This window comes from Paenibacillus sp. JGP012 (assembly GCF_014203995.1).
In the GTDB taxonomy this organism is placed as follows: Bacteria; Bacillota; Bacilli; order Paenibacillales; family Paenibacillaceae; genus Paenibacillus; species Paenibacillus silvae.
The window spans coordinates 57672-115342 of record NZ_JACHKG010000005.1 but is presented as its reverse complement, the minus strand read 5'-3'; the positions used below and the strand labels follow the sequence as shown (position 1 = coordinate 115342).

At 49.0% G+C, this 57671-nt stretch carries 52 protein-coding genes and 1 tRNA gene (2 of these 53 cut by a window edge); 41 read left to right on the top strand and 12 right to left on the bottom strand.

Translation table 11 applies throughout. The features are described from left to right. Positions 1–21 carry the 5' end (the start) of a hypothetical protein gene (locus HNR77_RS08730; protein ID WP_184182609.1) on the bottom strand. It extends 150 nt beyond the left edge of the window, so the window shows 21 of its 171 coding nt (coding positions 1–21); the start codon lies at positions 19–21; its stop codon lies off the left edge, out of view. Further along, on the bottom strand, positions 18–1256 hold the full coding sequence (locus HNR77_RS08725) for a glycosyltransferase family 4 protein (RefSeq protein WP_184182606.1): 1239 nt from the start codon (positions 1254–1256) through the stop codon (positions 18–20). The genes HNR77_RS08730 and HNR77_RS08725 overlap by 4 nt, the downstream gene beginning before the upstream one ends. A gap of 193 nt (positions 1257–1449) precedes the next feature. Between HNR77_RS08725 and HNR77_RS08720 the strand changes: the two genes are divergently transcribed. Next, positions 1450–1809: a hypothetical protein gene (locus tag HNR77_RS08720; RefSeq protein ID WP_184182603.1), complete on the top strand. Its 360-nt coding sequence runs from the start codon at positions 1450–1452 to the stop codon at positions 1807–1809. 236 nt (positions 1810–2045) lie between these two features. Continuing rightward, positions 2046–3530: a DHA2 family efflux MFS transporter permease subunit gene (locus HNR77_RS08715; RefSeq protein WP_184182600.1), complete on the top strand. Its 1485-nt coding sequence runs from the start codon at positions 2046–2048 to the stop codon at positions 3528–3530. Positions 3531–3815: 285 nt separating this feature from the next. Here HNR77_RS08715 and HNR77_RS08710 read toward each other — a convergent pair whose 3' ends face one another. Then, on the bottom strand, positions 3816–4898 hold the full coding sequence (locus tag HNR77_RS08710) for a glycosyltransferase family 4 protein (protein WP_311768598.1): 1083 nt from the start codon (positions 4896–4898) through the stop codon (positions 3816–3818). A gap of 224 nt (positions 4899–5122) precedes the next feature. Here HNR77_RS08710 and HNR77_RS08705 point away from each other — a divergent pair, with 224 nt between their 5' ends. From HNR77_RS08705 to HNR77_RS08680, 6 genes are all read left to right on the top strand, one after another. After that, positions 5123–6292, top strand: a complete 1170-nt coding sequence (locus tag HNR77_RS08705) for an ABC transporter ATP-binding protein (RefSeq protein WP_184182595.1) — start codon at positions 5123–5125, stop codon at positions 6290–6292. Further along, entirely contained in the window at positions 6289–7005 is a 717-nt protein-coding gene (locus tag HNR77_RS08700; protein WP_184182593.1) for an ABC transporter permease subunit, read from the top strand. The genes HNR77_RS08705 and HNR77_RS08700 overlap by 4 nt, the downstream gene beginning before the upstream one ends. A 4-nt stretch (positions 7006–7009) precedes the next feature. Next, entirely contained in the window at positions 7010–8404 is a 1395-nt protein-coding gene (locus HNR77_RS08695) for a GldG family protein (RefSeq protein WP_184182591.1), read from the top strand. After that, a complete protein-coding gene (locus HNR77_RS08690) occupies positions 8401–9498 on the top strand; it encodes a DUF4340 domain-containing protein (RefSeq protein ID WP_184182589.1) in 1098 nt (365 codons plus the stop codon). The genes HNR77_RS08695 and HNR77_RS08690 overlap by 4 nt, the downstream gene beginning before the upstream one ends. A 201-nt stretch (positions 9499–9699) precedes the next feature. After that, positions 9700–10689, top strand: coding sequence for a YhcN/YlaJ family sporulation lipoprotein (locus tag HNR77_RS08685; protein WP_184182587.1), 990 nt, complete (start codon positions 9700–9702; stop codon positions 10687–10689). Between the two features lie 223 nt (positions 10690–10912). After that, entirely contained in the window at positions 10913–11140 is a 228-nt protein-coding gene (locus HNR77_RS08680) for a helix-turn-helix domain-containing protein (RefSeq protein WP_090919235.1), read from the top strand. A gap of 84 nt (positions 11141–11224) precedes the next feature. On the opposite strand, the gene HNR77_RS08675 is transcribed toward HNR77_RS08680, so the two are convergent. Beyond that, a complete protein-coding gene (locus HNR77_RS08675; RefSeq protein WP_184182585.1) occupies positions 11225–11566 on the bottom strand; it encodes a hypothetical protein in 342 nt (113 codons plus the stop codon). A 289-nt stretch (positions 11567–11855) separates the two neighbouring features. Here HNR77_RS08675 and HNR77_RS08670 point away from each other — a divergent pair, with 289 nt between their 5' ends. From HNR77_RS08670 to HNR77_RS08655, 4 genes are all read left to right on the top strand, one after another. Next, positions 11856–12719 (top strand): MurR/RpiR family transcriptional regulator, encoded by an 864-nt coding sequence (locus HNR77_RS08670; protein ID WP_184182582.1) that lies wholly within the window; start codon positions 11856–11858, stop codon positions 12717–12719. Between the two features lie 3 nt (positions 12720–12722). Beyond that, complete coding sequence (gene nagB, locus HNR77_RS08665) at positions 12723–13451, top strand: glucosamine-6-phosphate deaminase (RefSeq protein WP_184182579.1); 729 nt, start codon at positions 12723–12725, stop codon at positions 13449–13451. Then, on the top strand, positions 13448–14662 hold the full coding sequence (gene nagA / locus HNR77_RS08660; protein ID WP_184182576.1) for an N-acetylglucosamine-6-phosphate deacetylase: 1215 nt from the start codon (positions 13448–13450) through the stop codon (positions 14660–14662). Before nagB ends, nagA begins: the two co-directional genes overlap by 4 nt. Positions 14663–14884: 222 nt before the next feature. Continuing rightward, on the top strand, positions 14885–15256 hold the full coding sequence (locus HNR77_RS08655) for a hypothetical protein (RefSeq protein WP_184182573.1): 372 nt from the start codon (positions 14885–14887) through the stop codon (positions 15254–15256). Positions 15257–16157: 901 nt separating this feature from the next. Here HNR77_RS08655 and HNR77_RS08650 read toward each other — a convergent pair. From HNR77_RS08650 to HNR77_RS08640, 3 genes are all read right to left on the bottom strand, one after another. Beyond that, positions 16158–17738, bottom strand: coding sequence for an oleate hydratase (locus tag HNR77_RS08650; RefSeq protein WP_184182570.1), 1581 nt, complete (start codon positions 17736–17738; stop codon positions 16158–16160). Between the two features lie 450 nt (positions 17739–18188). Continuing rightward, positions 18189–18767, bottom strand: coding sequence for a TetR-like C-terminal domain-containing protein (locus tag HNR77_RS08645; RefSeq protein WP_184182568.1), 579 nt, complete (start codon positions 18765–18767; stop codon positions 18189–18191). A 588-nt stretch (positions 18768–19355) separates the two neighbouring features. Further along, a complete protein-coding gene (locus HNR77_RS08640; RefSeq protein WP_184182565.1) occupies positions 19356–20714 on the bottom strand; it encodes a dipeptidase in 1359 nt (452 codons plus the stop codon). Between the two features lie 204 nt (positions 20715–20918). Between HNR77_RS08640 and HNR77_RS08635 the strand changes: the two genes are divergently transcribed. The 9 genes from HNR77_RS08635 (at position 20919) to HNR77_RS08595 (ending at position 34437) form a co-directional block, all read left to right on the top strand. After that, positions 20919–23366: an AraC family transcriptional regulator gene (locus tag HNR77_RS08635; protein ID WP_184182563.1), complete on the top strand. Its 2448-nt coding sequence runs from the start codon at positions 20919–20921 to the stop codon at positions 23364–23366. Between the two features lie 338 nt (positions 23367–23704). Beyond that, positions 23705–24694 (top strand): ABC transporter permease, encoded by a 990-nt coding sequence (locus HNR77_RS08630; protein ID WP_260410424.1) that lies wholly within the window; start codon positions 23705–23707, stop codon positions 24692–24694. Positions 24695–24786: 92 nt separating this feature from the next. Continuing rightward, positions 24787–25614 carry a carbohydrate ABC transporter permease gene (locus tag HNR77_RS08625; RefSeq protein ID WP_184183124.1) on the top strand — a complete coding sequence of 276 codons (828 nt, stop codon included), beginning with the start codon at positions 24787–24789 and terminating at the stop codon, positions 25612–25614. Positions 25615–25641: 27 nt separating this feature from the next. Next, on the top strand, positions 25642–27141 hold the full coding sequence (locus tag HNR77_RS08620) for an extracellular solute-binding protein (RefSeq protein ID WP_184183121.1): 1500 nt from the start codon (positions 25642–25644) through the stop codon (positions 27139–27141). Positions 27142–27245: 104 nt separating this feature from the next. Beyond that, positions 27246–30518: a glycosyl hydrolase gene (locus tag HNR77_RS08615; RefSeq protein ID WP_184182561.1), complete on the top strand. Its 3273-nt coding sequence runs from the start codon at positions 27246–27248 to the stop codon at positions 30516–30518. 79 nt (positions 30519–30597) lie between these two features. After that, positions 30598–31416 (top strand): polysaccharide deacetylase family protein, encoded by an 819-nt coding sequence (locus HNR77_RS08610; protein WP_184182559.1) that lies wholly within the window; start codon positions 30598–30600, stop codon positions 31414–31416. Between the two features lie 88 nt (positions 31417–31504). Continuing rightward, on the top strand, positions 31505–33685 hold the full coding sequence (locus HNR77_RS08605) for a glycoside hydrolase family 88/105 protein (RefSeq protein WP_311768597.1): 2181 nt from the start codon (positions 31505–31507) through the stop codon (positions 33683–33685). A 258-nt stretch (positions 33686–33943) separates the two neighbouring features. After that, the gene (locus tag HNR77_RS08600) at positions 33944–34189 is read left to right on the top strand and encodes a hypothetical protein (protein ID WP_184182557.1); all 246 of its coding nucleotides are present in this window, start codon (positions 33944–33946) and stop codon (positions 34187–34189) included. Then, complete coding sequence (locus HNR77_RS08595; protein WP_184183180.1) at positions 34186–34437, top strand: hypothetical protein; 252 nt, start codon at positions 34186–34188, stop codon at positions 34435–34437. The genes HNR77_RS08600 and HNR77_RS08595 overlap by 4 nt, the downstream gene beginning before the upstream one ends. A 128-nt stretch (positions 34438–34565) precedes the next feature. On the opposite strand, the gene HNR77_RS08590 is transcribed toward HNR77_RS08595, so the two are convergent. Next, a complete protein-coding gene (locus HNR77_RS08590) occupies positions 34566–35441 on the bottom strand; it encodes a DUF72 domain-containing protein (RefSeq protein ID WP_184182555.1) in 876 nt (291 codons plus the stop codon). Between the two features lie 177 nt (positions 35442–35618). Here HNR77_RS08590 and HNR77_RS08585 point away from each other — a divergent pair, with 177 nt between their 5' ends. From HNR77_RS08585 to HNR77_RS08565, 5 genes are all read left to right on the top strand, one after another. Continuing rightward, the gene (locus HNR77_RS08585) at positions 35619–36365 is read left to right on the top strand and encodes a class I SAM-dependent methyltransferase (protein WP_184182553.1); all 747 of its coding nucleotides are present in this window, start codon (positions 35619–35621) and stop codon (positions 36363–36365) included. A 36-nt stretch (positions 36366–36401) separates the two neighbouring features. Beyond that, entirely contained in the window at positions 36402–37397 is a 996-nt protein-coding gene (locus HNR77_RS08580; protein WP_184182550.1) for an MBL fold metallo-hydrolase, read from the top strand. 247 nt (positions 37398–37644) lie between these two features. After that, positions 37645–38055 carry a hypothetical protein gene (locus HNR77_RS08575; RefSeq protein WP_184182547.1) on the top strand — a complete coding sequence of 137 codons (411 nt, stop codon included), beginning with the start codon at positions 37645–37647 and terminating at the stop codon, positions 38053–38055. After that, positions 38052–39101, top strand: coding sequence for an FAD:protein FMN transferase (locus HNR77_RS08570; protein ID WP_184182545.1), 1050 nt, complete (start codon positions 38052–38054; stop codon positions 39099–39101). The genes HNR77_RS08575 and HNR77_RS08570 overlap by 4 nt, the downstream gene beginning before the upstream one ends. 36 nt (positions 39102–39137) lie before the next feature. After that, the gene (locus tag HNR77_RS08565; protein ID WP_184182542.1) at positions 39138–39791 is read left to right on the top strand and encodes a ferric reductase-like transmembrane domain-containing protein; all 654 of its coding nucleotides are present in this window, start codon (positions 39138–39140) and stop codon (positions 39789–39791) included. Between the two features lie 222 nt (positions 39792–40013). Here HNR77_RS08565 and HNR77_RS08560 read toward each other — a convergent pair whose 3' ends face one another. After that, positions 40014–40580, bottom strand: a complete 567-nt coding sequence (locus tag HNR77_RS08560) for a phosphatidylglycerophosphatase A family protein (RefSeq protein ID WP_184182539.1) — start codon at positions 40578–40580, stop codon at positions 40014–40016. Between the two features lie 426 nt (positions 40581–41006). Between HNR77_RS08560 and HNR77_RS08555 the strand changes: the two genes are divergently transcribed. From HNR77_RS08555 to HNR77_RS08510, 10 genes are all read left to right on the top strand, one after another. Further along, positions 41007–42062: a GerMN domain-containing protein gene (locus HNR77_RS08555; RefSeq protein WP_184182536.1), complete on the top strand. Its 1056-nt coding sequence runs from the start codon at positions 41007–41009 to the stop codon at positions 42060–42062. A gap of 118 nt (positions 42063–42180) precedes the next feature. After that, positions 42181–42936, top strand: coding sequence for a ribonuclease PH (gene rph / locus HNR77_RS08550; RefSeq protein WP_110898930.1), 756 nt, complete (start codon positions 42181–42183; stop codon positions 42934–42936). 1 nt (position 42937) lies between these two features. Next, positions 42938–43561 (top strand): XTP/dITP diphosphatase, encoded by a 624-nt coding sequence (locus HNR77_RS08545; protein WP_184182533.1) that lies wholly within the window; start codon positions 42938–42940, stop codon positions 43559–43561. A gap of 369 nt (positions 43562–43930) precedes the next feature. Beyond that, entirely contained in the window at positions 43931–44773 is an 843-nt protein-coding gene (locus HNR77_RS08540) for an STM4015 family protein (RefSeq protein WP_184182530.1), read from the top strand. A 3-nt stretch (positions 44774–44776) separates the two neighbouring features. Next, a complete protein-coding gene (locus HNR77_RS08535) occupies positions 44777–45988 on the top strand; it encodes an STM4014 family protein (RefSeq protein ID WP_184182527.1) in 1212 nt (403 codons plus the stop codon). Next, positions 45981–46766: an STM4013/SEN3800 family hydrolase gene (locus HNR77_RS08530; RefSeq protein ID WP_184182525.1), complete on the top strand. Its 786-nt coding sequence runs from the start codon at positions 45981–45983 to the stop codon at positions 46764–46766. Before HNR77_RS08535 ends, HNR77_RS08530 begins: the two co-directional genes overlap by 8 nt. A gap of 33 nt (positions 46767–46799) precedes the next feature. After that, positions 46800–48164 carry an STM4012 family radical SAM protein gene (locus HNR77_RS08525; protein ID WP_184183117.1) on the top strand — a complete coding sequence of 455 codons (1365 nt, stop codon included), beginning with the start codon at positions 46800–46802 and terminating at the stop codon, positions 48162–48164. After that, positions 48161–49024 (top strand): STM4011 family radical SAM protein, encoded by an 864-nt coding sequence (locus HNR77_RS08520; RefSeq protein WP_184182523.1) that lies wholly within the window; start codon positions 48161–48163, stop codon positions 49022–49024. Before HNR77_RS08525 ends, HNR77_RS08520 begins: the two co-directional genes overlap by 4 nt. Positions 49025–49347: 323 nt before the next feature. Then, a complete protein-coding gene (locus HNR77_RS08515; protein WP_184182521.1) occupies positions 49348–51045 on the top strand; it encodes a methyl-accepting chemotaxis protein in 1698 nt (565 codons plus the stop codon). Positions 51046–51093: 48 nt separating this feature from the next. Next, complete coding sequence (locus tag HNR77_RS08510) at positions 51094–51288, top strand: hypothetical protein (protein WP_184182519.1); 195 nt, start codon at positions 51094–51096, stop codon at positions 51286–51288. Here the strand turns inward: HNR77_RS08510 and asnB are convergent. After that, positions 51278–53122 (bottom strand): asparagine synthase (glutamine-hydrolyzing), encoded by a 1845-nt coding sequence (gene asnB, locus HNR77_RS08505; RefSeq protein WP_184182517.1) that lies wholly within the window; start codon positions 53120–53122, stop codon positions 51278–51280. The genes HNR77_RS08510 and asnB overlap by 11 nt on opposite strands. Positions 53123–53316: 194 nt before the next feature. Here asnB and HNR77_RS08500 point away from each other — a divergent pair, with 194 nt between their 5' ends. Continuing rightward, positions 53317–53616 (top strand): hypothetical protein, encoded by a 300-nt coding sequence (locus HNR77_RS08500; protein WP_184182515.1) that lies wholly within the window; start codon positions 53317–53319, stop codon positions 53614–53616. A gap of 75 nt (positions 53617–53691) precedes the next feature. Next, positions 53692–54048: a hypothetical protein gene (locus HNR77_RS08495; RefSeq protein ID WP_110898921.1), complete on the top strand. Its 357-nt coding sequence runs from the start codon at positions 53692–53694 to the stop codon at positions 54046–54048. A 395-nt stretch (positions 54049–54443) separates the two neighbouring features. On the opposite strand, the gene HNR77_RS08490 is transcribed toward HNR77_RS08495, so the two are convergent. Then, positions 54444–54737, bottom strand: coding sequence for a magnetosome magnetite crystal formation protein family (locus tag HNR77_RS08490; protein ID WP_184182513.1), 294 nt, complete (start codon positions 54735–54737; stop codon positions 54444–54446). Positions 54738–55061: 324 nt separating this feature from the next. On the opposite strand from HNR77_RS08490, the gene HNR77_RS08485 reads away from it, so the two are divergent. Next, positions 55062–55135, top strand: a tRNA-Arg gene (locus HNR77_RS08485). Positions 55136–55175: 40 nt separating this feature from the next. On the opposite strand, the gene HNR77_RS08480 is transcribed toward HNR77_RS08485, so the two are convergent. After that, positions 55176–55421, bottom strand: coding sequence for a hypothetical protein (locus HNR77_RS08480; RefSeq protein ID WP_221443759.1), 246 nt, complete (start codon positions 55419–55421; stop codon positions 55176–55178). An 875-nt stretch (positions 55422–56296) separates the two neighbouring features. Here HNR77_RS08480 and HNR77_RS08475 point away from each other — a divergent pair. Together HNR77_RS08475 and HNR77_RS30235 are read left to right on the top strand one after the other, a co-directional pair. Further along, the gene (locus HNR77_RS08475; RefSeq protein WP_184182509.1) at positions 56297–57076 is read left to right on the top strand and encodes a class I SAM-dependent methyltransferase; all 780 of its coding nucleotides are present in this window, start codon (positions 56297–56299) and stop codon (positions 57074–57076) included. A 413-nt stretch (positions 57077–57489) separates the two neighbouring features. Continuing rightward, positions 57490–57671: the start of a S8 family serine peptidase gene (locus HNR77_RS30235; protein WP_260410423.1), read on the top strand. It continues 3874 nt past the right edge of the window; only the first 182 of its 4056 coding nucleotides appear in the window; its start codon is at positions 57490–57492; the stop codon falls past the right edge of the window.

Below are 57671 nucleotides of genomic sequence, written 5' to 3'. Positions count from 1 at the left end.
GCTTGGAACCAGCAGTGTCATGTCGAAAGTCCCCCTCTATAGATAGCTTCCTTATACACTTGCAGCGTGCGCATCCCCATTTCTTCCAGAGAACGGTGCTGCTCAGCCCATGCTTTGGCAGCGGCCCCTACCGCCTTGCGGGCTGCATGATCTTGAAGCAGCGCTTCTAACAGCTCACTTAGTGAATCGGCATCCTGCGGCGGCACGACCCAGCCTGTGCGTTCGGGTTCGACCATTTCAGGCATGCCTGCTGTACCGCTGACGATGACGGGTACACCTGCAAGCTGTGCTTCGGTGACTGAGAAGGGCTGTGTATCCTGAAGGCTCGGCTGCACGTAAATATCAGCATGCTTCAGAAAGGCAGGAATGTTGTCCAGCTTGCCCCAGAATACGATATCGGACGCGATGCCAGCTTCGGATGCTTGATCACGCAATTCACCCAGCAGATTGCCTTCTCCCGCGATCCAGCAGACCCAATCTGAACGTTTCGTTTTCAGGCTGGCAAGTGCCTTGATCAGCACATGCACGCCCTTGATATACTCCAGTCTTCCCGTAAAAGCGATGACCTTTTTACCTGAAGGCGGGCGATGAGGGAACCTGGCAGCGGCGGCTTTGCGATAGGTAGGCAGATCGACAGCATACGGAATCTGTCTGAATTTGGATGCTGGCACGCCTATATCGGTGAGTGTGCTTTTAATCCAGTGGCTCGACACCAGAATCAGCTCGGACAGTGCCGCACTTCGCTGCTCCAGTGAGAGGAAATACCGTCCACGTTTGGATTGCAGATAGGCAGGCAAGGTTAGTTGCGGGTTGGAAGTTTGCGCATCATAGAATGCTTCGCGTGCTAACGCTCCGTGATAACTGGTGACGAGCGGAATGCTGCTCTTCAAAATCCGTTTAATCGCCACAGCAGCAACAGGGTCCTGTGCATGGATCACATCATAATGCTCTACTCCCAGATGGGCAGCAGCCATCTCGAAGGCATAGCGGTTCAACTCGTAATAGGCCAGCAGAGAATCTGCTGTGAATTGAGGCAAATCGGTGGGATTCAGCTTGGCTTGAAGCATAGGCCACACCAGGTTTTTGGAAAAGGAACGATTCAGGTTGCGAATATACACTTCATTGCGTGCGCCGTTGGTGCCCATAATATCAACTTCTACACCAAGGGAAGTGAGTCTGTCGGCGAGCTGCCTGATATAAGTCCAGATCCCCCCCATATGTGTAAGCTCCCAATACGTAACGAGCAGAACTCTCATAACAACCTCCTTGTCGCGGCCTGCACAGACCGAACTCCTATCCTGTTATTCTATGAACCAAGCGGGGAATAAGGCCGGGCATTGGCTGTAAATTCTCGAAATTGGGTGATGGTAAAGGCGATTGGACGAGAAGCGGCATATGCTGTATACAGGGAGTAACGTGTGAACTCAGGCTCCGCAGGAGGGATGCAGGATGGCGGCTTATATTATGCAGATGTATGAAAACGTACTTCAGACTCCTATTCCAGTAAAGTATATCGATGTGGAGGTTGCGTATGTCGGAGATGGGGAAGGAACAGATGTATATGTTGGTGCAGCGAGCAATCACGGAGAAATGTACCGATATCTATTCCATGTAAGTGCAGGTTCTAAGGCAGCAGGGAATCATCAGGTGATTCATCATCTGGATGTATCATCCGAAGTCTATGATCTGAAAATAGTCAGCAACTGTTCTGTACCGAATCATCTCGTCATTCGAATCTATTGCCGCAGCGGAGCGGGGGAGCTGATCGGTGTGTTATCGGAGCATCAGATGTTGAAACTTGCCAATTGATATGTATTTGCATGAGGAGCAGGCGTGAGGCCTGGTCCTTTTTTGTCGTTTTTTTCTGAGAAATATGCCTTTAAAAAATAGCTTGACAGCAAAGGTATTTTCGTTAAAATTAAACCAGTATAAAACGTAAGTTTAAAACAAAGGTTTAAAACGAAGGTTTGAAAAATTCGTAATGATAGGCAGTCCACAGGCCCGTTTACTGAAAGCCGCAGGACGCCGGAAAAGAGAGTGAGTGCGTGAAACAACAGGCAGCAGTACCCCAGGAGGCAGAAGCGTTTTCGATTAAAACGATTATTCTGCCCCTCTTGTCTATCATCGTTGGAATGATTATGGTCATTCTGGACAGCACAGTAGTTAACGTTGCTATACCGAATCTTGTACAGTACTTCGAGACGGACCTGAAAACCATTCAATGGACGGTCACAGGTTACACCCTGGCTTTATCCGCAGTTATCCCATTGGCAGGATGGCTGACCGATCGCTTTGGAGCCAAAAGAGTATTTTTGTTTACCATCGCCATGTTTACACTAGGCTCTGTTTTATGTTCAATTGCCCAATCCCCTGAACAGTTAATTGTATTCCGTGTTATTCAGGGTCTTGGGGGAGGCATGGTTGCCCCGATCGGAATGGCCATGGTATTTCGTTTGGCTCCGCCTGAACGCAGAGGTTCCATCATGGGCATGCTCGGTATTCCGATGCTGCTTGCTCCTGCCCTCGGCCCCGTATTATCGGGCTGGTTTATTGAGTCGGTGAGCTGGCACTGGATTTTCCTGATTAATCTGCCAATCGGTATCGCGGCTTTTATTCTGTGTGTGCGATTTTTGCCGGATACGGATCGCGGACGCACGCCTTCACTGGATCTGATCGGCATGATTCTTGCTCCGATTGCCTTCTCCATGCTGGCTTACGGTGTAAGTGAAGGCGGCACAAGCTGGACGTCTTCTACGACATTGACTGGTATTATCGTCGGCGGTATAGCGCTAATTCTATTCATCATCGTAGAGCTGCGCCAGCAAAATCCGTTACTTGAGCTGCGAGTGTTTGGTTCCTCAGACTTCTCCAGAGGTATTATTCTCGCTTGGGTAGCACAAGTGGCTTTATTCGGTTCCATGATTCTCATTCCGCTCTATCTGCAGCAAATCAAAGGATACACGGCTTTGGAAACAGGACTTATCCTGCTGCCTCAAGCACTAGCTTCCGGTATCTCCATGCCGCTCGGCGGCCGTTTGTTTGACAGAATCGGGGCAAGACCTCTGGCCTTTGTTGGTCTCGGTATTATCTCGGGAGCCCTGTTTATTCTGTCTTCCATTACAGCAGCAACAGGACTTGGACTTATTATTACCGCCTTGCTTATGATGGGATTTGGTATGGGCTTGTCCATGATGCCGCTCAACACACATGTCCTGAATGCAGCACCGCGCAAGCTGGTTGCGCGTGTAACACCGCTGACGGCTGCTGCCCAGCAGGTTGTCGTTTCTTTTGCTGTTGCGGGTCTTACAGGGTTCCTGACTTCTCGCGTCGCCAGCAATACGACGGGCACGGGAAAAGCAGATATCGTGAACGGCATGGTTAGCGGCTTCAACGATACGTTCTTCCTCGCAGCATGTATCGCCCTGTTCGGATGCCTGCTTAGTCTGATTCTGCGCAAGCCGAAACGCAAGCCTGAACCGGAGCTTCAAACGGGGGAGCAGCCTGATCCTGCGATGATGATGGGTCACTAAGGTAGTTAAACAAGTTGCTATGTTTACACCGAACACTCCGATGACAGAATAACCTTCCAATCGCTGTTATCCCCAGATTTTTTGATTCCCTTTTCTAAAAGGGAAAATCCGGTGATAAAGGCGAACGCTTCGCTTTTTCAGGTTTTTTCTGTCCTCTCCGTTTTTGTGTAAAAGAATAGATCATAGTAGCAAATTTAAATTAACTGCAGGCAGTCTGGGAGCATATACGCTCTGGACTGCCTTTTCTGCGTCCTGTGAACTTTTTTTGATCTAAACTTGTAACAATCAATGAAAAACGCGCAATGCAGTCATCATCTCTCGGAAAGAGGCTGCATATCGGTCAGGGGAGAAGGAAAGGGTCACATGCTGTCTTCCCTGAATGCGAATATACTCCCGCTGCTTCTTGTTATTCATCAGGTCCAGAGCTTCCCTCACGGCGACTTTCACATTACCAAGCGGGTAGAACTTTCCTGTTTTGTTGTGTGTGATAAACAAACGCACGCCATCCGAATCTGTACTTAGAACGGGACAGCCGCAACTGATGGCCTCGGCTACAGCGTAACCGAAACCTTCGAGTAAAGAAGTGGACAGCATGATGCCACCAGAAGCTGCGATCATCGAGTAGAACGTTGGCATCTGTGAATGTGGCACATTCATAAAGATACCGATGTGATCTTGCAATCCATATTCCACCAGCATATGCCGGAACATGACCTCGTCTTCTGGATTAGCCAAGGTGGGATCGTGAAAGAGCCAGAGTCTGGCTTCGGGTTTCTTTTTGATAATTGCCCTGGATATTTCGAGATATTCGCGCCAGTTTTTGTTATGCTCCAACCGCCCGACCCATGCAAGAACAGGATATGGCGGTGCTTCTACGGAGATTGGAGCAAAGGTATCCGTATCGAGCATATTTGGAATGACAAAGCGATGCAGCCATGGACAGATGTGAATGAACATATCGAGCAGATGATCCGTCGGTGGCAGTACAGCAGCATCACAGTGTGCTTGTAGATAGGGCACGCCCATTTGAATTGTCTCCAGAGCCTGATCCCGTGTACCGAGCCCTTGGGCTTCGAAGATAATCCGTCCTTTGTAACCGAGACCTCTCAAACGGCCGGGCATGGCAATATCAGAAGTGGTAATAATGGCATCATAGTGCTCGGAGTGAATCAAATGATGAATATCCTGATCGCTGGAAGCTGTAAAAATGCGTGTGTCACTGCTGTTCTGCAAACCTGAGCCTGTATTCAGATACAATAAATGTGCTTCAATGCCATGGCGTTTCAGTACGGCAGTACGCAGTCGGTTCAGTGTATCGACGCCCCCGCTGGGAACATAAAACGTGAATAATACCTTCACACGGTTCACCCTCTGACTTTTGGTCAGGAGCTCATTCTCCTGTACTCCATGGTACGTTTAACCGAAGGGCGGGGTGTGGGTAAACCATCATTTGTTCACAATTTGGACACAAAATATTAAGCTTTATTTTAAGTGATATTAAGCTGGGACTAGGATACATCTCGTATCATACAAATGATTTCCCGTGTTGTGTTATCTTCATGATGGCTGCACGGGTATTTTAACGGGAAAGGATGAAGGACGTGCTCGAAGTGAGACAGGTGAGCAAAGTGTACGAAGGACAGCGCGGTGTGCACCAATTGGACTTCACCATGGAACGAGGCGAGATCGTCGGTTTTCTGGGACCGAACGGTGCTGGCAAAACGACAACGATGCGCATGATCACAGGGTATCTGCATCCCACGGCAGGCTCGGTGCTGGTGGATGGTGTGTCAGTGCATGATCAGGGACGCAGCGTTCGCGCCAAAATTGGTTATCTGCCGGAGACACCCCCGCTTTATCCGGATATGACGGTGCAGTCGTACCTCAAGTTTGTCGCAAATCTGAGGGATGTTCCAGCGCGTGAGGTCAAGCTGCGTGTCAGCGAAATGGTTAGCAGACTTGGACTGCAGGGCAGGGAAAAACAAATGGTGCGCGGTTTGTCCAAAGGCTACAAGCAGCGTCTGGGACTGGCAGGAGCCATTATACATAAGCCGGATCTGCTGGTACTGGATGAGCCGACGTCAGGACTTGATCCTAATCAGATTATTGAGATCCGGGATTTGATACGAGAGCTTGGTGAAAATCATACGGTGCTGCTTAGCACGCATATTTTGCCTGAGGTAAGCACACTCTGTAACCGGATGCTGATTATCAATCAGGGAAAACTTGTATTGGACGGATCACCTCATGAGCTCGGCTCAGCGATGGCGGATCGCTTCAAGGTATCCCTCGAAGTGAAAGCTACGGAGCAGCAGCTGATGGATGTATTAACACCATGGGAGAAGGCACACGGCGAGGTCATTGCTAACTCCTCTTTAACTTCTTCAGCAGCTTCTTCCCAATCCTCAGCGTCAGATGAAAGCACGAATTTAACAGCAGGTGATTCAGAAACAACCTTCAGTGCTATATCGGGTACACCTTCAACTGTTCGTGTCAGACTCACCGGAGAAACGTCGGAAGACTTCCGGGAAGAGCTCTTTTATCTGTTGTCTGGAGCCGGCTTGCCGATTCTGGAGATGAAACGTGAGAACCTCAGTCTGGAGCAAATCTTCCTGAAATTAACGACATCCGAACCAGATGCCACTTCGGAGGCAATCGCTGATACAGTTGATGAAGCCAAAGGAAATGAGCATGCTCCAGAGGTTCAGGCTGCATCTGAGCGGGAAATATCTGATTCCGATTCAGGGGAGGGAAGCAAATGAGACGAATGATGGCGATCTGTACCAAAGAACTGCAGGCGTATTTTCTGTCGCCGACTTCTTATTTTGCTTTTGCCGTATACGTGCTGATGACCAGCCTGTTGTTCTATTCAAGCTTTGTATACTACCAGCCAAGCATTGTGGACTACCGCCTTGTCCTGGGCGATACGTTGTCCATGCTGCTTTTTGTGGTGCCCTTGTTAACCATGCGACTCGTTGCAGAAGAGTTCAGGCAGGGAACGGATGAGCTGCTCCTGACTTCACCGACACGAGTGACCGAGATTATTTTCGGAAAATATCTGGCTTCACTCGCCATACTGCTTGTTTTGATTCTCTGCAGTCTGGTCTATCCTTTCATTATGTCGTTCTATGGAAAGCTGGACCTGACCTCTGTCTGGTTGTCTGCACTCGGTTTGTTTTTCCTTGGCGGCAGCATGATGGCGATTGGACTATTTGCCTCCACGCTGTCCCAGCATCAGATGGTGTCTGCCGTGGCGGGTTTTATTATATTGCTCGTTTTGTGGATGCTTGATTCATTCGCAGGTAATACGGGGTCTGCATTGCAGAAGTGGCTTGATCCGTTTGCGCTGACTAATCACTTTGACAGCTTCACCAAAGGCGTGCTCAGCGGACCGGATGTTCTATATTATGTCACGCTTACGGGTGTGTTTTTACTGTTAAGCATTCAAATTGTGGAACGGAAGCGGTGGAGGTGAGAAGATGAAAAAATGGCTAAGTCATACCAACAGTACCGTTTTGTCTGTCGCGGTGATTGGCATCTTTATTTTGCTGACCCTGTTCCTGAACTCGCTTGGGGGCTTTCAGCTCGACCTGACTTCAAATAAACAGTATACGTTATCAGACCAGTCCCTGACGGCGATTAAAAATGTCAAAGATGACGTCAATATTCTCGTATTAACGGTTGAAAATGCAAACAATACAGTCCTAAATCGTGAAGTAGCCGATATGGTTCAGGAATATACAAAACGAAACAGCAAGCTCAAGCTGAAGCAGTACAATCTAACACAGGAGCCTGCGCTTGCCTCCAAATACGGCATCACGGGCAGCTCGATTGTGCTGGAGCAGGGAGATCGCCATAAGGTCATCGACATTGCCAGCCTGTTCACGGCGAACGGGGATGGAAGCGATGGTTCTTACCAGTTTACAGGGGAAGAGAAATTAACTCAGGCTCTGATGAATCTCTCTTCTACGGAAACCGGCAAAATGGTATTCCTGACCGGGCATGAAGAGTTAAGTCTGGATCAGATGGGGACACTGCGATCTTCACTGGAACAGAATAATATCACCACAGAGGAGCTGCAGCTGAATCAGGCCGGTAAGGTACCTGATGATGCTGATGTACTGGCTATTATTGGGCCTCAGCGTGATCTGAGTGATGCCGAGCTGAAAGAGATTCGAACCTATATGAGTAAGGGGGGCAAGCTGTTAATTTCTCTTGGTTTTGCAGAAGATATGAAATCAAGCTGGAAAAACATTGACGCCTTGATCGCTGATTATGGCGTGGTGGATGAGCATGCCGTCATGGTGGATAACAAACAGGCCAGCACGATGGGGCCGCTGTGGGTTGTGCCCGAGTATGGCAGTCATGCAATCACAGACAAGCTGGCTCAGAACAAGCTGTACCCGATGCTGTCTCTGTCGATTGCACTGACCAGCAAGGAGCAGGACAAATACACCTTGTCTCCGCTAATGCATTCCTCCGATGACAGCTACGGGGAGACGAATATTGCCGGGCTGCTGCAAAATGAAACGAACAATGATAAAGATGCTGACGTTCAAGGTCCTGTCGAACTTGGCTATGCAGCGGATACGAAGGATGGCAAGCCCAAAGCGGTCATTCTGGGATCATCTATTTTCATGCAGGATTCACAAATTTCGAACGGTGGCAATCGGGATTTTATTTTGAATACAGTTAATTATTTGAGTGAAAAACAAGATGGTCTGACGATTCGACCGCGTGTCCAGGCTGGATATGAGATTGCTTATCTGGATGGTCAGCAGGCCAGAACGATCTTTTTTGCAGCGATTGTAGCATTCCCGCTTGTCTTTGTAATCATCGGTGTACTCTTATGGTGGAGGCGCAGACGGGTATGAAAAAGTTAATACCTACGATAGTTGTCGTTGTGATATTGATTGCGGGCTGGCTGTATGCGGCCAATCACAATTATTTTCGGGAAGAAGAGGCAGTACAGGCGAAGCTTCTCGGTGTCACTTCAGCAGATATTGAGGCGATTACGCTGCATGAAGGGGCTGCAGATAAGTCAGTTACAGGTACAGATACGAATGCAAATGCTTCAAATGCCGTCTCAACTCTTGAGCGCAAAGATGGCATCTGGCAAATGTCTCAGCCGAAGGGTTATCCGCTGAATGAATACAGTGTGGGCAGCTGGCTTGATGCGCTGAGTGGTGCAGATCAGGAGATGGTTGTGGAAGAGTCACCCAAGGATGTGGAGAAGTACGGCTTGGGCAGCACAGCCACAACACTGGATATCAAAGTAAAGGATGGGCGTGAGCTTAAATTGGTGATTGGCAATCTGCTGCCTGCGGGTGATGCCCATTATGCGCGCGTCGACGCAGGGCCGGTGGTTGCTGTTAAAAATGAAGCTGTAACGAATATCGCCCTGACACGTCAATCTTTGCTGGACACGACTCCGTTCAATATGGATGAATCCAATGTCCGTACACTGGAATGGGAAGGGGAAGCAGCGAGCTGGATGCTCAAGGCGTCGGCTGAAGGAGATACCGCATCCGAACACGAATGGACGTTAAATGGCAAGTCGATTAAGGCAGAAGATGCAATCTCGCTCATTGGCAAAATCAAAAACCTCACAACTGCCGAAGACGTTCGCAAAGCGTCCGATTTAAAAGGAGCCATCCCTCGATCAACACTGTCTGTTGAACAGCAGGTGAACGGGCAGGAGACGACTACGGTTTATCGTTTGCTGACCACATCCTCTGACCCTGACCAGATCTGGGTAATTACCCCGGATGGGGAGTGGGCTTACACGATGGATGCAGCAGCTCTCAAGGAAGCTGAGAAGTTTCCGGCAAGCATTAAAAATACGTCCGCCGTTCCTTCAGAACCCACTAGTTCCTCAGCTTCTTCGGAGTCTGTTAAGTCGGGAGCATCGGCGAAATCCGGTTCTTCTGTCAAATCTTCAACTTCTGAGGCAACTTCCGGGAAGTGACTTATTAAAAAATGGACAGTTGAGTAAGAAAAAGCACAGTTCTGCGCTGAAGGCAGTTACTGTGCTTTTTGGTATCCGCGGGCAAAAATGTCTATATAAGTTGGCAGGTTTAAGTGCCATATCCTTTCAGCATATCGATAACACCAGACGCGCATCCTATCTATGTGAACCAAAACAACCACATTGGAGGATGAACATTACATGCCAACAGTCAAAAAGGCAACAGCGATTACGTTATCATTGTCTACTGCAATTTTTGTAATGGCCGGCTTGACAGGTTGTGGGAATCGCGATAACAATCTGCATACGCAAAGTGTTCGCGAACAGGCGCATGGCATTAATCGGTATGGCGTCGAGACCAATGGAATGGACGGGATTCGTGCGCGTAGTTACCGGATGCACAATGTTACTGACCTGCGATCCAGTGATGAGCTGGCAAAACGTATTGCGGAGATGAAGGAAGTGGACTCTGCCCATGTCATGTTAACAGATCGCAACGCATACGTTGCTGTTCGTTTAGCGAATGGACATGCAGGCAAGCTGGGAAGTAAATCGACTGGACATATGGGCAGCCGCTTGAATGGCACGATGCGTAACTATGCCAGCGATACAATGCGCGATGGAAATATGAATCGGGACATGGGCGGTATGCGAGTTCATGGCGGATCGGGCACGAATTCTCCATACAGCACAAGCGGAATCGCACCGGGACTGAATACCGGCACAGCAACAGACCGCAGCCATATGGGCAATGACCGTGGCATCTATGGCACGATGGGCACAGGCGCGGTAGGCATGATGCGCGGCTTGACCAAGAGTGGTACAGCACGCCCGATGAATGAAAGCCAATATGGCACAAGAAGTGAACGTCCACGTATGATGGACAGCTCCGACGATAACACGCCGGAAGAGATCAAAGGCAAAATTTCAGCCAAAATCAAGCAATTTGCACCGAACGTCGAGAACGTTTACGTATCCGCTAATCCTGATTTCGTAGGTCAGGTCGAGAACTATGCAGCGGATCTGCGTAACGGTAAACCGGTCAGCGGTATGATCGATACGTTCCAGTCGATGGTAGAGCGCATTTTCCCGACCAATGCGGCCGAAACTCATAACCGTGACGGTGTGCTGGGTGATGGTGTAATGAACCGTAATCATGATGGCGGCATGATGAATCGAATGAATCGGTAAGATGCTGAAATGAACAAGTGTGCCTTTGCTGCGGGATGCATCCACTGCAAGGGCATATTTGTTATAAGCAGACGAATGCAGCCCATACGGACAATGTATGCTCAAAAAGCAGCCCATTTTTCTTCTAAAACTGAACCAACGTCCTCGACCTTACATAAGATGAGTTGACTGTATCCCCTTAACCTTGTTACACCAACACAACCCGAGCAAGGAGGGGTGAACATTGAAGGGTATCGATCATCATAAAAGCAAATTTTTGTTAACCCACCGTGAGCGCGAAGTATTCGAATTGCTGGTTCAGGACAAAACAACGCGTGACATCGCAGGGCAGTTATTCATCAGCGAGAAAACGGTGCGTAACCATATCTCCAATGTGATGCAGAAACTCAATGTTAAGGGTCGTTCGCAGGCAGTTGTAGAGCTGATTAAGCTTGGAGAACTGAAGATTTAGATGCGAACCGCAGTTCAATGTGGCAGCACAAAAGCCTTTCTCTATCCTTCAGAATGAAGCATGGGGAAAGGCTTTTTTGTTTTTTTACACATGCTCTTGTATAAACTCTCTCCATTTTTTTCTCGAAAATGGCTGATAAAATAACTGCTCTAATTCCTCATACTGTGCCTCTTTTAAATGCAAATATAATGCCTTTTTTGCAATTTTAGCAGCAGGTTGTGACGAAGTGTGATGACCTTGCATTTTGCGCTTGACCGGCACATGAAATTGCAAAAAATCTTCGTAACGTTTCCAACCTTCCCAGCTCAAGCGGGCTCCACGTTTCCAGTCGATGGCATAGAGAGCATAATATATGTTTGAGTCAGTCTGCTTGGCGGCAATAATCCAGGTGTTTGGGATGATTTTACTGCGCTGTCTGCGATTCATTTACAGCCCCCCTCTATTTAAAAGGCACCAGAAGGTGCCATGATCTATAGATACTCTATGTATATGGGTGGTACAGCTGCTTCACGTACAATTCCATACGATTAACTTTAACAGACCAGGCTAAAACTTCAAATGAAAGATGACTAGCTTCTGCTTATCACCATACTCCCTCAATTAGAGAAAATGCTCTTGCCTTGCGAGAGTGTCTTGATTAAAATAAAGGTGTAAAAATAATTTTCTTTTAAATAGAATAAATAATAAAAATAATTTTCATACAAAAGAGGTGCTTATGGCAGCCATCTTACACGCGTTGCAGCAACAATTAGATAACCTGCCGTCTCAGGAAAGACGGATCGCCGAGGTCATTATCGAGTCGCCTTCGGATGTGCCGGGCATGACCATTAATCAGTTGGCAGAGCTGAGCGGTACAAGCGCGGCGACGGTGACCCGTTTTTGCAAATCATTTCACTTTAAAGGTTTTCCCGATCTCAAAATGAAGCTTGCGGCAGAGCTGTCACAGACGCCGAATGAAACGGCCTATCAGGATATTGTTGCAGGCAACTCGTTATCCAGAATTGTTGAGGCCATTGAAGCCAATCATCTGGCTTCTATCGCGGATACGACTCGCTTGCTCGATCTGGGCAGGCTGGAACAATCTGTGCAGCTGCTCTGTCAGGCCCGGCGCATCGACCTGTACGGTGTGGCAACCTCGTCCATCGTGACACAGGATTTCTATCAGAAGCTGGTGCGGATCGGCAAAAGCTGTACAGCCTTTTCAGATTCCCACATGCAGATTACATCCGCTTCCTCGCTAGGAGCAGGTGATGTGGCGCTGGCCGTATCGTATTCGGGCGAAACCCCTGAAACGATTGATGCATTAACCTGTGCCAAACTAGCCGGGGCTTCCACAATCTCGCTGACCTCTTACGGCAGTAACACACTGGCTGAAACGGCAGATATTCCGCTGTTTACTTCCTCGCTTGAAGAAGGTATGCGACGCGGGGATATGGCTTCACGCATTGCGCTGCTGCATGTGATTGATATTTTGTTCACAGGCATGGTGAGTGCGGATTTTGATCAATTCATACCTAAACTTGAGCAGTCGTATCACAATGTGCAGTCCTATCGTTTCCATCACACCGGAGGTGCTTGACAGATGAATATTCGTATTTTTGAAAATGAAGAAGATTTAAACGCAACAGGAGCAGGACTAATCGCCAGCTTGCTGCAAACGAAACCGCGTGCTGTTCTGGGACTGGCAACCGGAAGTTCGCCTGTAGGCATTTACAAGCAGTTAATTGCGATGTATCAAAAAGGCTTGGTGAGCTTTGCGCAGGCCTCTTCCTTTAATCTGGATGAATACGTAGGTTTGCCTACAGAGCATCGCGAAAGCTACCGCAGTTTTATGAATGAGCAGCTGTTTCGTCATATCGACATGGACCTGTCCCGCACGAATGTGCCGAATGGAGAGGCAGTAGACTTGGCGGAGGAATGTGCTGGTTATGAGCGGCGTCTGGAGGATCGCGGGCCTGTGGACCTGCAATTGCTGGGCATCGGGCATAATGGTCATATCGGTTTTAATGAGCCTGGTACAGCGTTAACCGGACGCACCCATGTGGTGGATTTGAAGGAAGAGACAAGAAAGGCCAATGCACGTTTTTTTGACAGCATCGACGAAGTTCCAGCGCAAGCAATTACGATGGGGGTCGGTTCTATTTTAAAAGCAAAACAAATCCTGCTCATCGCCCGTGGCGAAGAGAAAGCGGAGATTATCCGCGAAGCGTTCATGGGTCCAATTACAACCTCCTGCCCGGCATCCTTGCTGCAATGTCATCCGAATGTGGTTGTACTGCTGGATCGTGCCGCAGGGAGGCTGGTTCGATGACCAAAGCCCATAGTAAAGCTGAAGACGGCGAGTTGGAAAAAAGGTTAACCTTGCTCCGCGGCAGACTGCTGCTCCCCGATAAAGTACTGGAGGATGGTCTGATCGTCTGGCGCGCCGATAAAATCGTATATGCCGGCATACCGGAAGGTCTGCCTGAAGCCCTTCGGCAAGAAGCTGGGGAGATTCCTGCCAAAGGAGCGGGTCTGATCGTACCTGGCTTTATTGATATCCATGTGCACGGCGGCAACGGAGAAGATTTTATGGATGCAAGCCCGGAAGTGCTGGACAAGATCACTTCATTCCACAGCTCACAGGGAACAACAGCGATGTTGGCGACCTCCATGACGGCTCCGAAGGAGCGTCTGGATCATGTTTTGGCCGAGGTAGATCGCTACCGCTCTGGGGAAATGCGCTATGCACAGCTGGAGGGCGTGCATCTGGAGGGACCTTTTTTCAGTCCGAAATGGCCTGGTGCGCAAAATCCCGATCACATTGTGCTCCCTGATGTGACTTGGCTGCAGGGTTGGGAAAAGCAGTACCCTGGCCTTATTCGTCAAGTAACCTTGGCGCCGGAACGTGAGGGAGCGCTCGAGGTCATCTCCTGGCTGCGGGAGCAACAAATTACAGCCGCGCTTGGTCACACGGATGCAACCTACGACGATGTACAACGTGCAGTAGAAGCGGGATTGCATCATGCTGTGCACACGTTTAACGCCATGACACCGCTGCACCATCGTGAGCCTGGAACGGCCGGGGCTGTGCTTAGTGATCCACGCATCAGTGCGGAAGTCATTGCCGATGGCATTCATGTGCATCCTGCGGCCATATCTATTCTCGCTCAATTGAAACAAGGGAACGATCAGCTTGTGCTCATTACCGATGCGATGTCAGCAGCAGGACTGGACGACGGTGAATACAAGATCGGGGATCTGCCCGTGATCGTGAAGAACGGAGAAGCACGTTTGAAAGAAGGCGGAGCTTTGGCGGGCAGTACCCTGACCATGGTACGCGGTTTTCGTTATCTCGTGCAGGAAGTGGGGCTGAGTCTGGTAGCTGCGTCAAGGGCGGCGAGTCTGACACCGGCACGTCTGCTTGGTATTGAGCATCGCACCGGTTCCCTGACGCAGGGAAAGCAGGCGGATATTGTTTTGCTGAATGAGGAACTGGCGATTGAGTCGGTGTGGGTAAAGGGCAGCAGAATCGGCTCATAATGCTGATAGGAATATAGGTAACTATTAATTTAAGCAGTACTTTATATGTAGTTAATATCTGGTCACATAGATCGTAACTTGCAACCCCAAGAGATTTACTTGTACAAGAAGGCATGAGTGTGTGTGTTGCCGGGGATGGCATAAGAGGAAATACGCTGAACAATATGTTAAAATAGATCTCAAAAAATGGAGATCTGCGGATCATTCACGGAGGCATAAACCATGGAACGTAACGCCATGCTGGAACATGATCCGTTTATCCCCGTGCTGGCGGAGAAGCTGCACATTCACGGATATTATGCTTTTTATGGCGAGCAGTACAATGAGACGGATATGGAGCAGTACCGCAAACATTTGTTCACGACCTTTAACAACATCGTATGGATTGAGCTGGATGCACGCAAAAAATACATGATTGTGGACCACCGCGGACGCAACACGGTCATGAAGCTGATTGAACGCATGCTAAATACGCGCAGAACACTGCGAGCCAATCAAGCGATGGCAGGCACGGATACGAGAGACGTGGATCAGGAGATTACGCATTTCTCCAAGCTGGTGCATATGCTGAAATTCACGACATTTCGCACGTAAATGTGCGTATAAGGAAGTGTCCAATGGAGTATCTGGATAAAGTGAAGGAAGGCAGTGCTTCAGCACGCTTTGACCGATCTTTGCTCATACGCTAACGATTCTGAGAAGCCTTATTTACCCGATTTCACGGCATTTCGAATTTTAACGATTCCGAGAGACGCTATTTCATGTGAACCAGCCCATTTTGGCATGAAACGCAGCTGATTTTGTCAAATAAGGCTTGTACGAATCGTTAGATTTTTCAGACCGTCTAAAATGGTGAAATAAGGTTTCCTGAGATCGTTAGAGCGTGGGAAGCGGCTATTTCCTTGTCTAGGTGACTGTTCTGGCAGGAGTCAATACGGCTGTACTGAACTATGCTGTGTTTTGTTAGGCGTTATTTTGATGAGGGGCCAGTTAGGCCAGTTAGTGGCTGTTTTTCGTAGATTCTGCTGTTGGTTGGTGCCGCGTAAAATATACACCGTGGTGTTGGTTCTCGTGCTACGACTTCTATAAGTCGATCTTCTATAAGTCTATAATTCTACACTCCTATAGTTGGACCCCCCATTATTCTTCATGGATAGGTTTGGTTCAGCATACAGGCGACAAAAAGCAAAGGCATACCCCTTTAAGAGTCCTGTCAGATCAGATGACAGGGCTCTTTTTAGTGAATGAATCTTACAACCATATCTGGGCACAAAGCTGAGCGCATCTCTGAATGCACATCGAATGCAGATCCAAATACATATCTGAACTTTTATCTAAACGAATATTCGAATGTGAATCTCGCATTGGAACTTTTATCTAAATGCATCTCTGAAAGCGAATCTCGTATTGGAACGCATATCTGAATACATATCTCGTCTTTGAACGCATATCTACATGCATATCTGCATGTTTTTCTGATTACGTATCTAAATGTTTATCTGAACGAAGTCACGAAGCTGCTGAACAGCGTTCGCACATCGTATTGATATTGATGGATCGGCTCCACCGGGCGGTTGATGCCAAGCAGCGTATATACGGCGATGCGTGCGGCGCGCACCGAATATTCCTCCGTGAACACCACATCGTCGGGAATCTCGCAAAATTGACTGATAAACGCCAGGTTGGTTGAACCTTCCGGCACCACTTGAGGGCGGTCACTGTTCAGCCGTGGCATGAATTGCGCCGTGATATACGGCATCATACAAGGGATACAATTGGCTGTTGCCATGATCGCCTCCTGATGCTCCTGAAAATGCAAATGGCCGATCAGTTCCTGCATAATTTCTTCACCCGTGCAATCACACATTCTTTTTTTCACATAGTCACCCACGTTGTCAGGATACAGCCCGTAGCCCCAGAAGACGTTGACATGCTCCGGCTGATTCCGGAAATGCGGCTGAAAAGCAAGTACAACGGACATGAACCAGCTTGAATCCTTGAATGTGACGAGCGCACCAGTACCGGCGCGGTTGCGGGTGAATTTTTCCATCAGATCAAAAAATACCGAATCCTGAAACGTAACCGTGAACGATTCCCATTTGGACTTATCAACATGGTCGCTAAAGGAGGAAGGGTTACCCAGTTGCGGCTTTTTCGCCGCAATGTTCTCCCACAGCTTCCAGGAACTGCTCTTGCCGTTCAGCTTCGGAGCGGAAGTCATGGAGCCCAGATCAGCGCCTTCGGTCATGGAACCGTTGGTTACAATCACTAAATCCCCTTCATGAATATCAATCACTTCCTCGGCTCCATTCCGCCGCACATGCATATGAGTCACGGTGATTCCGTCGCCCTCTTTGAAGTCCAGATCCGTAACAGTACATTTCAGCGTGAAATCTACGCCAAACGGCTCCAAATATCGGTGCAGCGGCAGAATGATGGAGTCATATTGGTTATAGGGTGTGCGCGTAACCCCTTCCAGCGTCTGAATGCGTGGAAACTCGTGAAAAAAGCGAAGCATATATCGTTTGAACTCTACCGCACTGTGCCAAGGCTGGAATGCAAACGTCGTCGCCCACATGTACCAGAAGTTCGTTTGGAAAAAGTGGGGAGCAAACCAGTCGTTAATTCGCAACTTGCCAAGCGTATCTTCAGGAGTAATAATCAGCTTGCCCATCGCTAGCCGGTCGGCCATGTCAAAGCCCATGGATAGAACATCTTCGACCTGACCATCGCGGTTAATCAAGCGTGCATTGGAATGTGTCGGGTTAGCATTATCAAAAGCAGTGATCTCCTCTCTCACCGACATGCCCGGATGGTCAATGGAAGGAATGGTCGCCAGCAGCTCCCACAGATTCTCATATGCCTCATCATTAAGCATACGTCCACCGCGAATCACGTAACCCTGCTCGGCATTACCTGCCCCGTCATTACTGCCGCCGAGAATAGGCATTTCTTCAATGATGTGAATGTTTTCACCAGGAAAGTCACAGTCTCTCACCAAATAAGCTGCTCCCGCAAGGGATGCAATACCGCCGCCAACAAAATAAACCTGTTTAGAGCCATGTTCCTTTTTCACGATCAATCGCCTCCAAATGATGGTGTACTCACATTCCCAATGTAAACCCAGGCAAGGAAAGAAGGAATGATCAAAAGAAAGCAGGTGTCTGTTTTTTAGTCACAATTGGAAAAATGTCTAGGGCGTGTCTGAAAACTCTGAAGGAAGCCAATTTTGCTGAATTTTCGTTCCAAGCCAGGAAGTTTTCCGCAGGCGTGCCGGGGCACGTCAAGGGAAAGTGACGCAGCAGGGGGCGAAAAGGCGGTAAAAGATGCACTTCAGTAGGTTTCAAGACACGCCCTAGTTTTAGGACGGCCTTATTGTTTGGTTAGGACTCATTTCTGTTGCGACAAGAGTATAAGCCTTCTGGTTTCCGTGTTTCTCTTCCAATCAAGCTAACCGAACCAGATCATGCTCCAAATAATACTCGAAAAAAGCCGCTCATCCTGAAGCCGATGGCAGCTTTCCGTGTTATTTTAAGTGCTCATATTTAAGCTCATACTTGTGCAGTGCCCTGACAACATTTCCTTCAATCAGTTCACTCAGCTTGGTAATGATCTGATCAGGCGGCTCCTTCATGTCATTTCGCATCCATTGAATAATCAGCCCGGTGAAGGCGAGTGTGTAGAAATTGGCGACAAATTCTTTATCCTCACTTCGAACCTTGGTTCTACCTGCCAACTCGTTAATTACCCCCATAATCAGATCATGCGTAACCTGATAGAGGTATCCATCCAGATGAGCACGACCCAGGGATTCGAGCGTATTGCAGCAGAAGGATTTATTATTTTCAATGTAACAAAAAATTTTGTGAAATCCTTCGGTCCATGTACCGTAACTGCGATACCCCGCAAGGCTGTTCACAGCTTCCGTTTCATAGATCCACCCGAGCAGTGCATAAATGTCCTGAAAATGATAATAAAAGGTTTGCCGGTTCACACCGCAGTCCTCAACCAGATGTTTTACCGTAATTTTGTTCAGCGGGGTATGTTCCATCAAATGTTTGAGTGAATGAGCCAGTGCAGTTTTGGTCAAATGAGAAGCAGACATCACGGTTCACCTCATCATTCAGATTCGGCTTGCAAGTGCGGAGATGCAGGAGTATATCAGGTTTGGAAAAAAGAACCCGCGGTTATAGATATCGTTCCTGTCCCGTAAATAAAGTAATGTTACGAATGCGTTTAGCGCTGCAAACTCTTTATAAGAAGATTAACATGATCTGCCATGACATGGAATCATATGGATCACTATATCCATAGCTATCAATAAAAATAAGAAACCGATAACCATTAAGGCTATCGGTTTCTTATCTCACTATATGAATGAGATATGGCTAAAGAAGGAGCTACAGCGTTACAAAAAAACGATTCGCATCGAAATGTCCACTAAGCGCGCCCCGCATCCTGTTTTTCTGCCATGCCCCATAAAAGGGGGGCATAATTTTTAAAAAAAGGACAGAGGGAAAGGCGCTAACGTAGTGGAGGGGGCGAGATCGATTCTGTAGAAGCGAAGCGTTCTCCTTTATCCCCGGATTTTCCCCTTGGAAAGGGAATCGAAAAAATCTGGGATAACAGCGATCGAAAGAACGACTCGCCACCGGAACGTCCACTAAGCGCGCCCCCACCTCCGTTTTAAGCGTTAAGCCAGACTTTTCATAAATTCCACGACAGTCAGCAATCCCTTATCAAAGTTCTCCAGATTGAAGTGCTCGTTCGGTGCATGCAGATTCTCATCCGGCAGACCAAAGCCCATCATGACCGCAGGCACGCCGAGCACACGGGAAAGCTTCTCTACAATTGGAATCGAGCCGCCATCCTTGGTGAAGAGAGCACGCACGCCGTATACTTTTTCATATGCATCTGCGGCTTTTTGCAGGATCGGATCAGTCGGATCGGTGTTAAAGGCAAAAGCCTTCTCGATCTGTTCAATTTGCAGTGTGGCACCTGGCTGTACATGGGCGCGAAGATGCGCTTCAATCGAATCAAGTACATGCTGCGGGTCCTGATCTGCAACCAGACGGCAGGTGATTTTGGCATGTGCCTCTTTCGGAATGACGGTTTTGGTGCCTTCGCCCTGGAAGCCGCCCCATACGCCGTTCAGCTCCAGCGTTGGACGTGCACCGACACGCTCCACGAAGGAATAACCTTCTTCACCATACAAATGCTCGAGTCCGAGATCCTGACGAAGCTGCTCCTCGTTGAAGCCCTGCTTTGTGAATTCCTCGCGCATTTCCGGCGACAAGGGCAGAACTCCGTCATAGAAGCCGTCTACACTTACGCGGCCTTGCTCATCATGCAGGGATGCCAGCAGGGATACGAGAGCATGCAGCGCGTTAGGTACACCACCGCCGAAGGAGCCGGAGTGCAGATCGGTGTTGGCGGTGAACAGGTCTACATGCATGGAGCACAGGCCGCGCAGGCCCGTGGAAATTGCCGGTTTTCCTTTTTCCAGCAAGGACGTATCCGAGATCAGCACCATGTCAGCGCGCAGCTTTTCCGTATGATCGTTCAGGTAGATCGGCAGGTTCGGGCTGGAGATTTCCTCTTCGCCCTCGATGCAGAACTTTACGTTAATCGGAAGCTCTTTGTTCTCGGCGAGCAGTGCTTCAACGGCTTTGATATGTATAAAAATTTGTCCTTTATCATCCGTTGCACCACGGGCATACAGCTTGCCATCTCGAACTGTTGGTTCAAAAGGAGGTGTCTCCCACAGGTGAAGCGGATCAACCGGCTGTACGTCATAGTGTCCATAAATCAGCGCTGTCGGTTTACCCGGAGCATGCAGGTGATCTGCATAAACAATCGGATGTCCGGCCGTTTGGATAATTTCTACATTTTCCATCCCGGCACGTGTGAGTGCATCTGCTGCCCACTGTGCGGCACGTTGAATATCTTCTTTATGCTCAGAAATGGCCGAAATGCTCGGAATGGATAACCATTCATTCAGTTCTGCCAGATGTTTATCCCGATTTTGTTCAAAATATGCTTGTTCTTTCATCTAAAGAGGCCTCCTTCAATCTGCTTTCAATCTATTGTAATCCATTTTGCCACGTTAATAAAACATTGGTTAAAAAAATGCAGCATCCGCATGGCTTCAACACATTGCCAATTGTGCGTATAATACAGAAAACGGCGTTATCCATATATTTTCAAAATAGAACCGGTCACCTCAACTATTGAACAGGGAGTTGAAGGAAAGTTCATGACAGTCAGACTCAAGCATTGGCCTGAATGGAGGGCGACAAGACACAAGGGCCGTTTCTACCGAAACAGCCTGATGCTCATTCTATTAATCGTCAGCATTCCCGGTTTAATTACGGGTATCGTCATGTACCAGCTCGTGGTTGGACGGATGGAAAATGAATTTAATCGTATGCACCAGAGCCAGATTGAGAACCGTGCGAGGAATGTGGACGACCAGCTCGCCTACCTGGAGATGAATCTGTCCCATTGGGCATTTGAACCGAGATTTGGCAATGCACTGCGGAATCTGGATTTTATTTATTATTTCAATGAAACGCAGGAGATCGTAACGACACTGTATGTGCTGCAGGGTTCTCATCCGTTAATTCAATCTGCACAGCTGTATCTGCAGGAACCTAAGCCGATTCTGTTTAACCGTGATTACACGGAATTGACGGACAGCTCGCTTGCCGCAGCCTATCAGCGTTATCTGACGATGGGCAACCATGTATACTGGACGGATTGGCGCCCTGGCAGCAAGACAGAGGCAATCGGAGGAGCGGAAGCAACGCAGGATAAGGGCCTGAATTCAGTTCAAGAGCAGTCTTTGAACCAGAGCCAAGAGCAGACCCAGGATACAGCTCAAGGCAATCCGCTTGTGCTTGTTCATAAAATACCGGGGGAGAGCATTCATCCGTTCGGTGCCCTGATCGTCACCCTGGATAATGAGAAAGTGGCAAGTCTTTTGAAAACGCTTACTCCTTATGATGAGGGCTTGACCTTTCTGATGGATGAGGAAGGACGTACGCTCATATCAGGCGATTCAAACAGCAGCAGGCCGTATACTGCTTTTGAGCAGCAGCTCAAAGAAGAGGTGAGTCTGCACAAGAACAGCCGCTCCTTTCTGTTTCGCTACGAGGGTCAGACCTACTCTGTTTCGTACGGGACGCTCGATCGGATTGACTCGGCATGGACGTATGTCTCGGCTGCGCCTTTGAACGCGATCACTTCTCCCGTCAAACTGATATCCACTATCATTGTGGCAGCCAGTTCGGGCAGTCTTGTGCTGGGGTTGCTTCTGTCCTGGTTCGCCTCACGTCAGATTTACTCCCCGGTTGCCCGTATGCTGCATTTGCTTACACCTGTGCGAAGTGACAGTGACAGGGATAAAGAAACAGCGGGAGCCGAGCTGGATGAGTTCGAGCTGTTGGAGCGGCAATGGCATGAGCTGACATCACGCAGTGTATCGGCACATCGCCAGCTGCAGGAGCATCTGCCGCATCTGCGAACCAGCTTTGTGTTACAGCTCATCCAGGGCCATATGTATGCTTATAGCGAAGAGGACTTGCGTCAGCGAATGTCTCATCTTGGCTTTGAACTGGAAGGCAGGCAGTTTCTGCTGGTACAGATGTATTTTACGGGATATGACCAGTTGCAAGGACGGTTCGGAAGTCAGGATAAAGGGCTGGTGACGTTTGCCGCAGTCAATATCATTCAGGAGGTTGCGAGAGCGTATTTCAGTCAGAGCAGTGTGATGAATTTTCACAACCTTTCTTCCGCGATGCTGATTATTGCCCCTGAGTCTGAATCGATCAAGCCACAGGCACGGATATGGGCTGAGGAACTGGTCGATGTCATTGCGCGCACACTGAGATTGAATGTGACCATGATGGTCAGCAGGCCCGTGACTGCGCTGCAGGAATTGCCCGGACAGCTTGTGGAGATGGAGCAGGCTGCGGCATACCGCCGCGTAGAAGAGGGCAGTCAGATTCTTGATCTGGAGGATGAGCAGTGCTTTCGTAACGATGAGGGCGCTTCATATCCGCTGGGGCTGGAACGTGAGCTCATTCAGACGCTGCGGCTGGTGAATCTGTCTGAAGCGGAGCAAGCCCTTGCAGCCTTCATGTCTGATATTACGGGCGCGGGCCGCACCGAATTTCAGGTACAGCAGATGATGCTGCAATTGCTCGGAAGTATTCAACATATGATGCTTCAGACCGGGGTTACTCCGTATACCTTGTTTGGCGGCAGCAACATGTATGAACAATTGTCCGCCATTCGCGAGCCGGTACAGATGCAGGAGTGGATGGTTCGGGAGGTTTTTTTACCCTATATAGAAGAGATACAGTCACGTTCCCAAGAGCCGTTGAAGCAGGTCGTTGAACGCACCATGAGGTATATCGAGCAGCATTATGCAAGCGATATTTCACTGGAAAGCTGTGCAGATCTGGAGCAGATGACTCCGTACGCATTGAGCAAAGCCTTCAAACAAGTGTCAGGCAGCAACTTTATTGATTATGTCACACGGGTGCGTATGGATGCGGCCAAACAGCTGCTGCGTGAGACAACGATGCGTATCAATGACGTTGCCGCGGGGGTTGGTTACCAGCATAGCTACTTTAATCGTATTTTCAAAAAACAGGAAGGCATCACGCCAAGCCAGTACCGGGACCAATGGTTTAAATAAGAAGGGTTCCCATGGTGAACCATTTATTTGCCGCTTATCTGCGGCAGAATGTCAGGGTATACCCGCTTGATCCATCGCCGGATATCTGCTTGACGCAGATACCGGCTTTTCATTTTTGATATCAAAAGCAAAGAAAGAGAAATCGGCAAAAAAGTGCAATCTGCCCCTCTGCAAAAAGTGCAAATCCTCGCAAAAATGGCGCTATAGCGGGCTTGTTGAAGAATTGTACAGTCACAGCAAAAAATGAAGGTTGCCTGCAAATCGCTGGCTGTATAGTCTGAATACCAGAACTTTGATAACGCTTACAATCGAAGTCGCAGACAACAAGGGGGGGAACCATGAACGGGAAGATGAACCATCATGAACCGGGCCAATCAGCACTGACTGCCCCGGCGGAGGTGATCTTGCAGCCGCTGAAACGGGAGTCCAATTGGAAAAGGCAGATTAAACGAAACAAATGGTTATATGTGCTTGTGCTTCCCGGTTTTTTGTATTTTGTGATCTTCAAATATTTGCCGATGTGGGGCATCGTCATTGCCTTTCAGGATTATCAGCCCTTCCTTGGCATTCGTCAGAGCGAGTGGGTCGGGATGGAGAACTTCACCAACTTTTTCTCTAACCCGGATTTCTTTCGCTTGCTGAGCAACACGCTGCTTCTGGCGCTGTATGATCTGATTTTCTTTTTTCCGGCACCGATCATTATTGCCCTGTTATTAAATGAGATTCGCGTGGCTTTCTTCAAAAGAACCATTCAAACGCTGGTCTATGTGCCGCATTTCGTATCCATGGTCATTATTGCAAGCATCACCTATGTATTTCTCACCCCGCAAGGCGGTGTGCTCTATGATCTGATTGCCTGGATTACAGGTCGACCTGTCGATGTGCTATCCAGTCCGGGTTCCTTCCGGCCCCTGATTATCATTCAGATGATGTGGAAGGAGATGGGCTGGGGCACGATCATTTTCCTCGCAGCTCTTGCAGGGGTTGATACGGAGCAGTACGAGGCTTCTATTGTGGACGGAGCAGGACGGCTGCGGCGCATGTGGCATGTTACACTGCCTGCGATCCGCACGACAATTGTCATTTTGCTGATTCTGCGGCTGGGCAACTTCCTGGATACCGGGTTTGAACAGATTTACCTGATGACCAATTCGCTGAACCGGGATGTGGCCGATGTTTTTGACACATACGTATACACCGTGGGTATTACCCAAGGCGCATTCAGTTACAGTACCGCGGTGGGACTGTTCAAATCGGTGGTTGGCATCATTCTTGTGCTGGGCAGCAATAAACTGGCGAAAAAGTTCGGTCATCCCGGTATTTATTAATGGTGTACAAATGATTGGAAGGAGGAACACCCGTGAACAGCCGTTTATACAACAGCTCTGCCGGTAAGGTATTTGATGTGTTCAACTATGTCATGCTGGGCCTGCTGGGCATCTTAACCGTGCTTCCTTTCCTGTATATTATCGGGAATTCGTTTGCCACGGAGGCCGAAATTACAGAACGCAGCTTTTTTCTGATCCCGAAGGTGTTTTCCTTCAGTGCCTACGAGTATATCTTTTCGTCCTCTACCATATTCCGCAGCATAGGTGTGTCGGTTTTCATTACCGTTGCAGGCACGCTGGTGAATCTGTTCTTCACGCTTACGATGGCTTATCCGCTGTCCAGAAGTGACTTCTGGGGCCGCAATGTGCTGATGAATATGGTTATTTTCTCCATGCTGTTTGGCGGGGGCATGATTCCGACATACCTTGTCATTCGAGGATTGGGACTGCTCGATTCATACTGGGCCTTGATGCTTCCTGGCGCAATCAGCGCTTTTAATTTAATCGTTGTCAAAAACTTTTTTCAGCAAATGCCGCCCGGACTCGAGGAAGCGGCCCGCATCGACGGCTGTTCGGATCTGGGTGTCCTGTGGCGAATTGTACTGCCGCTGTCCAAGCCGGTCATTGCCACCTTTGCCTTGTTCTATGCCGTAGGACACTGGAACAACTTTTTCTCGGCACTGCTGTACATTTCGGACAGCGACAAATGGCCTTTGCAGGTCATGCTGCGACAGATCGTGCTTTTGTCCCAAGCCAGTGTCGGGGATATGGCGAATATGGACCCGAACTTTGTGCAGCCGCCCGAGCAGTCGATCAAAATGGCGGTAATCGTTGTCGGTACGATTCCTATTTTGCTGGTATATCCGTTTTTGCAGAAGCATTTTGCCAAAGGTGTCATGTTGGGTTCAATCAAAGGTTAAAACCAAGGGGGAGAACGTATGGTACACATGAACGCATTTAAAAAAGGGGCTTGGCTGCTTTCGGCATCACTCGTATTCGGCACGGTTTTAGGGGCATGCTCCACAGAAAGCAAGCAATCAGGAGCATCGGGAGCAGGCGCGAAGCAGCAGCTTACCGTGATGCTTCCGAACTTTGAAGCGGAGAATCCGCCGGCGAACAGCCCCGTGATTCAGAAGCTGGAGGAACTGACACAGGTGGATGTTGATCTGCAATGGGTGCCAAGCAGCTCATATGAGGATAAATTCAACATTACACTCGCTTCAGGCAAGCTTCCTCAGATTATGGTTGTGCTTGGCAAGTCGCCTAGCTTTATTAATGCGGCCCGGACAGGTGCGTTCTGGGAGCTTGACCCGTACTTGAAGGATTATCCGAACCTGAGCCAGATGAATGAGATCATCAAGAACAATGCATCCATTGATGGCAAAACATATGGCATCTACCGGGCGCGTGCATTGGGGCGCAACGGGGTGACGATTCGCAAGGACTGGCTGGAGAAGCTGGGGCTGCAGGAGCCCAAAACCATCGAAGAGTTTTACAATGTGCTCAAAGCATTCACGAAGGATGACCCGGATGGAAACGGTAAAGACGACACCTATGGTCTGGTTGCCAGCAAATTTACGGGCCCATGGGATAACATGCAAATTTGGTTTGGCGCCCCGAACAAGTGGGGAGAGGATGGCAAGGGCGGCCTGATGCCTGCACATGAGACGCCGGAATATATGGAGGCATTGAAATTTTTCAGACAAATTTACAGTGAAGGTCTGGTCAACAAGGACTTTGCCGTGATGGACCCGACGAAGCTGCCAGATCCGTTTGTGAACGGAAAAGCGGGTGTTATGGTCGATGTAGCGGATAATGCACAGCGCATGGACCAGAAGATTTTGGAGAAGGACCCAAACGCCACAGGGCGTGTAGATGTATTACAGGCGATGGAGGGACCTAAGGGGCTGCGGGATATGCCGACTTCCGGGTATTCGGGCATGATTGCGATCTCCAAAAGCAGTGTCAAAACCGAAGAAGAGCTCAAGAAGGTGCTGCATTTCCTGGATCAATTGAACGAGCCTGAGCTGCAGGCTTTGCTGGGGAACGGTATCGAGGGCAAGCAGTATGAGAAAAAAGGAGATTATGTGCTTCCAACAACCGACAAGCTGGCGCTGCGGGATGTACAAGGACTGAATCAGATACTGATGTTCATTCCTGAGGACAAAACCCTTCGCGTCGAGCCAACCCCTGTCCGGGAGAAGGTGGCGCAGGTGCAGAAGGCGAATGAGCAGATCGTTGTCGCGAATCCCGGCGAGCCGCTGATCTCGGATGTGTATGCCCAGAAAGGGCCGCAGCTGGACAATATCATCAACGATGCCCGGATCAAATATATTGTAGGGCAGATTGATGAGAAAGGCTTCGCGGATGCGGTGGCTTTATGGAAAAGCAGTGGTGGTGACGAATACGTGAAGGAAATCAACGAGCTGTACGCTGCCCTGAAATAATGAACGAATTTGGTATGAAATGATGAATGGCTTCTCTTAGGGAGTGCCGGACGCATTTTTGTATATAAACTAGTGAGCGCATATCAAGCAGGGAGGCAGATGGCATGAACTGGGATAGTAATGCATTTGAACATCCCGAAGCGCAGTATCGGGTACATCCCTTCTGGTTTTGGAACGGGGAGATGCAGGAGCGGCAGATCAGGCGGCAGATCGCAGAGATGCATGCGCAGGGTGTGGGTGGATTTTTTATCTGCCCTCGCCAGGGGCTGGAAGTTCCATATCTGTCCGAAGCGTGGTTTGACAAAGTACGTCTCGCTGTAAGTGAAGCTGCTGCTTATGGCATGCAGGTCTGGCTATATGACGAGTATCCGTATCCAAGCGGGATGGCAGGTGGAGAGGTAACCCTGGATTTTCCAGAAGCAAAGCAGCGTGAACTGGTGCATCATCATGCGGTTGCTCATGGGGGTGAAGTTGTCCAGATGCAGCTCCCATGGGGGCGTATTTTGCTGGCGCAGGCGGTTCGTCGGGATACAGAGGGAAATCGCGAGTGGCATACATCCACCGACCTGCGCGGCTGCATCGGTAATATACAGACGGACCAGGTCTATCAGGAGACGGGACTTACATCGTATAACCGCAAACGTTTCTTTACGTATCAAACCGCATTTCGCCTGATATGGGAGGTGCCGGAAGGTGATTGGGAGATCATTGTTTTTCAGGAAAAGGAGATGGATGACTTTAAATATTACGGCCATTTTGTAGACCCGTGTCACAGGGAGGCGATGAGTCATTTTATCCAGCTGACCCATGAACGATACAAAGCTGCTGTAGGCGAGCATTTTGAAAGCGGTGTGATACAGGGCATGTTCTCGGATGAAATTGCTCCTCTGGGCAGGCTGCCTTGGTCGCCCCAACTGCCCCGTTATTTCCACGAACGGTGCGGATACAGTCTGATTGAGTCTCTGCCTGCACTGCTATACAGGGATGTGCCGAATGCGGCTGTGATTCGATATGACTATTTTCAGTCACTGCATTTGCTGCTGCGCCAGTCGTATCACCAGCAGGTGCATGACTGGTGTGAAGCGGCAGGTATTCAGTATGCGGCAGAGGTGCCAGGGGTACGGATGACCACCCAATTATACAGCCATATGCCCGGAGGGGATTCGGCGCATGAGAAAATCGGCCGTCCGTTGTCATGGATTCTGGAGCGGTATGGTCAGAGGCTGCGCGATAATCCGAAAATGGTCAGTTCGCTTGCCCGGCAGCTGGGACGGAGCCGCAATATGATTGAATGCTTCCACAGTGTCGGCTGGTCGATGACCTTGCAGGATGCCAAGTGGATGATTGACCGCATGGCGGCAATGGGCACTAATTTTTATAACTTTCATGCGTTTTTCTATACGATTGGTGGCTTGACCAAGCATGATGCACCGCCCTCTCAATTTCTACAGAATCCGTACTGGAAGCACTTCAGGCAGTTGGGCGACTATACAGGCCGCCTGAGTTACCTCATGAGCACAGGTGCAGCAATGATTCATATCGCGGTGCTTGATCCAACAACCACCTTCTGGAGTCTGATGGCCAACCCGCTGCATGGTTTCGAATACAGTGGCGAGCATGAAGAAGAACGGGTGCAGCTGAATCAGCTGATTCAGGACTGGATGCGAATCACGGCGCATCTGTTGCAGCAGCGGCGGGATTACGATCACCTTGACCCGGAATTGCTGGTCGAAGCCCATGTTGCAAATGGGGTTATTGAGATCGGTATCGCCCGTTACGATGTATTAATTCTGCCGCCTATGCTCAATCTGGAGGCCGCTGCCTGGGAACAGATCAAACGATTGGTGGCAGCAGGAGGTACTGTGATTTCGATGGGTATGCTGCCTCATATCGCGATACAGCCGGGAAGCCCGGCAGGAGATGAGGCTGCTGATTTTTTCGGAACAGCGGGTCAAAATGATCAGTCAGGCGAGAAGCGGGGCAACACCTGTTTTCTTCCGTATGAGGTGGGAAGCGAAAGCGGGCATGCTCTTTCGTTACGACTGCTATCGCAGCTGCTGCAGAAGGTTGTACCTGAGGTAGTCAGCTGGGACATGGCAGAGGAGAGCACGGCACTGCTGATGCAGACCCGTCAGTTGTCTGCGGGAGAGTTTATGGTTTTCCTGTCCAATCAGGAGGGGAAACGTTGTGAAGGTCAGCTGAAGATCGATAGTGAACAGCTGCAGCTGCGGTACAGCGTGGGGTTACCCGAGGACGAACACAACATACTGCTTGTTGAACGGCTTAACCTGGAGATTGGCCAGCGGGAGGAACTTCCGTATACAGTGCTTGAAGGCCAGTGGTGCATTCCGCTTACGTTGGCGCCATATGAAGCACATACGGTTCGGTTTCTTTTACAATCGCGGGTTGCGAGTGGATCTCAAGAAGATGAGGTTGCAGGAGCAGAATCGGAAGCTGTCTATAAAGTAGTGCTTTCCAGTGAAGGGCCTTGGCGTAACAAGGCGTTACAGCCGAATAACTTGCGGATCGGACAGTTTCAAGTACAGGCCTCCAATGAGCAGGGAGATTTTCTTGATATGGCTCAGACCAACGTCAAGCCGTTTATTGATCAGGCTGCTGTCTTTGCAGAGCAACACACGCTCCCGCTTCAGTTTGAGCAGGTATTTGGAACACCGAAAAAGGCTTCAATAGCCTACCCGATCCAGTGTCGATATATTGCAGCGTTTGAGCTGAGGACAGCACTGCCGGAATGTCTGCTGTTTATGGACCGTGCTGCCATTTCGGGGGCATGGGTGATGGAAATCAACGGTCATACTCTAACGAGAGATCAGTTCATACCTGCTGAGATTACCGACCATACGAATATCGCCTGTGATGTTGCAGAGCTGCTGCGCAGTGGCCTTAATGAGCTGATTATTACAGTGGACATCATCCAAGATGAGGATGGGATTGTTGATCCGCTGTATCTGCGGGGAGAATTCGGCGTTCAATTTCATCATGAAGGCACAGCCTCACTTGTACCAGAGCCACATGTGGCAGAACGCATTGGACCAGAGCCGCTGCCGCTGTATCCCCATTTTGCCGGGGAGATGAGTTATACACGCATGTTCTGGCTGGATCAATCCGAGACAGAGGTGCACCGTTTTGAACTGGAATTCGAGCATTGGTCTGTGCAGGATGTTACGGAGGTGCGAGTTAACGGGCATAGTCTCGGTGTGCGCTGCTGGTCTCCGTATCGCTGGCAGGGCGAGGGGAGCTGGCTGCGACCAGGAGAGAACGAGATTGAAGTGTGTGTGACCAACACGTTGATCGGTCTGCTGGAAGGCATGTATTTTGACGGGAAAGAACATCGGCTGAAGGATGTTGTGCAGCGATAATCGTGAAGCGGACATAAACAGGAACAGAAGCAGATACAGAAACAGAAACAGAAACAGAAACAAGAAAGAAGGGAAGCGAATGGGACATCGTATCCAGTATGACCGATATCCGGGTGGAGTAATGAAAGCGTTAACGCTAAGTTACGATGATGGCGTAATGCACGACAGAAGACTGGTGGACATATGCAATCGTTATGGTTTAAAGGCCACCTTTAATCTCAACTCAGGCTTGCTGGGCAAGGCGGGGCGAATTGAGGCAGAGGAAGTAGCCACTTTATATGCGGGTCATGAGGTAGCTGTTCATACGGTTACCCATCCGACTTTGCCATATGTGCCGAACGAGCTGTTGGCTGAAGAAATCATGCAGGATCGGGCTGCGCTGGAGCGGCTTGCAGGTTATCCGGTGCGCGGAATGGCTTATCCGAACGGAGGATACGACCGTGCGCTGAGCACCAAGCTGGCGTGGCTTGGCATCGACTATGCTCGTACCGTTGAATCCCATGGTCGTTTTACCTTACCCGAGCAGCCGCTGGAATGGCATCCGACCTGTCACCATAACGATGTGTCGTCATACACCGAGCGTTTTATCCAGCATACCAAAACAGGCACACCGCTCCTGCTCTACGTCTGGGGTCACAGCTATGAATTTAACGACAATGATAACTGGGAGATCATCGAACAGTTTGGTCAGCAGATCGGCGGCAGAGATGATATCTGGTATGCCACCAATGGCGAAATTATCGCTTACTGGAAAGCGGTTCAGCGGCTGGAGTGCTCGGCAGACAGGTCCATCATCTATAATCCGTCTGCTATCCCGGTGTGGTTTACCGCCGATCAGCAGGTGCTTGAGGTCAGAGGCGGGGAGACCCTGAGGCTTAGCGAGCGGATTCAGGTGTAGAACGGGAAAGGAGCTGACGATCATTCGATATTTTCATGAAAACGAGGCGATTGCAAACAAGGTCCATGGTTATGATTCCATCCCGGATGTGCTGACAACAGTGGCCCAGCGTTATATTGGCGATCATCCCCAGCATTCCTTCACATTCCGAGCCTGCCATCAGGAAGGCTTTCGCAGACTGGCGGATTACAGATACGATCTCGATCTGGCAGATCGCTGCAAGGAAGCGCGAAGTGGTCAGTATGTGTATGTGTGGGGCAAACTTTGGAGTGATGGGCAGACCGCCTTGAATACAAGTCTCAACTGTTATAGTCCTGTGACGATCTATGTGAACGGGGAACAGATATTTAAGTCGGAGCTGCTTCAGGAGCTGTTCCCCGAACGAAGAACGCCGATCCCCTTGCAGGTGAAGGAGGGATGGAATGATGTGCTGCTCTGTTTTGTGAAAACAGATGCAGGCTTTGGCGGTATCTTTGGTACAGGTTCATTCAAAAATTTCCCGCTTCACTTCCTCACACCCGGGGTGGATCGCAAAGGTCAGGAAGGCTGGCTCTACTCCGAGCCTGTAGATGAACCGATATCGAATCTGCCGTGTAACGGCATGACGGAGGAAGAAACGGGACTCGTCTGGTATCCGCGCAAGTCATGGAGTGATGAGGAGCGAAGCAGGGGAGCATTTGCCCGAATATTCGGCACCTCCCGGCCTGCGGTTGCCTATGCATGGTGCAAGCTTGATGTTACACAGCCAGGGCCAGAGCCTGTTATGTTACATGGCGTTCATGAAGGCGCGCTTACGCTTTATCTGGACGGAACAGAAATGTATACGGCATTGGAAAGTGGACATTTTCGGGTGCAGCTTCCGAGACAATATGGTACGCGTAATCTGGTCGTGAAGGGACAGCTGGATCAAGCGGGCGAGCCGAACTGGGGTTTTACACTGGGGAAAGCGGGAACTGAGGAAGCTGCTGTTGATTCCTTGTTTGCTGCAGGCTGGAGGCTGATGCCGCCGCGTCCTGTGGCTGGATGTGCCGATGTATGGCTTTATACCGGGCCTTTCGTTCCGGGCACCGAGCCTTCGCCGGCAGACATTGCCGTAACGGATACCGTATTTGAGGACGGGGCTCAAGGTGTATATTGGCGTGTTGATCTGCCAGCGACTCATGTTCGTCCGTTCCTGGAGAACACCCATTACGGGAAATGGAACTATCCGCTTGGAGTCACGCTGATGGGGCTGCTCCAGACAGGTCAGCAGCTTGCACGCACCGATTACATCCAGTATGTGTGCGAGCATATCGGGCTTAGTACGGCTTTTGATCAATATGCATTATGGGACCGGGCAGTCTATGGTGCAGCAGGCATTAACAATCAGCTGTCGGCCATAGACAGTCTGGATGACTGCGGCTCATTCGCTTCAACGCTGCTGGCAGCGATGGAGCTTGGCGAGATTCGCGGAGGCAGAGAGACGGCAGACCGGATTGCCAATTATATGGCGCATGAGCAGGAACGTCTCCCGGATGGTGCATTCTACCGTGTTCGCGGCAGCGGAGAGATGCGGCAGGAGACGATGTGGTGCGATGATCTGTATATGAGCACGCCGTTTCTGATGCGCTATGGTCAGCTGACGGGGGATACGTCCTGTTGGGACGATGCAGTGAATCAGTTTCTGATGTTCCAAAAGTATCTTTACCTGCCTGCTCAGCAGATCATGTCCCATGTCTATGATTTTGTGCGGGGGAAGGCAACGGGCATCCCGTGGGGACGAGGGAACGGCTGGGTGCTCTTTTCCTTGACCGAGCTGTTATCCATTCTCCCCCAGGATCATCCGAAGCGGCCTGAACTGCTGACCTTCTATCGGGAAATGTGTGCCGGGGTTCTGGCGCTGCAAGGAGAGAACGGGCTGTGGCATCAGGTGCTGAACCGTTCGGATTCGTATGAGGAAACCTCCTGCACCTCCATGTTTATCTACGCTTATGCCCGCGGCATTCGTGAAGGCTGGCTGGAGAAGCCGGGAGCCTACCTGAACGCAGTGCAAAAAGGTTGGGAAGGCTTAACCCGGATATCGATTGATTACCATGGCAACATCTACGGTGTCTGCCGGGGCTCAGGGTACTCTTTTACCGCCCTCTATTACCGCGATGATCTCGGCTGGAATCTCAATGATACCCATGGCATCGGCATTGTGCTGCTGGCAGGAGTGGAAGTATATAAGATGCATCAGCAGTTGAGGGAGAGTTGTGAGTGTGAAGAAAGTTTAATAAAGAAGATATAGTGAAGTTCATATAAAGTGATGGAAGACTATCTCAGGTGATAGATTGCCCGAAATGGTCTTTTTTTTGTGCTAACTTATAGAAAAAAGGAGTAAGAGCTATAGAATGATGTTTGATTCCCTTGAGTAAGAATTGGAGATAAAGAATGTGTGCCAAAGTTAAAGATAAGGGAGATGCGCAGTTTCTGTCCATGATTTTTTGGATATCTGTAATTTGTTATTATGGTATAATTAGGAGACATTATTTAGGGAGTTGTAGATGTGACTAAGCCAAATGTTTTTATTGGATCTTCACGAGAGGCGATGGATTTAGCAAATGCGATTCATTCCCAACTCAGCTACTGTGCCCAGGATATTTTATGCTATCCTTTAGGCAGAGAACATGTTCTGTCTATTCATTTTTCAGGCAGACATAAACTGGATGATGTGCAGTTGAGTTCTATTGTTACAAATAATAGCGAGCTTTTACGAACAATTAATCTTCTAGTTGGAGGGGATTCTATATGAAGTACAGCAGACGTAATCGTCGATCTGGAGTCACTCCTGGATATAAAATGTCAAAATCACTATCTCAATCCATTATTATTAACTCAAAGGGCAAAGATCGTCTTGATCGAGAATCAAAAGCGGTACTTCCTGCTAAGAACGGCGGGGTTGGCGTTATATACGTTGGTCCTTCAGTTGAAGGCGGAGATAAAGAATATGTCAAAGTTCTTACTGGAGACGTTGATTCGAGAAAGCCGTCTTTTGTTTAAACTAAAATAATTGAATAGTCACTCAAGGCTCCCATCTACATGGGAGTTTTTTTAATATGAACATTAAGACATATGGTGAGAGAGAAGATTAGTTTATCTAACCTTCCCTCCAACCTTTTCAGAAGTATCTAAAATAACTCCAGCTGCTCCGGGCCTTCTTCCTTCTCCGGCTCTGTGCGGTCAGGGAAAGGCTTGACAGGTTGACCTAGCAGGTCCATCATCATCTGTGCATTGGCAGCGGCATCTCCGGCGGAGTTGTTGTTGAAAATGACAAAAACATCTTCGCTCTGCGCCTGCAGCTGCTCCAGATAACCTTTCCATTCCAGCAGTTCCTGCTCATTGTACCGATACAGATACCGTGTCTCGCGCCAGTTGGGTGCCCCGTTCTGATGCCAGCCTGACACATTACGACCATGCATGCGCACCAGCGTCATGTTTGGATCGGTGGCAATCGGTACGATGGGAATTGAACCCGGCCCAGCCTGGGGTTCGTCACAGACGCTGTGAATCCAGCCCTGCTCCTTCAGAAAAGCAAGCGTGCGTTCACGGAATTTTTCCTCGTACCAGCTTTGGTGCCGGAATTCAATCGCACACGGAATGCCCTCCATGCGCAGCTTCACTTCCCGCAGTTCATTCACATTGTCCCGGTTGCATTCAAACCAAGGGGGATACTGAAACAAGGCCGCTTGCATTTTACCAGCCTCGATGATGGGTTCCAGTGATTCCCGAAATGCTTTGTACATCTCGGATGTGCTGTTGAAATATGGCTTGCCGCGCAGATGTCCTGTCATTCCCTGATAAGCCTTCACGATAAATGAGAACGACTCGGGTGTCTCCGCTGCCCAGCGGGCCATCCGGTCCCGAGGCTGTACGGCATAGAAGGAGCTGTCCACCTCTACTGTAGAGAAAAATTGGCTGTACAGATGCAGCTTGTCCTTCGCTTTGGTGCGGTTCGGGTAGAGGTCAATATGATCGCCCCACCCCGTGAGTCCGATACGAATCATAGGAACACCTCCTGTTGTGTATATTTAACCGATTCGCAGGAGTATGACATGTGTAACATTATATCGTGCGTTATGAGGGCATTCAATGAGACGAGGGGCGGTCATTTTGAGTTTGGGACATAAACGGTTACAATAGCTTGAAATGATGCATCACAGACGTGGAGGTCGAAGGTTTACATGACGGAATGGTACGAAAAGAGCTTTGGAGAAGATTATCTGCTCGTATACAAACACCGGGATGTGCAAGGTGCCTATGAGGAAGTACATAAAATGATTAACTGGCTCAAGCTCCACCCGGGTGCAGAAGTACTTGACCTTTGCTGCGGCATGGGCAGGCATTCTCTTGCCCTTGCGGACGCCGGATTACAGGTGACAGGGGTCGACTTGTCGGATGTTCTGTTACAGGAGGCACGGGAGCTGGATACAGAGCATCGGGTCAGATGGGTTCATGCCGACATGCGCAGCGTTCCGCTTGAAGGTGGATTTGACGCGGTGGTTAACCTGTTCACTTCGTTCGGATATTTTCCCGAGGATGTGGAGCAGCTCAAGGTGCTGTATGCCATCCATCATATGTTACGGCCGGGCGGCCGCTTTATTATTGATTTTATCAATACTGCTTACGTGAAGGAACATCTGGTCCCACATTCGGTTCGTGAAGATGAAGGGCAGCGGATTGAGGAATTTCGCAGAATACAGGACGGTTTTGTGCAAAAGGAAATTCGGATCACGGACATTGCAGCAGCAGCTGAACCGCGCATTTATAAGGAAAGTGTCAAGCTCTATTCATGTGAGGAGCTCAGCGAGTTGATTCATGAAGCAGGCCTCAGGGTGGATCAGGTGCATGGCGGCTACGATGAAGAGCAATACGAAGAGCAGACTTCACCACGGATGATCTTTGTTGGACATCGTCCTGCGGAGCAATAAATCTTTACACGTTAACGAAGAGGGCAGGGGATAACGATGAAACGTACACGTAATGAAACCATATCAATGCCAGCGGGCATGCATCGTATTCAAATCACGATGTCTTTTCCGCTGCGGTGGGTGAACAGCTATATTTTAACCGAGCCGGATGGCAAGGTGAGCATTGTTGATCCGGGACCGCGTACAGCGGGGACCGAGCAGGAGTGGCATGACGCATTAGCGGAACTTGGCTTGACCTTTCAGGACATTCACCAGATCGTACTGACTCATCATCATCCGGACCACCTCGGCTTGTCCGGCTGGATGCAGCAGATGACTGGTGTGCCCGTGCTGATGTCGGCGCGCTCCCGTCAGGAAGCGGATTATATGTGGGGACCCGAAGCGAGCATAGACGAGAGGCTGCCTGATTATTATCGCATCCATGGCATGCCAGAATATAAAACAGTTGAAATCAAAGAGCATATGAGAACATTCATCTCACAGATTACCCCGCTTCCCGAGGTGACACTCATTGCAGATGGGCAGGCGCTGCATATGGGAGGGAAAGCGTGGATTGCCGTGGAGACGGGGGGACATGCCCCGGGACATCTGTCGTTCTATGCACCTGAATCGAGAGAAATCTTGTGCGGGGATGCCGTACTGCCACAGATTTCGCCCAATATCAGCCTGCAGCCAGGCAGTGACCCGGAGCCATTACAGTCCTACATGCAAGGTTTGAATCGTTTGAATGCATTGACGGTGGAGCGAGCCTATCCGGGGCACCGCAATCCGTTTACCCGTTTTACCGAACGTACAACAGAACTGCTTGCACATCATGAAGAACGTCTGGCAAAGCTGTCGGAACGGTTGCAGGAGAGCCAGGCTCACGCATACGATATTTGTCTGCATCTGTTTGGCGATCGGCTGGGAACACACCAGCTGCGTTTTGCGATGAGTGAGACGCTGGCCCACTTGCAGGAGCTAATCCGGCGTGGTCTGGCAAGAGAAGCACAGAAGCCGGACGGCATCATTTATTTCCAATATCATCAGTAGAACGAAGTGGATTGTGCAAAATCTTCAGTTTAACATATACAGATCGAAGGGAATAACAGCACTTGTTTTTCATATTAAATACGATCATAACCCGGAGTGGGGATGTTAACGCATCCTCGCTCTTTTTTTTGTAACCATGCTTTAGAAAAAAAAGCTTTAGCCGCTCTTAACCGTTTATTCAGATTATTTTAAGCCAGCGACTTTATCATACAACTATGAACTTTGCTATAGAAAGCAGGGATGAGCGATGGCAAGGCGTAAACAAAACAAATGGCGGAAATGGCAGGCTTCGGCGGCGGCTACGTTGACTGTGGCTGCAATCTTTCAATATGTAAGAACTTCGGATGCTTTTGATACTGCATATGCGGCAGCTAATGGTACAGATACAGGCGTGATGTCGTCTACGCAGACGGACTCACGGGACGATGTCATGGATGAATGGTCCCCGGATTCGACAGATTCATACAGCTGGAATACAGATGGATATGTGGCGGACTCCAATCAGGAACAGACGGATCAATCCGGGACGATGCCGGATGATCGCGTGGATCGTGGAAGCTCGGGTTCGCGGAGCCAGCAATTCGGACAAAGTGACCGGAGCAGCGACTCCGGGAGCAGCAGCAGTGGCAATTATCGTTCACGCACAGGTGCATCATGAGCCGTACAGAGCAGGTCTATCGTGCCATCCGTTTTCGGTTTCAGGCGATGAACACAAGCGTTGAGATGCAGCTCTGTGCAGATCGCGAGCGGGCCGAACATGCAGCATCTCTGGTGAAAAACTGGTTTGAGACGCAGGAGCAGCGCTTCAGCCGCTTTGTAGCTGACAGTGAACTGAATCGTCTCAATAACAGCAGCGGGTGGATGCCCATATCGGCAGCAATGGATGAAGTGCTTAGTCTGGCTTACGGATATATTGGGCAGACAGAAGGCATTTTTCAGCCAGGCATCTCACAGGCTCTTCGTTTGTCGGGATATCATGCAAGCTTTGAGAAAATACAGGAGAGGGCATCTTATCAGCCTTTGACGGAACGGGATTATCTGGTCCATGGAAGAGAAACGAAGGCGGACAGCAGTGAACAAGATCCGTTCGACTACAGTCGTCCCACCTGGATACAGCGTGAGGGCAGTCGGATGGTGCATCTGGACCCGGGAACAGAGCTTGACCTCGGTGGAATCGTGAAAGGCTGGGCTGTAGAACGTATTGCAGACTGGCTGCAGAAAAAGATGAAGATTGCTGCGGGTATGATCAATGCAGGCGGTGATATTCAGGTATGGGGAACGTCTGATCATTCTAGGTGGATTCTTGAGGTAACCGATCCGTTTACACAGGAGCAAGGCATATCCGGGGAGGTTCGGCTTCGGAACGGAGCCGTAGCTACATCCGGCATAACCCGGAGACAATGGCAGGATAACAACGGACGTGCAGCGCATCATTTAATTGATCCCCGTACGATGGAGCCTGCGGACACAGACATTCTGCAATGCACCGTTGTCGGAAAGCATGCATCCCAGTGTGAGATTATTGCCAAAACGGTATGTATCCTGGGCAGCGGAGAGGCGGTAAAATGGCTTAATCGTCATTATGACCGGCACGATGTTCTCTGGATGACAAGAGAGGGTTCTGTCTATTTTAGAGGCAATACAGCAACACTAGCGGAATGTTGGCCCGGTTTTGACCCGGATCACCGTTTCAGTCTGATATAGAGGATTACAAGTCTAATGGATTTGGGGGAGCCGGTTATGGCACAGTGGATCGTAGATTACCTGCCGACGTGGAGTATCATTCGGATTAGCGGCATTGCGGCATATTTGTTTCTTTTTGTGGGTGTATTTCTAGGTATTGCTCAAGGCATGCCTATGGCAAAGGGCAAACCCAAAGCCGTGATGTTCCAGTGGCACACACGGACAACCTGGCTTGCCTTCGGGCTTGGCATCATACACGCACTTACATTAGTTATTGATCATTATAGTCCGTTCACCTGGAGCGAGCTATTGATTCCTTTTACCGCCTCGGTTCACCCGGTGGGCAGTGGACTCGGCACATTAGCTTTCTACGGTCTGTTGATCGTACTGTTGTCCAGTGATCTGCGGGGCAAACTGGGACGCAAATGGTGGTTCATGTTCCATATGTTATCCTATCCGGTGTTCGCAGGTTTATTGATTCATGGCCTGGTGACGGGAAGTGATTCAGAGAATATTATCATTCGTTTGATGTATGTATTTACCGGACTCAGCATTGTGGGCATTACGGTATTACGCGGCTTGCTGCGGGAGCGGAAAGGACCGGAAATCACGATCGGACCGAAACAGACAACATCCGAATTGATGACGGAGCGTAAATGGGCGGAAGCCCGTGCACTGGCTGTACCTGCGGGACAGGAGCAGTTTAAATAGGTCAATGCGTTGTCCATTGATCCGTGTGTTCATTTAAAATAGGTTTAATGGAATACTATAGTCATAGGTTTAGTGGTTCAGCATAATTCAGGAAAATGATATTGAAAAAGCGGCCGAGTTGGGCCGCTTTTTTGACTGTTTTACCTTAAACACAGATAAGGCTGATATGTATGGATGCGAAATGCAATCGATCCATGTAACCCGAAGCTATCCGTGTTCATGTTATATTTTATCGTCGCTGACAGGCTTCTCTCCCATGGCCTCTTCCATCTCGGACTGCTTGCGGTGGGCAATTCGGCTGCTGGCAGCTGACGCGATAGCACCTACAATATCATCAAGGAAGGTATGCACAGGTCCAAGACTTATGTCATTTAACCGTTCCAGCACACCGGGCTTCAGCTTGTCCACATATCCGTAATTCGTGAAGCCAATGCTTCCGTATACATTCACAATCGAAAAGGCCAGAATTTCATCCACACCGTACAAACCTTCATCATTCTCAATCATCTCTTGCAATGGGGAGATCAATTGTCCCTGCTCAGCCAGCAGATCAAGCTGAATGCCTGTCAGGACAGCGTTCTGTACCTCACGTTTCTTCAGGACCATCTCCACATTCTCGATGCATTCTTCCATCGTCAGTCCAGGGTAATACTTTTTCTGCAGCAGCATAACCAGTTCTGCGATCTCCAGGATCGTGACGCCCCGCTTGTGCAACCATTCCCTTGTCGCTTCTGCAACCTTGCGGCTGTTGAGACTGTAAGGGATTTTTTCCTGCTCCGGATGTTCCATGGGCGAATCCTCCTCTGATGTTGATATAAATTGAACGAAGAGGTTTACACGGGAACACTCCGATGACAGAATAACCTTCCAATCGCTGTTATCCCCAGATTTTTTTGATTTCCTTTTTTAAAGGGAAAATCCGGTTATAAGCGTATGCTTCCGATGTAGCTTTCTTACAGAAAGCTTTCAGGCGACCGCTCCGCTTTTCCAGGTTTTTTCTGTCCTCTCCGTTAACGTGTAAAAAAATCGTTCAATTTATATAGAAATACGTTTATTACCTACATACGTCATTAACCAGATTGCGTTGCTTTTATGTTTGTATCATATGCAGATCGTCAGGTCCAGCAGGGCTTGTGCAAAAAGTAGTTATTTTTTGACCAAAGGCTCGTATACATGGTAGTACAAACTGTAAAAATGATGAGGGGGAACGTGATCATGAGAAAGATCCCGTCTTTGCGTAAGGCATCAGCAGCAGCATTGTTGAGTATTCCTGTTGTATTAACTGGCTGCGGGATGTTTGGTGCCCAGTCTTCGGAAGCGATTGATCCGCCGCCGCGTATTCAGGAAGCCGCCATGATCCAGGCTGCAGAAGGAAATGGAAAACTGGCCACGCTTCCGCTGACGACGGTATATTTGCAGGACCAGCAGGGACTTCTTGCGCCCGTTTCATTAACACTTCCGTCTGGAACGGATGTAAGCAGTCCGAAGACTGCACTGGATACGCTGGTTACGGGCGGAGCCTACGCTGGAATGCTGCCTGAAGGCTTCAAGGGTGTGCTGCCCCAAGGTACAGTTGTACAGAATGTAACACTCCATGCGGACGACAAGCTCGCTGTTGTAGAGTTCTCGGGTAACTTTGCCAAATATGACGCCAAAGATGAACGTAAAATGCTGGAAGCTATCACATGGACGCTTACCGGCACGCCGGATGTCAACAACGTGCAGATTTGGGTCGATGGCAAAAAGCTGAGCCAGATGCCCGTGAACAGCACACCGCTGCCAGAGCCGCTGAACCGTGCAGTCGGCATCAACCTGGATCTGGGGGATACCTTTACGACGAACAGCAGTCCGGTGACGGTTTATTTTTCAGCTGCTTCCCCTGCGGGTGTTCAATATTATGTTCCGGTTACACGTCTCGTAACGCCGGGTGGAGACCGCGTGCAGGCGGCCTTGAACGAGCTGATCAAGGGACCAGCCAAGGGCGGAGAGCTGGAGGAAGTGATGACAGGCGGCACCGAGCTGCAATCGGTAAAAACGTCTGAGGATGGTACGGTGACGGTTGCGCTCAAGGATGATATGTTTACCGAAGGGGACATCGTGCCAAGTGAACTGCTGCAGTCCGTTGTCCTGACGACGACAGAGAATACCGCAAGCAAAGATGCCAAGGTACAGATTGAGTGGAACGGACAGAAAACAGTCAAAGGCGATGATAACCGGGACTACAGTGCGCCTGTGTCCAAGCCGGAATATATTAACGAAATCCCGATTTAACGGATATGAGCGGCACAAGGGTGCTTTTAAACGAACTCTTTGGTAAAATATAAAGGATTGTTGTTAGAGAGAACAAGTTCAACATTACAGGATGCTTAAGTCGTAGGAGGCAGAAAATATGAGATCTAACGGACGAACTAGCGAGCAGCTGCGCCCGATGAATTTAACAATTAACACGAATAAATACGCCGAGGGCTCTGTATTGATTGAAGTCGGTGATACAAAGGTAATCTGCACAGCAACCGTGGAGGAGCGGGTTCCTCCCTTCATGAAAGGTCAAGGCAAAGGCTGGGTCACAGCAGAATATTCGATGCTTCCTCGGGCTACACATACCCGAAACCAGCGTGAAGCCAATCGGGGGAAATTGACAGGACGTACGATGGAAATTCAGCGTCTGATCGGTCGCGCTTTGCGATCTGTAGTGAATTTGCAGGCACTCGGAGAGCGCACCATTACGCTGGACTGTGATGTTATTCAGGCGGATGGAGGCACTCGTACAACGTCAATTACGGGCTCCTTTGTCGCTTTGGCACTGGCGGTGAACAAAATTGCGCAGCAGCACAAGCTGCAGGTATTCCCGATTACGGACTTCCTGGCTTCCGTAAGTGTAGGCGTTGTGGGCGAACAGCCGGTGCTGGACCTGAACTATGATGAGGACTCGAAAGCCAAGGTCGATATGAACCTGGTAATGACGGGCAGCGGTAAGTACGTGGAGCTTCAGGGCACAGGTGAGGAAGCGCCATTTGACCGCCGTGAACTGAATGCGATGCTGGAGCTTGGTGAGCAGGGAATATTGGAGATGATCGAGCGTCAAAAGGAAGTGCTTGGACCGATTGCGCTCAAAATCGGCTCCCGCGGATTAGGAGAGGCATAAGATGAACCTGGATAGCCGGGTTATCGTTGTTGCCACTCGAAATGCAGGGAAAGTGCGTGAATTTGCACATGCCTTTGCGCCGCTGGGAAAAGAGGTCAAAAGCATGTTCGACTATCCGGAGCTGCCGGATGTTGTGGAAGACGGTCTGACATTTGCCGAGAACGCGTGGAAAAAAGCAAAAGCGGTTGGTGATGCGCTCGGGCTGCCCGTTCTGGCAGACGATTCAGGGCTTTGCGTTGATCTGCTGAACGGTGAGCCGGGGGTGTATTCGGCACGTTATGCGGGGGAAGGCGCAACCGACGCACAGAACAACGCCAAGCTGCTTGATGCGCTTGCCAAGCTGAAAGCAGGCGAGGATACACAGCCGCCGCTGCTGAGCACAGCACGATTTGTGTGTGCACTTGTGCTGTATGATCCCGCAACCGGTGACAAGGTTGAAGCTGAAGGAGCGGCTGAAGGCTGGATTACGGCTGACGCAGCAGGTGAAGGCGGCTTCGGTTATGATCCTCTCTTCTATGTGCCGGAATATGAGATGACGATGGCCGAGCTTACGCTGGAGCAAAAACAGGCGATCAGTCATCGGGGCCATGCGCTGCGAGCGCTTGTGTCCCGTTTGGAAGCCTAACAGGGATAAGAGACAAATTCATAATTATAACGAGACGTTGACGAAAATACATTTTCATTCATGGAGATCGATCCGTGACTGAGCTGCTTTTCGTCGGCGTCTTTTTTGTGCGTTATTCTGTTGTTGGTATTCATTCATTGTAACGAAATGTGTGACATGTCATGCTTCAATATACCTAAATAGAAGGACTGATTCAGTAAAGTTATAAAAGGGAACATGCGTTCTTTTTCCTATATGAAGAATAAGGTCTTTTGCATGATTGAGAAGCGCACTGGGACTGGGGTTGGAAGAAGTTGCAAGCCAGGCCGGGTATGGGTTAACATTCAAAATAGCAAATGATTATGGAACCATAAACGGGAGGGATTTGGCATGCAGGAAGTGAAGCTGGTGGTGTCTTACGATGATTATGAAGAAGGGGGGCGAATGGAGACGTTGATTCGGGAATTGGCGTCGAAACCGGAAGCGGCATCGCTGGAAAGCCTGATCATTGGAGATTGGGGGCAAGCTTATGAAAATTCACCGATGGAATTCCAGGATACGCTGATTGAGCATGCATCGAGCTTCCCTGCTTTGAAGCAGCTGTTCATCGGTGATATGGAATCCGAGGAGTGTGAGATTTCCTGGATCGTGCAGACGAATCTTGCGCCCTTAGTACAAGCTTTCCCGAATCTGACCTCTTTTGTAATCCAGGGAAGCAGCGGTTTGGAACTGGAACCCCTGAAGCATGGCAAGCTTGAAGAGTTGATTATCATCTGCGGGGGACTGCCCAAGGTCGTATTAAACTCCATTGCTGCAGCCGAGCTGCCTGAACTGCGCAAGCTTGAGCTGTATTTGGGGGTTGAGGATTATGGATTCAATGGTTCGATTGACGATGTGCTGCCATTGCTGGAAAAGGGACGTTTCCCCAAACTGGAGTACCTCGGATTAAAGAACAGCGAGATTCAGGATGAGATTGCCAAGGCGGCTGCAAATGCACCGATTCTCGACCAGATTCAGGTGCTTGATCTCTCCGAGGGAACCTTATCCGATGAAGGTGCAGAGGCACTGCTAGCCAGTGAGAGGATTAAACAGCTGAAACACCTCAACCTGAGTTATCACTATATGTCGGACGAAATGATGGCTCGTTGGGAACAGTCCGGCATCCCGGTGAATGTCAGTGATCAGCAGGAAAGTGATGAGGATGACTGGCGCTTCCCGATGATTACGGAATAATTCATGTCTGATGAACAGCCTTTGTTATTGATTGGCAATCCGGACAATCGGCGGACGGTGGGGCTGCAGGAGGCCAGGAAACGAATGGGCATGAGCCCGGCTATGGTGTTGTCATATGAGGAGCTGCTTCGGACCTGGAGACAGGGCGGTACTCTGGCCGAGCTTGCGAAGTTGATCCCCATCGATGCTTCTCCGTTGATTCGACTGGATGCTCCGGGCGAAGACTGGCAAGTGGAGCGTGGGCTTTTACATCTGGGGGCCATGGACAATAAGATATGGGGTAATGAGCCTTTTGGGGAGAGCTTGTCTGCCGAAGCCTGTCTTGCATTGGAGCAGCAGTGGGGCAGAATTTACGCCCCTGCTCAATGGTTTCGCGGCTGGAAGGTTTGTCTGGAGCGGATCAGGCTGGAGGCGCGGGAACTGTGGCCGGATGTGCGTTTCTGGAATGACCCTGCAGAGATTGGTCTGATGTTTGACAAAAGAGCATGTCAGCGGCATCTGGTACAACATGGGATTTCAGTACCGCCGTTATTGCCGTCCTCACAGCCAGTCACATGCTCGGAGACGCTGCGTGCGGCGATGGATGACTCGCGCATGCATCGGGTGTTTGTCAAGCTTGCCTACGGCTCGGGTGCTTCCGGGGTTGTTGCTTACCAGCTGAATCCGCGGACGGGAGCGGAGATCGCAACAACTACGGTGGGCATGGAGACGGTTCAGGGCCGGACTGTTTTTTACAATGAAGGGAAACTCCAAAAGTATACGAGCCATGACGAAATCCGGATTCTCATGGACTGGCTCTGTGCCGAAGGCGCTCAGATCGAACGATGGATGCCGAAAGCAACACTGAATCAACGGGTTTATGACATTCGGCAACTTGTCGTGGCAGGACAGGCCGGTCACGCCGTCATGCGTCTGAGTCGCACGCCGATAACCAATTTGCATTTGCGCAACGAGCGGATGCTGCCAGCCGATGCAGGTCTGAGTGAGCACTACATGTCGATGATTCAGCAGGCAGCGCAAAGTGCGATGATGACCTTTCCTGATTCATGGTCCGCTGGAATCGACGTGATGCTTACAGGTGGGATGAATCCCCGAGCCTATGTGCTGGATGTGAATCCGTTCGGAGATTTGCTGTACCGGGTTCAGCATCAAGGCTTGAATGCTTATGAATGGGAAATGATGCTTTTGCGAGAGGAGCCTGTAATACATGCCTGATATGAACACCATTGTGGGCTCCCACGATATATTAATGATTACACTGGATACGCTGCGTTATGACGTCGCCAAGCTGGAGGAGCAGCATTGCCCGAATCTGTGTGGCTCAGGTTCCTGGGAGAAGAGGCATACCCCCGGGAGCTTTACGTACGCTGCACATCATGCTTTCTTTGGCGGTTTTATGCCTACACCTGCCAATACAGACAAGGCATCTCATATCCGGCTGTTCCATTCACGGAACACGGGACTGAAGACGCACCCTCATACGTGGCTGTTTGATACACCGGATATCGTGTCGGGCTTTGCCGCAGAAGGGTACCGTACGATCTGTATTGGCGGAGTTATTTTTTTTACGAAAAAGAATGCTCTTGCCAAGGTGCTGCCTGGTTATTTCCAGCAAAGTTACTGGCGAATGAATTTCGGTGTAACCAATCCAAGGTCCACAGAGAACCAGGTGAACCATGCATTAAAACTGCTTGATCAGACAGCACCGGACGAGAAGCTGTTTCTGTTTATGAATGTGTCCGCTATACACGGGCCTAATCATTATTATGTTGAGGGAGCACGAGAGGACTCGGTAGAGACTCAGCGAGCTGCTTTGCGATATGTGGACAAGGCATTAGGGCCTTTGTTCGAAGCGATGAGAGAGCGTGAGCGGCCGACGTTCTGTCTGGCTTTTTCGGATCATGGTACAGCTTATGGCGAAGATGGGTACCACGGACATCGGCTTGCACATGATGTGGTCTGGACCGTGCCGTACCGTGAATTTATTTTATAAGGAGGAAGCCGGGTGAGTGATTATTCCGAGCGAATGGCTACAAGATCTGCACAGTCTGGTACTGATCCGGCGTCAAGTCTGCGTGACGTGCTGACATTCCCTTATCGTTCCTATCTTTACTCCTATCCACACAAGACCGCATATCGGGAGCTGCAGCCGCCAATCCCGCTGCAGTCATTGTGGGAGAAGGAGGATACCGAAACCTATTTCTTGTACATGCATATTCCCTTTTGTGCCGCTCGCTGCGGATTCTGCAATCTGTTCACTTTGCCGGACAAGCGGCAGGACAGCCACGAGCAATATGTGGACGCACTTGAACGTCAAGCAAAGCAGTGGGCACCCATTACATCACGCAGACCTTATTCAAGATTTGCTATTGGTGGAGGAACACCAACATTACTGAATGAGGTACAGCTCAGCCGCCTGTTTGATATTGCTGAACAGATTATGGGGCTCGACCCGGAGCAGGCGTCGATCTCGGTGGAGACATCACCAGACACGGTAACGGATGGCAAGTTAAGCATTTTGAAGGAGCGGCGAGTGGATCGGGTCAGCATGGGCATTCAGAGCTTTATTGAGGCAGAGGCATCTGCGATCTATCGTCCGCAAAAACCGCAGGAGGTAGAACGGGCGCTGGAGAAGCTGACTCGCCATGATTTTCCACTATTGAATCTGGATCTGATCTACGGACTGCCTGGTCAAACGGTGGAGTCATGGGCGTATTCACTTGAACGAGTGTTGGCTTACGAGCCGGGTGAGATTTTTATTTATCCTTTGTACACAAGAGAAAATACCATTGTAAAGCCTGAAGATATTCAGCGTCAGGGACCTGATATTCGTATGGAGCTGTACAAGGCCGCGCGTGAGCTGTTAAAAAGCAAAGGCTATACGCAGTATTCCATGCGGCGATTTGCAAAACAGCAATCTTCTGCCAAAGCATTGCTTCCCTACAGCTGTCAGGAAGAGGGCATGGTCGGTCTTGGATGTGGCGCGCGCTCCTATACAAGCAAGGTGCACTATGCTTCCAAGTATGGCGTAACCTACAAAGCGACACAGAGCATTATTGCCGATTATGTTAACTCGGAACGTTATGATGTAGCGGATTATGGCATTGTGTTAAGCCTCGAAGAGCAGAGACGCCGTTTTATTTTAAAAGCGCTGCTTCACCGGGAGGGACTGATGCTGTCTGCTTACCAGGAACGCTTTGGGACAGATGTAATGTCTAATTACCCGTGGTTGATGGAACTACTCGAAGAGGATATGGCATGTTTGGAGATGGATGCTTGTGAGCGAGTGCTTCGTTTGACAGAGAACGGACTTGGTTACTCCGATGCCATCGGGGATTGGCTGATTTCTGCGGACATTCGGGAGCAGATGGAAGGATTTGTTTTCTCATGAGAGCAACGTTGTATTATCGGGGAAAGTTGTCTTCCTGCAATTATGATTGTCCTTATTGCCCGTTCAGCAAAACGGTGGATTCCAAAGAAACGTTAGCTATAGATCAGCAGCAGCTTCGACAGTTTGTAGACTGGGTGAGAGAACAGGAGCGAGAGGGTCATCGTTTCTCGATCTTTTTTAATCCCTACGGAGAGGCCTTGGTACGGCGATGGTACCGGGAAGCGATGGTCGAATTGTCCCATATGCCCCATGTGGAGAAGGTGGCTGTTCAAACGAATCTGTCGGTCAAACTGGATTGGGCACGTGAGCTGCATGTAGATAAAGCGGCATTCTGGGCAACTTATCATCCCAGAGAGACGAAGGAGAGTTCTTTTGTCAATCAATGCATGACTTTACGGGAGATGGGCCTGTCTTTTAGTGTAGGTACGGTAGGGCTGCGCAGTGCGTTTCCGGCGATCGAATCCATGAGGAAGGCTTTGCCGGATGATGTGTATATGTGGATTAATGCGTTCAAGGATCGGCCCAAGTATTATACGCCGGACGAAATTCAGTTTCTTCGCGGGATTGACCCGCTGTTTGAAGGCAATTTGCAAGACTATGACAGCTTGGGCAAACGATGTGCCGCAGGCTCGGACGTTTTTTATGTTCAGGGCTCGGGACATGTAAAAAGATGCTACAAGGATCGCCGCATTATTGGTCATCTCTATCGTGATGGCTTGCAGGCCTTGTCAGCAGAACGACCTTGCGGTATGAAAAAATGCGGGTGTTATATCGGCTATATTCATATGCAGGATTCTCCGTTCAGAGATACATTTGGCACAGGGCTGCTTGAACGTAACCCGGCTTTTATTCATCAATAAATTCATCTTTCAGCGATGTTTGTTGCAAACCGAAAGGTTTGTGTACAAGCTCTTACTGAAAGGTGTTTTTTTATTTTTACATAAGAGATTCATACAATTAAATAGGCCTTGACATATTTTTAGTGTAAATTATTTATTTTCTGTTTCAAATTTAGTTCTTTTTGGGTTAGTATTGATTAGTAATAAAGACCTGTTTTAAAGATAATATGCATGTTTATTATATGAACCACATCTTTTTATAGGTCTTTAGACTTAAATGGAGGAGGGTTGGATACGCAAACTTACAATTTACATACTTTTATTGAATTTCGGGAGGAATCAACGTGAAAAGAGTATCTATTAGTCAAAAGTTGCTGATCGGATTTTCATCTGTACTATTGCTATTGGTAGCGGTTACGGCTATATCCTATTTTCAATTTGTAAGTTTGGAGAGAACGTATACCAATTTAATTAATGACCGAACAAGCAAGCTGCTGAAGATCAAAAACATGTCAATTGACCTGAAATCACAACAAGTTGCTTTGAGAAACTATATTATGCAGCCTGGTCAGAAGAATGAGGATGCTTTTCAAAAGGCTTATGAAGATTACATAAACTTGAGTGAAGAATTGAAATCAACCGTTACAAGCTCGACGATGAAAGAACATTTAGCTAAATCCGACGAGATGATGGGCAAGTATTATGATTTTGCTAAAAATATTATGTCTTTGACTCAACAAGGCAATACAGAGGAACTCTCACGCCTTATGGAAGGAACCGGACCGAAGATAATTAGTGAATTTGAAGCCATTGTAGATTCCATGGAGAGTCATCAGCAGAAAGCGATGGATGAAGGCATTGCAGCAGCCAATGTGCAAACCGCCAATGTGCTGCGTTGGATCAGCGTTATAGGCATCATTGCGATCCTCATTGGTTTAGCCATTGCCCTCATTATTGGCCGAATCATCTCCAAACCGGTTCAGTCTGTTGCCCGTGCGGCGAGTCAAATTGCAGACGGGGATCTAACAGGAGAGCCGCTTGTTGTCCGCAACAAGGACGAGATTGGCGAAATGGCACTGGCATTTAATACGATGTCCAGTAATTTGCGCACGCTAATTCATCAGGTCGGTGATGGTGCGGAACGTGTGGCAGCTTCTTCTGAAGAACTGACGGCAAGCACAGAGCAGACGGCCACTGCTACGGAGCAGGTAGCCAAGACGATGGAGGAAATCGCAACAGGCATGGATGCGCAGGTCCGTATGGTCAGCGAAGGCTTCCAGACGATGAATGAACTCGCAATCGGATTTCAGCAGGTAGCCGAGAATACAAACCTTGTGTCCGAGAAAGCTTCAGAGGCCTCCGCTCAAACGATCTCTGGCAGTGAGTCTATACGTTCAGCGGTTGGACAGATGAATTCCATTCAAACGACAGTATCTGGTCTTGCTGCAGTTATTGAGGAACTGAGTAAACATTCCGCTGATATTGTGAAAATGGTCGATACCATCTCTGAAATTTCGGCGCAAACCAATCTGTTATCGCTGAATGCAGCAATTGAAGCAGCAAGAGCAGGTGAACACGGGCGAGGATTTCAGGTTGTTGCGACAGAAGTTCGCAAACTGTCAGAGCAATCGGCGCAATCTGCCGGGGAAATTGTGACGCTGGTCTCCTCCATTGAGACGGGGATGAGAAATGCTGCGCAATCCATGAGCATGGTGTCATCCGAGGTTGCGGAAGGTATTCAGTTGGTGCATCAAGCAGGGGGCACTTTCGAAAATATTCGCAACGCAGTTAGCGGTGTGGCCGGGCAGACCCAGGAGGTCTCCGCTTCAATTGAACAGATGAATGCAGGTGTAGAGCAGATCAATGCATCCATGAAGTCGATCATGGAGGTAACGGAGAATGCGGCTGCAGGCACGGAGGAAGTCAGTGCGACGAGTGAAGAGCAGTTATCTGCAATGCAGGAGATTGCTTCGGCTGCCAATGATCTTTCATCTATGGCTGAAATGTTACAGCAGTCGGTTGCTCGATTTAAAGTCTCGTAAAGTTTGGTAAAGTTCTCCTAAAGTCTCATCATTCAAGTATGTACAGAAATGCCCCTACACCGTGTTGATGGTGTAAGGGCATCTTTGTTTTTACCCGTTCAAGATGCAAAAGATGTACAGGATGCGATGATTGAGAAGATAGATAATGCGATGATTGAAAAGATAGATAATGCAATAATTGAGAAGATAGATAATGCAATAATTGAGAAGATCGATACGCGCTCCAGTGAAATTAACGAATAGCTACGTTATATGTTTTTAACCATCCATTGATCTGGGTCAAATAAGCAAATAGCTGTGGTCCTGACATTAATTGTCCAAACCATGGCAGATTAGAAGAGGCTTCAGGTGAAGAGGCCAGATTTCGAATCTGTACTTTGTCGATTAACGGCAAAATAGGCGATGCTGGATCATCCAGAATATCAAGTACCTGCTGTTTAACTGCTGCGAGATACTGAGGATTATGAGTTTTGGGATATGGACTCTTTTTACGATATAACACATCATCAGGCAGCACGCCTTCAAGTGCTTTTCGCAAAATGCCCTTCTCTCGTCCGCCCGTAATTTTCATTTCCCAGGGAATGTTAAACACGTACTGGATCAGCCGATGGTCACAGTAAGGGACACGCACTTCCAGACCTGCCCCCATACTCATCCGGTCTTTGCGATCGAGCAATGTCGGCATAAAACGCGTAATATTCAAATAAGACATCACGCGCATCTGTGCTGTTTTGCCTGTCTCTCCATCCAGTAAAGGAACTTCGGCAACGGCATCCGAATACCGGTCAGCCAGATAGTCCAGTGGTTTAATCCAGTCTCGAATTTCCGGAGATAATAATCCGGCCCTCATATCAGGTGCTACGGACCAAGGAAATGTGCCGGAGTTCAGCATTTCATCCCGGTGGAACCATGGATAACCGCCAAATACTTCATCTGCGGCCTCGCCGGAAATGGCGACGGTTGCTCCTTTTTTAATCTCCTTGCAGAATAAATAAAGTGATGAATCCACGTCTGCCATACCCGGCAAGTCTCGTACCAGCATAGCCTGATTCAGTGCATGAACAAGCTCCGCGTTCTCAATCTCGATCCAGTGATGATCGGTTTTTAGCTCATCCACCATCCGTTGAATCCATGGACCGTCTGCACCGGGCTGAAAGGAATGCGCTTGAAAGTGCTTGGCGTTATCAACATAATCAACGGAATATGTGCTGACTTGACCTTGCCCTGTCCGGTTATAATAATCAACTGCCAATGCAGACAGGGCGCTGGAATCAAGGCCGCCGGATAAAAGAGAGCATACCGGAACATCGGAGGCTAACTGGCGCTCCAGCGTATCCTGTAACAAGCGGCGCACTTCAGCGGCAGTCTCCTCCAGGTTGTGTTCATGGTTGACGGATTCGAGCTTCCAATAGGCATACGTTTTGATGCCATTACGGCTGTAAATCATCGCGTGAGCGGGTTTTAACTCATGAAGTGAGGAATATACGCCGTGTCCCGGTGTTCGTGCAGGACCTACGATAAATACCTCTGCCAGCCCTTCCGGACCTACGGCGGCCTCTACATCCGGATGAAGGAGCAGCGCTTTGGGCTCGGAACCAAAAATAAGGGCTTCCTTTCCATGGCTGTAAAATAGAGGTTTGACCCCTAGACGGTCACGAGCAATGAAAACCTGCTCGCGCCCGCCATCCCATATGGCAAAAGCAAAAATTCCGTTAAACTTTTCAACGCACACAGGTCCCCATTCGATATATGAGGCAAGAAGCACTTCGGTGTCACACTGGGTACGAAAGTGATGCCCACGCTGAAGAAGCTCTTTCTTCAACTCGGGTGCATTGTATAGTTCTCCGTTATACACAACGGTATAGGAGGTATCTCCTTGTAATGCATGCATGGGCTGTGCCCCGTTCTCCGGGTCCATTACGCTAAGGCGGCGGTGTCCAAAAGCACAAGGGTTGGAAATCCACGTACCTGAAGCATCGGGCCCGCGGTTCGATAAGCTATCCGTCATCCGGACCAGCAGCTCCGATTCCTGTGTCAAATCCCGATTCCACTGCACGAAGCCGGTTATACCGCACATGGTTAGTTCATCCTTTCTTGGTCGAGTCGTTCATCCGTATGCTGCCAAGCGTCGAGAGCAGCTAGCAAATGTTGTATTTTTCGTCAGAAGTCGTAACAAATATATGCCGAATGCAGGCATAAAATGTCTGTCCTCTTCGGAAACTACATCTAGGGATATCAGCCTCAAGCTGCCTGTGAAGGAGAGAGCATGCAATGGACAGGATCAATTATTACGTGTCTGTCATAGGCCGCTCGGTTATACCGGATTCGTCTGCATCATCCTATGAATGGGTGATTCAAGCTACACCGCAGGAAGCCGAGCATTTACTGGGATTGCTTTATCTTATGCAGGAAAAGGAAGAAGAAGCCTTTCCCGGGATGGTATTTCCGTGGCCGGACACGCCAGAACATGATGTGAACCGTGCGTATGAGGCGGTTTTGCAGCAAGTATATCGAGAGATTTACCGGCTAGGCACAGCGGAGACCCGGCAACAAATTGAACAAACGACATGAACAGAGCGGGCAACATGACTGGAACTGCAACGAAGCAATGAAGCAATTGATCAGAACAAAAGGAGAGAGATGACGATGTACGCCATTCAGGATGCTAAAATACGCAGATTAACGGAAGTGGATGGATTATCTTGTGCAGAGGTGGAAGTGCAGCCTGGCAACGCGGGAGATCCGTCATTACTTGTATATGTTGCTTCAACCCAGCCGGGGAATGAGCTTCAGGTGGTGCGCATTGTACGCAATCACTCGGATGCAGCGATTGACTGGTATAACAATAACATGCATACGGCTTTTGAAGATGCGACAGATACAGCGTTTGAAAATAGTGAAGGTATCACAGCCGAGGAGGACAAGGCGCAGTTTCAAAGTAACCTGTTTGCTTTTGGTTTGCTTGGCCCCACACTTCAGCGGTATCTGATCGGTCAAGCGTGAGGGAGAAAGAATAAGTTACTGTTAGTGAGTGAATTAGAGGTAGCGTTAGGGTGGACCGAACCTGATTAGATCAGGGCGTGTCTGAAAACTAAGAACGGAGGAAGCGGATTTTGCACAATTTTTGTTCCAAGCCAGCAGATTTATCGCAGACTTTCCGGGGCATGTCAAGGAAAAGTGTCGCAGCAGGGGGCGAAAAGGGTGGTAAAAGATGCACTTCGATGGGTTTCAAGACACACCCTAAGTAGGGTGAAGTTTTAATTGTGGTAGGCGCCTAAACAAACACACCCCCGCCGGGTACGGCGGGGGTGTTGTCATTTTGTCAGCATTCGGATCATATGTGAGTGAATTGCTGAGCAGATGAGATGAAATGAGATGAGATATTCACTGCTGCAGGATCAATAGTATTCACGCAGAACCTGAATGCCTTTTACGATATTGTACACAAAGCTGAGGCCATAGATGACAAAGAACAAAACAACAAAACCGACAGCTGATCCCACGCTTTGGGAAGTCACAAGGAAATACAGTAGCGGAATCGCAGCGAGAAATGGGAATACATGGGAGAGAAGTGCGCGCTTTGCATGTCCTGCGATGTATTCATCCCGCGCAACAATCCAAACAATGATGGGAAATAGAAAAGGTGCAAAGAAAATGCTGAAATAGGATAATGATGATAAAAGTTGTCTCATAGAAAATCTCTCCTTCAATAGAACTCTGAAATGTATGTATGCAAACCAATTACCCTTCAAGTGGTAAGTTGAATAAGTGGGAGCGGTGCCGGTACCCTATTGATGATGGTGAATTTGGGTGCAAGGTTTTGGATAAGCTTCCCGCGGAAGAGTGTTATTACTATTACCTCAAAACCAATAGCCTATTCGGCTTTAGATAGCAGTATGCATACTATACGGCGCAGGGTGTTTAGTGGATGCATTATTAATTTTTAATAAAACTATTGAAAAATATAGAAATCGGAGTATAATAGAGAACGTTCCGCATTTTTGTTATACATACTTGTCTCAGTAGCTCAGCAGGATAGAGCAACGGCCTTCTAAGCCGTCGGTCGGGGGTTCGAATCCCTCCTGGGACGTCATGAAGAGAAGCATCCTTCGGGAAGCTTCTTTTTGCGTTCAGGGGATGAGAACCCCGAGGGTTCGCCGAAGCATCGGCTTCGTGAGGAAGGGCATCGCAGTCTCGCCTGCAAGACGAGTATCCCTCCTGGGACGTGAGTCCAGATGGACAAGCTTGATCGTGAGAGGAGCGCGCAGTGAGTTCAGCGTAACCTTTAGCGCAACCAGCACCGCCAACACAAGCATCACCAGCACCGCCAACACAATCATCACCATCATCGCAATCATCACCATCGTCACAACCATCGCACCATCGCAACCATCATCACTACCAACGTCACATCCAAATTTTAACGATTCAGAGAAGCGTTATTTGCCTCTTTTATTGCATTCTAAAAATCTAACGAATCGTAGAAAGCTTATTTCATCTATTTCACGAGTTTTATGCCCTTTTTCGTACCAATTAGCCTAAATAGCGTTTCCTCGAATCGTTAGAATTGGAAAATGCTTAAATTCACTATAATAAGGTTGTTTCGATTCGTTAGAATTACAAATGTGAACGGAGGGGGGCGAGTGATGCGTAAGGAACAGGATAAGAACTAACACTGTATTTACAAAGTAAGTTGAATGAGCACAAAGTGTTAGAAGTTACGCCGCCCCAGGTCACCATTTCCCGCAGAAGGTGGTAGTGCAGCCGAGCCAGGTCACCATCTCCCGCAGAAGGAAGTGCAACCAAGCCATGTCACCATTTCCCGCAGAAGGTGGTAGTGCAACCAAGCCATGTCGCCATCTCCCGCAGAAGGAAGTGCAATCGCCCCAGGTCATCATTCCCCCAAAAGGAACTGCATCCGCCCCGAGTCACCATGCCTCGTAGAAGAAGCCCGCCCAACACGGTACCCGGTTTTACTCTTCCAGCGAAAAATCTGGCAGCAAGATAATGCCTGCGCCGAATGCAACAACGGCGGGCTTTAACGGAAGAACAATTCCAAGCTAGTCACCGTAATAGCTGCCAAATAGCTGACTAACAGTGACATCCAGTTTCTAGCATGCATTCAGAAGAATAGATGCCCGGCTCCGCTTAATTGATTTTTCCTATAAAATAGATAGATTATATATATTTAAACAATAAGATGAATTGTGCCACAATATATATATCAACAGCGAAAGCGACGGTGGAGCAGATGAAATCAATTAATCAGTGGCAGGCCGAGGACTACGACAATCAACTGGCTTTTGTATCGGAGTATGGAAAAAGTCTGATTTCCTGGCTGCGTCCCCAAGCGGGTGAGTACATTCTCGATCTCGGTTGCGGAACCGGAGATTTAACGCATGAGATTTCTCTTTTGGGAGCAGAGGTGACGGGTATGGATGCTTCCTCGGATATGATTGCCCGGGCAAAGCAAAAGTTCCCGCAACTGGAGTTTATGGAGGCGGATGGTGAGCACTTTCATACAGAACGAGCATATGATGCTGTGTTTTCGAATGCTGCTCTACACTGGATGCGTAATTCCCGCAACGTTGTAGACTGTGTATGGCAAGCCTTGAAGCCGGGAGGACGATTTGTAGCCGAATTTGGCGGTCAGGGGAACGTGCAGATCATCGTGAAAGCAGTAGAAGAGGTGTTGGAGCGACATACAGGCATTAACGCAGCGGAGCGTAATCCTTGGTATTTTCCGACCATTGGGCAGTACAGCCGTATTTTAGAGGACAGGGGATTTATGGTTCGTCAGGCCTATCACTACGATCGTCCTACTAAATTGGCAGATGGTGAGGATGGAATTGCAGGCTGGCTGACTCATTTTGGAGATGATTATTTTAAGGGGTTTAACCCCGAGCAGGTGAAGGAATGGTGTCAGGAAATTAGCGAAATCGTCAGACCTAAGCTGTGGAAAAATGATGCGATTTATGCAGATTACAAACGACTGCGTATTGAAGCATTCAAGCCGGATAATCAAATTTAATAATCAAAAAACTTTGTTATATGAATTTTAAACTATAGGAAAAGGAATGTCTGTACCACTTCTCACCCTACCGTAAGAATGTTTTAAGTCGAATAAAACTCACTCAAGACCATGCGTTTATCTCGTTCAGAGATGCATGGTTTTTCCTTGTCCCCACCCCATATTTTGAATTTGAATATTCAAACGACAGGAATATACAAATGCGAATGTTTAACCTACTAAAGACCCATATAAGTAATTTCTATATCATAATGTAAGTAATTAGAAGGAAAATGAGATATTTTGGTAGAATAATTTACCAAGGGTCAAACATCTTGCAGATAGGCGGTGAATGTAGTCGAAAGAATTGCAGTGCTTAGAAGTGAGCAAGAACCCATTATGGTGAGGTTTACACGATGAAGGAGGGCATAACCTTGAATAAACGATTGATATCCATGTTATTGAGTGTCCTTATGGTTTTTTCACTTATCCTGCCTGCTGCTGGAGCTGCTCCTGCAGATTCCGCAATTCAACTGGATAATACGTTAAACAGCACCGAAGCAAAGCAGATGAGAGAAGTGCTTGCCGATCGGGAGGCTCGAATTGCTGCAGATCC

What these genes read in the sequence shown, in the direction of transcription:
- HNR77_RS08690 (WP_184182589.1), top strand. Translation starts at nt 8,401, where the DNA reads ATGAAAAAGTTAATACCTACGATAGTTGTCGTTGTGATATTGATTGCG.
- HNR77_RS08510 (WP_184182519.1), top strand. Translation starts at nt 51,094, where the DNA reads ATGCCCCTACACCGTGTTGATGGTGTAAGGGCATCTTTGTTTTTACCC.
- HNR77_RS08495 (WP_110898921.1), top strand. Translation starts at nt 53,692, where the DNA reads ATGTACGCCATTCAGGATGCTAAAATACGCAGATTAACGGAAGTGGAT.
- HNR77_RS08545 (WP_184182533.1), top strand. Translation starts at nt 42,938, where the DNA reads ATGAACCTGGATAGCCGGGTTATCGTTGTTGCCACTCGAAATGCAGGG.
- HNR77_RS08630 (WP_260410424.1), top strand. Translation starts at nt 23,705, where the DNA reads ATGAACGGGAAGATGAACCATCATGAACCGGGCCAATCAGCACTGACT.
- HNR77_RS08525 (WP_184183117.1), top strand. Translation starts at nt 46,800, where the DNA reads ATGGCTACAAGATCTGCACAGTCTGGTACTGATCCGGCGTCAAGTCTG.
- HNR77_RS08700 (WP_184182593.1), top strand. Translation starts at nt 6,289, where the DNA reads ATGAGACGAATGATGGCGATCTGTACCAAAGAACTGCAGGCGTATTTT.
- HNR77_RS08615 (WP_184182561.1), top strand. Translation starts at nt 27,246, where the DNA reads ATGAACTGGGATAGTAATGCATTTGAACATCCCGAAGCGCAGTATCGG.
- HNR77_RS08575 (WP_184182547.1), top strand. Translation starts at nt 37,645, where the DNA reads ATGGCAAGGCGTAAACAAAACAAATGGCGGAAATGGCAGGCTTCGGCG.
- HNR77_RS08590 (WP_184182555.1), bottom strand. Translation starts at nt 35,441, where the DNA reads ATGATTCGTATCGGACTCACGGGGTGGGGCGATCATATTGACCTCTAC.
- HNR77_RS08595 (WP_184183180.1), top strand. Translation starts at nt 34,186, where the DNA reads ATGAAGTACAGCAGACGTAATCGTCGATCTGGAGTCACTCCTGGATAT.
- HNR77_RS08475 (WP_184182509.1), top strand. Translation starts at nt 56,297, where the DNA reads ATGAAATCAATTAATCAGTGGCAGGCCGAGGACTACGACAATCAACTG.
- HNR77_RS08695 (WP_184182591.1), top strand. Translation starts at nt 7,010, where the DNA reads ATGAAAAAATGGCTAAGTCATACCAACAGTACCGTTTTGTCTGTCGCG.
- nagB (WP_184182579.1), top strand. Translation starts at nt 12,723, where the DNA reads ATGAATATTCGTATTTTTGAAAATGAAGAAGATTTAAACGCAACAGGA.
- HNR77_RS08520 (WP_184182523.1), top strand. Translation starts at nt 48,161, where the DNA reads ATGAGAGCAACGTTGTATTATCGGGGAAAGTTGTCTTCCTGCAATTAT.
- HNR77_RS08560 (WP_184182539.1), bottom strand. Translation starts at nt 40,580, where the DNA reads ATGGAACATCCGGAGCAGGAAAAAATCCCTTACAGTCTCAACAGCCGC.
- HNR77_RS08670 (WP_184182582.1), top strand. Translation starts at nt 11,856, where the DNA reads ATGGCAGCCATCTTACACGCGTTGCAGCAACAATTAGATAACCTGCCG.
- HNR77_RS08675 (WP_184182585.1), bottom strand. Translation starts at nt 11,566, where the DNA reads ATGAATCGCAGACAGCGCAGTAAAATCATCCCAAACACCTGGATTATT.
- HNR77_RS08640 (WP_184182565.1), bottom strand. Translation starts at nt 20,714, where the DNA reads ATGAAAGAACAAGCATATTTTGAACAAAATCGGGATAAACATCTGGCA.
- HNR77_RS08535 (WP_184182527.1), top strand. Translation starts at nt 44,777, where the DNA reads ATGTCTGATGAACAGCCTTTGTTATTGATTGGCAATCCGGACAATCGG.
- HNR77_RS08565 (WP_184182542.1), top strand. Translation starts at nt 39,138, where the DNA reads ATGGCACAGTGGATCGTAGATTACCTGCCGACGTGGAGTATCATTCGG.
- HNR77_RS08655 (WP_184182573.1), top strand. Translation starts at nt 14,885, where the DNA reads ATGGAACGTAACGCCATGCTGGAACATGATCCGTTTATCCCCGTGCTG.
- HNR77_RS08540 (WP_184182530.1), top strand. Translation starts at nt 43,931, where the DNA reads ATGCAGGAAGTGAAGCTGGTGGTGTCTTACGATGATTATGAAGAAGGG.
- HNR77_RS08720 (WP_184182603.1), top strand. Translation starts at nt 1,450, where the DNA reads ATGGCGGCTTATATTATGCAGATGTATGAAAACGTACTTCAGACTCCT.
- HNR77_RS08480 (WP_221443759.1), bottom strand. Translation starts at nt 55,421, where the DNA reads ATGGTTGTGACGATGGTGATGATTGCGATGATGGTGATGATTGTGTTG.
- asnB (WP_184182517.1), bottom strand. Translation starts at nt 53,122, where the DNA reads ATGTGCGGTATAACCGGCTTCGTGCAGTGGAATCGGGATTTGACACAG.
- HNR77_RS08620 (WP_184183121.1), top strand. Translation starts at nt 25,642, where the DNA reads ATGAACGCATTTAAAAAAGGGGCTTGGCTGCTTTCGGCATCACTCGTA.
- HNR77_RS08500 (WP_184182515.1), top strand. Translation starts at nt 53,317, where the DNA reads ATGGACAGGATCAATTATTACGTGTCTGTCATAGGCCGCTCGGTTATA.
- HNR77_RS08490 (WP_184182513.1), bottom strand. Translation starts at nt 54,737, where the DNA reads ATGAGACAACTTTTATCATCATTATCCTATTTCAGCATTTTCTTTGCA.
- HNR77_RS08705 (WP_184182595.1), top strand. Translation starts at nt 5,123, where the DNA reads ATGAAGGACGTGCTCGAAGTGAGACAGGTGAGCAAAGTGTACGAAGGA.
- HNR77_RS08555 (WP_184182536.1), top strand. Translation starts at nt 41,007, where the DNA reads ATGAGAAAGATCCCGTCTTTGCGTAAGGCATCAGCAGCAGCATTGTTG.
- rph (WP_110898930.1), top strand. Translation starts at nt 42,181, where the DNA reads ATGAGATCTAACGGACGAACTAGCGAGCAGCTGCGCCCGATGAATTTA.
- nagA (WP_184182576.1), top strand. Translation starts at nt 13,448, where the DNA reads ATGACCAAAGCCCATAGTAAAGCTGAAGACGGCGAGTTGGAAAAAAGG.
- HNR77_RS08530 (WP_184182525.1), top strand. Translation starts at nt 45,981, where the DNA reads ATGCCTGATATGAACACCATTGTGGGCTCCCACGATATATTAATGATT.
- HNR77_RS08685 (WP_184182587.1), top strand. Translation starts at nt 9,700, where the DNA reads ATGCCAACAGTCAAAAAGGCAACAGCGATTACGTTATCATTGTCTACT.
- HNR77_RS08635 (WP_184182563.1), top strand. Translation starts at nt 20,919, where the DNA reads ATGACAGTCAGACTCAAGCATTGGCCTGAATGGAGGGCGACAAGACAC.
- HNR77_RS08610 (WP_184182559.1), top strand. Translation starts at nt 30,598, where the DNA reads ATGGGACATCGTATCCAGTATGACCGATATCCGGGTGGAGTAATGAAA.
- HNR77_RS08585 (WP_184182553.1), top strand. Translation starts at nt 35,619, where the DNA reads ATGACGGAATGGTACGAAAAGAGCTTTGGAGAAGATTATCTGCTCGTA.
- HNR77_RS08725 (WP_184182606.1), bottom strand. Translation starts at nt 1,256, where the DNA reads ATGAGAGTTCTGCTCGTTACGTATTGGGAGCTTACACATATGGGGGGG.
- HNR77_RS08570 (WP_184182545.1), top strand. Translation starts at nt 38,052, where the DNA reads ATGAGCCGTACAGAGCAGGTCTATCGTGCCATCCGTTTTCGGTTTCAG.
- HNR77_RS08625 (WP_184183124.1), top strand. Translation starts at nt 24,787, where the DNA reads ATGCTGGGCCTGCTGGGCATCTTAACCGTGCTTCCTTTCCTGTATATT.
- HNR77_RS08580 (WP_184182550.1), top strand. Translation starts at nt 36,402, where the DNA reads ATGAAACGTACACGTAATGAAACCATATCAATGCCAGCGGGCATGCAT.
- HNR77_RS08645 (WP_184182568.1), bottom strand. Translation starts at nt 18,767, where the DNA reads ATGTCTGCTTCTCATTTGACCAAAACTGCACTGGCTCATTCACTCAAA.